Source organism: Chelativorans sp. AA-79, assembly GCF_029457495.1.
Classification (GTDB): Bacteria; Pseudomonadota; Alphaproteobacteria; order Rhizobiales; family Rhizobiaceae; genus Chelativorans.
The window spans coordinates 4,085,286-4,142,290 of sequence record NZ_CP120361.1 but is presented as its reverse complement, the minus strand read 5'-3'; the positions used below and the strand labels follow the sequence as shown (position 1 = coordinate 4,142,290).

Below are 57,005 nucleotides of genomic sequence, written 5' to 3'. Positions count from 1 at the left end.
CGTGGCGACGACTTTCGCCAATCGCGGGCGTATATTGGCGGTGGTGAGCAAGCGGCAGATGCAATCTCCCCCCTCAAGGGGGGAGATGGCCGGCAGGCCAGAGGGGGTATGAAAGGGCGGAGTCTTTCCCTTTGACGGCCGGTCGAAACCCCTACGCCCGCCCGTAGACGTCGTCGAAGCGCACGATGTCGTCCTCGCCGAGATAGTCGCCGCTCTGCACCTCGATGAGGACGAGCGGCAGGATTCCCGGATTTTCCAGCCGGTGCCTGAACCCGCAGGGGATATAGGTGGACTGGTTGGTCGCAAGCAGGATCTCCTGCTCGCCATTGACGATCTTGGCGGTTCCGCTCACCACCACCCAGTGCTCGGAGCGATGATGATGGGCTTGCAGGCTCAGCCGCGCGCCGGGCTTGACTTCGATCCGCTTGATCTTGAAGCGGTCGCCTTCCTCGAGCACCGTGTAGGTGCCCCAGGGGCGGTGCGCCGTGCGGTGCAGCTTCGCGGCCTCGTGCCCCTGTTCCTTGAGCCTGTTGAAGAGATGCTTCACCTCCTGCGCCTTCGCCTTGTGGGCGACGAGGAGGGCGTCGGGCGTGTCCACGACAAGGAGGTCGGTGACGCCGACCAGCCCCACCAGCCGGTCTTCCGAATGGACGAAGCAGTTTTGCGTACCCTCCAGTACGGTTTCGCCGCGCGAGCGGTTGCCGTTCTCGTCGGGCGCGGTGAGATCCGCCACGGCCGCCCAGGAGCCGATATCGGACCAGCCGCAATCGAGCGCGATGCAGCCGACATTCTGCGCCTTTTCCATCACCGCATAGTCGAACGAAATCGAGGGCGTGGCGGCAAAGCTCTCCCGGTCGATTTCGAAGACCGTGCGGTTGTCGGAGTGGAATGTGCGCGCGGCCTCGTAAGCAGCGCGAGCGCCGGCCAGCACCTCGGGGCAGTGCTCCTGCATGGCCTTGATCATGGTCCCGGCCGCGAAGCAGAACATGCCCGAGTTCCAGTAGAAGCGGCCGCTCGAAACGTAATCGGCCGCCTTCTTCGCGTCCGGCTTTTCCACGAAGCGCAGCACGTTTCCGTCCTTGGCTTCTATGTAGCCGTAGCCCGGTTCCGGCCTTTCCGGCACGATTCCGAACGTGGCGATACGGCCTTCTTCGGCCATTGCAGCGGCCTCTCCGGCCGCTTGCGCGAAGGCAGCCTCGTCGAGGATCAGATGATCCGAAGGCAGGACGAGGAGGATGCCCCCCGGCCCTTCAACGGCATGGACATGAAGCGTGGCGAGAGCGACGGCGGCTGCGGTGTCGCGCCCGAACGGCTCCAGAAGATAGGTGTTCCCGCGTTGCGGCGCCCTGGCATCCGCGTAGGCGTCGGCGGTGAGGAACAGGAGCTCGCGGTTGGTGACAGTGACGATGCGCTCGACCCGGTCGAGATTGGCCGCGCGGGCATAGGTCCGGCTGATCAGGGTGGTCCCGTCGGGCAGCTCGATGAAGGGCTTCGGACGGGCTTCCCGCGAAAGCGGCCACAACCGCGATCCGGCGCCTCCGCTCATGATGACAGGCGTAATGCTCATCTCCTCCCGCCTCCGAACTCGATCACGCAGATGACCGCCGATGGCACCCTGCATGCGCGCGGGCACCGACCCGTTGGCGTATAAAGATCGGCTTCAACCACATGCAAGTCAATCCGTCATTGCTGGCGGATCACCGGCCTCTCGGCCTACCGCTTTCGATCGGGCATGACGGGGAATCCTCGTCCTGCAGGGCGCTGCGCTCATTTTCAATCTCGCGCCCCGGTCGGCGATCTCATCCGTCGGGCGTAGGCGGCAAGGATCAGCTCATCAGCATCCGCACCGCCGTGACGAACAGGAAGAAGGCGAAAGCCATCTTCAGGTAACGTGCGTTCATGGCGTGGGCGAGCCTCGCACCGAGCGGTGCGCAGAGGAAGCTGACCGGGGCGATGAGTGCCACGGCCGCGAGATTGACATAGCCGAGGCTGAGCGGCGGGCGTTCCGGCATGTCCCAGCCGGCCCATATGAAGCCCGCCACCGCCGGCAGCGCGATCAGCAGGCCCAGGGCGGCGGCGGTCCCCACGGCCTTGTGGACGGGGTAGCCGAAAAGCGAGAGCGTGGGCACGGAGAGCGTGCCGCCGCCGATGCCCATCAACGACGAGATGAAGCCGATCACGCCGGCGATGCAGCCATTGACGATGCGGGAAGCGGGCAGGTGATCGGACAGGACCAGCGTTTTCGGGATGGCCATGTTGACGGCGACGATGATTCCCACCACGCCGAAGACGGCGCGCAGTCCTTCGCCGGGAATATAGCGCGAGAGGATGCCGCCGATCAGCGCACCGAGGAAGACGAGCGGCCCCCACAGCTTGAGGAGACCGGTATCCACCGTGCCGCGCTTGGCATGGGCGCGCATGGAGGAGATGGATGTCGGGATGATGGTGGCGAGCGACGTGGCGACCGCGAGATGGCTCGCCGTATCGCTGGGGAAATCGAGAAGCTCCATGAGCCAGAACAGCACGGGCACGACGACGATGCCGCCGCCAACGCCGAGCAGTCCGGCAAGGATGCCGCCGATCGAGCCGGTAAGGAGGACGCCCGCAACAAGCGCAACGACTTCGGGCCAATCCAGGTCGAGATACAAGATGCGTTCCTTTATGCGTCTGCGGCCATTCGGTTCCGGCGGTTACTTGGAGCGGGGATCGAGCGCATCCCGCAGCCCGTCGCCCAGAAGGTTGAAGGACAGCACGGTGAGGAAGATCGCCATGCCAGGCCACAGCGCCATCCACGGCGCGTTGCCGAGGAAGCGCTGGGCGGAGTTGAGCATGGAACCCCAAGAGGGCGCGGGCGGCTGCTGGCCGAGGCCGAGGAACGACATGCTCGCCTCCGCGATGATGGCGGCAGCGATCGTCAGCGTCGCCTGCACCATGAGCTGCGGCAGGACGTTGGGCAGGATGTGGCGGAAGGCGATGCGCCATTGCGGGTTGCCCACCGCGCGCGCCGCCTCGACATAGTCCTCCGCCTTGATGGAAAGGACCTGCCCGCGCGTGAGCCGCACGAAGAGCGGCATTGCGGTGATGCCGATGGCGAGCATCGCGTTCGTCAGGCTGGGGCCGAGGAAGGCGGCGAAGGCGATGGCGAGGATCAGGAAGGGGCATGCGAGCATCGCGTCGGTGAAGCGGCTGATGAGGCCGTCGATCAGGCCGCCGATGAAACCGGCCGCAAGCCCCAGCGGCACGCCGATCGCCATGGCGATGCCGACGGAAATGAGGCCCGCCATCAGCGAGGCGCGGGCGCCGTAGATGATGCGCGAGAGGATGTCGCGGCCCGTTTCGTCCGTGCCGAGCCAATAATCCGCCGATGGCGGCTGGCGCACCGCCGTCCAGCTTTGTGCGGTGGGATCATAGGGCGCCAGCACCGGCGCCAGGATGGCAACGGCAATGACGAACAGCACGACCGCAAGGCCGAAAACGGCGCTCTTGCGCCGCACCAGGCGCCGCCATGTGCGGCTGGCGAAGAAGGCCTGCAGGGGATTTTCTGCCGGTTTTGGGATGGCCGCTTCCAAGATCAGCTCCTCAGACGCGGGTTGACGAGCACATAGCCGATATCAGCCAGAAGATTGAGCACGATGTAGAAGACCGCGGTCACCAGAACGACTCCCTGGACGACCGCATAGTCGCGCGTGAAGACCGCGTCGACGATCAGCTTTCCGAAACCGGGAATGGTGAAGATCTGCTCGGTGAGCACGGCGCCGGAAAGCAGCGCGCCGAATTCAAGCGCGCCCAGCGTGATGATGGGCGTGAGCGCGTTGCGCATCGCGTGCTTGAGGACCACGGTTCGCTCGGAGAGGCCCTTGGCGCGTGCGGTGCGCACATAATCGCTTTCGAGCGCCTGGAGCATGGCGCTGCGCGTGTGACGCATGATGATGCCGGCGACCGCCGTGCCGAGCACGAAGGCCGGCATGACCGTTGTGGCGAGGTTCATGCGCCAGTCCTTCAACGGGCTCACATAGCCCGAAGCCGGCAGCCAGCCGAGATGCACCGAGAAGAAGAGGATCAGCATGATCCCGAGCCAGAAATTGGGGATGGAGATGCCGGCGAGCGAAGCCACGTTCGTGGCGTAGTCGACCGCCGAATCCCGCTTCACCGCCGAGATCAGCCCGCCTGCGATGCCCAGGATGAGCGCGATCAGGATGCCCATGACGGCGAGTTGGAGGGTGACGGGCAGCTTCTGCAGGATCAGGTCGAGGACCGGCTGGTTGTGCCGCAGCGACACCCCGAGATCGCCCATGAAGACGCCCTTTATCCAGTAGAGATACTGCACGAAGATCGGCTGATCGAGATGGTATGCGGCGCGGATACGCGCGATCGTCTCCGGGTCGGGGTTCTCGCCCGCGAGCACCAGGGCCGGGTCGCCGGGCAGGAGGTGCTGCAGGGAGAAGATGATGAGCGACAGGAGGAACAGCGTCGGCACGAGCTGGAGCAGGCGGCGGGCGAGCAGCGTGGTCATGCCGTGTCCTCCATCGCGCGCGGCGTGAAATCGTCGAAGGCGGCGAAGAGCCGGTCGAGCTTCGGATTGCGGATGCCGGCCGTCGGAAGCAGCGCTTCGGCAGGCGGAAGCTCCTGCCAGAAGGCGCAGGCATTGCCGTGGCCGCCGGGTTCGAAATCGAGCACCATGGGCACCGTCTTGCATGCCTCCCGCGCATAAGGGCAGCGCGTGTGGAGCCTGCATCCCGGCGGCGGCTCCAGAGGGCTCGGCAGGTCGCCCGTGAGCCCTTCCGTCCTTCTCTCGGCATGGGGCACGGCCGCAGGGATAGCGGAGAGCAGCGCGCGGGTATAGGGATGGCGCGGCGCGGAGAAGATCTCGCGCGTGGTGCCGAGTTCCACGAGCTTGCCCAGATACATCACCGCCACGCGGTCGGAGATGTGCTTCACGACGCTCAGATTGTGCGAGATGAAGATGAAGGAAAGGCCGAGCCGCGCCTGGATGTCCTTCAGCAGGTTGAGGATCTGCGCCTGGATCGAGACGTCGAGCGCGGAGACCGCCTCGTCGCAGACGATGACCTTGGGTTCGGGCGCCAGCGCGCGGGCTATGACAACGCGCTGGCGTTGCCCGCCGGAGAACTCGTGCGGGTAGCGGCCGGCATGCTCCGGCCTGAGCCCGACCATCTCCAGAAGCTCCGCCACGCGCTTCGCCCTTTGGGCCGCGGGCACGACGTCGTGCAGCATCAGGGGCTCGGCGATCGCCTGGCCTATGGTCATGCGCGGATTGAGCGAGGCATAGGGATCCTGGAAGACAAGCTGGATCTGCCGCCGCTGGCGCCGCATGGCTTGGTGACTGAGGCTCGTGATGTCCTGCCCGTCGAGCACCACCGTGCCGGCGGTGGGCTCGATGAGCCGTGCAAGGAGGCGGCCGATGGTCGACTTGCCGCAACCTGATTCGCCCACGATCGCCAGGGTCTCGCCGGGCATGAGAGAAAGGGAAACACCCTCCACCGCGCGCACCTCGAGGAGGGGACGGCCGAGCAGCGTCTTCTTCACGACGAAGCGCTTTTCGAGATTGCGCGCTTCGAGGATGGGCGCAATGGCGTTCATAGCGCCATCTCCGACAGCGGCGCCCGCCAGCAGCGGCTGAAATGACCGGCCGATACCTCGATCAAGGGCGGCATCTCGGCGCATTTCCCGATCCGGAAGGGGCAGCGGGACTGGAAGCGGCAGCCCTTCGGCGGGTTAGCGAGGTCCGGCACCGTTCCCTTGATGGAGACGAGTCGCTCCCGTTCCTCTTCGAGCCTTGGAAGCGAGCCAAGCAGCCCCACGGTGTAGGGATGCTGCGGGAAGGAGAAAAGCTCTTCCACCGGACAATGCTCGACGACCTGGCCGGCATACATGACGATCACGTCGTCGCAGACCTCGGCCACCACGCCGAGATCGTGCGTGATGAGGATGATCGCCGTGCCGGTCTCCTCCTGCAGATCCTTCATGAGATCGAGCACCTGCGCCTGAATGGTGACGTCCAGTGCCGTCGTGGGCTCGTCGGCGATCAGGAGGTCCGGGTCGCAGGAAAGCGCCATCGCGATCATCACGCGCTGGCGCATCCCGCCGGAGAGATTGTGCGGATACTGGTCGTAGCGGATTTCAGGCGAGGGGATCCGCACCAGCTTCAGCATGGCGATGGCGCGCTCCCTCGCGGCGGAGCGGCTGATCCTGCGGTGGCGGAGGATGACCTCGGTGATCTGCTCTCCGATCGTGTAGGAGGGGTTGAGCGAGGTCATCGGCTCCTGGAAGATCATCGCGAGCCGGTTGCCGCGCAGGTCTCGCATGGTGCTCTCGGGCGCGCCGAGAAGCTCGCGCCCCTCGAAGAAGACGCTGCCCGATACTTCCGCCCCATGACGCGGCAGAAGCCGCATCACGGAGAGCGAGGTGACGCTCTTGCCGCTGCCCGATTCGCCGACGATGCCGAGCGTCCGGCCTTTCTCGACCGTGAAGCTGACGCCGTCCACGGCATGGACCCTGCGCCCGTCATTGTGGAAGGTGACGCCGAGGTCGCGCACTTCCAGGAGCGGACGCGCGACGTCCCCGGCCCGAGGGGGGCGGGCCGGGGACGCGATTGCCGCCTTGTGCTCGCGAGTGTCGTTCACGCGATCGCCGGTTATTCCGCCATCGTCACGCCGACAAGCCGGATGATGCCGTCCGGATAGGGGTTGAACCCCTGCAGCTTGGCGTTGTGCGCGAAGATCCACTGCGAGTGGTAGAGATAGACGATCGGAAGATCATGAAGCAGGATTTCGACCGCCTCCTTGTACTTCGCCTTGCGCGTCTCGGGGTCCGCCACTGCGCGGGCCTCGGCCAGGACGGCGTCGAGCTCCTCGTTGCAGTAATGGGCGTCGTTGCCGGCCGCGCCGCAGGCAAGCATCGGCGTGATGTTGAGGTCTGGGTCGACACGGCCGCTCCAGCCCACCAGATGCGCCTGGAACTTGCCCTGACGGGCGATGTCGAGCAGCGTCATCAGCTCGGTCGGCTTGATCTCCATCTTAATGCCGATCTCGCCCACCATGGCCTGGATGATCTGCGCCACCTGCTGGCGTTCGGGATCGGTCGGCACGAGAAGCTCCAACTCGACCTCGTCCACGCCGGCTTCCTGCATCTTGGCGCGGGCGGCTTCCACATCCCGCTCGGGCACCGGATTGTCCTTGTCGTAGTAGAAGCTGGACGGCGGGAAGGGCTGGTTGCCGGTGGCGAACTGCCCCTCGAACACGACCTGGTTGATGGCGTTGCGGTCGATCGCAAGGCTGAAGGCCTCGCGAACGGCCTGTTTCTGCGCGATGTCGAGATTGGCCCCCTCACCGCCGATATCGAAGGTGATGCCGTAATAGCCGAGGCCCACCACCGGCGAGACTGCCAGGTTCGACTCCGACTTCACCGAGGCCACGTCGGTCGCCGCCAGGCGCTCGATCAGGTCCATCTGGCCCGAACGCAGGTTGAGCAGGCGCACATTGCTGTCGGGCATGCCGCGGAAGACCAGCTGGTCGAAGTGGTAGTCGCCGGCGTTGTAATAGTCAGCGAATTTCTCGAGCACGATGCGGTCCTGCGCGACATGCTCGACGAATTTGTAGGGGCCGGAGCAGACCGGGCTCGACGTGAAGTTCTCGCCGAGCTCCTCGCCGGCCTTGGGGCTGATCATCATGCCGGCACGGTCGCTGAGCGCGGCGAGCAGCGGGACGGACGGCTCCTTGAGCGTGATCTGGACGGTATGCTCGTCGACGGCCTCGACGCTGTCGATGGAGCTGATCTCCGCCTTGCGGCGCGAGATCTCCATGGTGAGCGCGCGCTCCAGGTTGTATTTCACCGCTTCTGCATTGAAGGGCTCACCGTCATGGAAGGTGACGCCCTCGCGCAGCTTGAACGTGAGCATCTTGCTGTCGTCGCTCCATTCCCAGCTCGTGGCGAGCATGGGCGCGATCTGCCCCTCCGCGTCGATGTCGACCAGCTTGTCGCAAAGCGACTGGAGGACATGCCGGCCGACGAAGCTCCAGTTGGTCGCCGGATCGAGCGTGTCCGGATCGTCCTGCAATGCGATGTTGAGCACGGACTGGGCGGAAGCCGGTGCGGCGCCGAGCACGCCCAGCGCGATTCCCGTCATCAGTGCGAGGTGGATCGGTTTCATCACTATTCCCTCTTTTGGCTGCGTTCCACTTGTTGTTCTTGCGCGATTCCGGACGGAAAGCGGTGGCCGCTTTTCCCGGAATTACTCTATCGGGCTACGGCGTAGCCCTGCATGCCGCGGGGATTCGCCCCCGCTTTTATGATCTGGCTTCCCCGGTCCATTTCCCGGGCGACGGCCGAGAGCCGGCCTTCGGACCACGGGTCACCGACCGTCACGACATGGCCGCGCCGCCGCAGCTCTTCGACTGTTTCACCGGGGAAACGCGCCTCCAGCGTGACGGAGCCGAAGCTGATCTCGCGCGGCCAGAAGGAACTCGGCAGGTGATCCGTATGGAAGGCGGGCGCATCGATGGCCTCCTGCAGGTTCATGCCGCCATGGATATGGCGCAGAAGCATCAGGAGTTGCCACTGGTCCTGCTGGTCGCCGCCCGGCGTGCCGAAGGCGAGATACGGGACGCCGCCGCGATGGACCGTCGACGGCGTGAGCGTGGTGCGCGGCCGCACGCGAGGCTTCAGCGACGAGTTCAGCCCTTCCTCCAACCAGAACATCTGCCCGCGCGTGGTGAGCGAGAAGCCGAGGCCGGGAATGACCGGGCTCGACTGCAGCCAGCCGCCGGAGGGCGTGGCCGACACCATGTTGCCCCAGCGGTCGACGGCGCTCACCTGGCAGGTGTCGCCCCGCTGCGCGCCTTCCTTGTTGAGCGAAGGCTCGCCCTGGCTGTCGTTCGGCAATTGCCGGTCGCGGGCGACGGTTGGTTCACCGCCGCCGAGACCGGGTTGCGGGATCGTGCCGACTTCCATGAGCGGAGGAAGGATCGGCCGGCGCCCGTCCGGGCTGCCGGGGCGCACTTCCATGGAAGCAGTCTCCCCGATGAGCGCGCGGCGCTCTGCGGCATAGGAAGAGGAAAGCAGCGTACCGAGCGGTACTTCGGGGCTGTCGCCGTACCAGGCCTCGCGGTCGGCCATTGCGAGTTTCGCGCTTTCCACGGCGAGATGCACGAAATCGGGGCTGAGCGGATCGAGTCTGGCGATCTCCGTGTCCGCGAGCAGTTGCAACATCTGCAGGAGCACGGGTCCCTGCGACCACGCTCCGCATTTGAAGACCTGGTATTCCCCATACGCGACGGAGACCGGCTTTTCGATCTCAGGCTTGAACGCAGCCATGTCGTCGGCGGTGAGCAGCCCCTTGTGATGGCGGCCGGAGACGTCCCACACCGATTCCGTCGCGCAGAATTCCTCGATGCGCTCGGCAACCGGCCCGCGATACCAGAAGTCGAGCGCCGCATTGATGCGCGCCTCGCGGCTTGGCGCCGTCTTCGCCTCCTCGAGGATGCGCCCATAGAGCGCGGCGATCTGAGGATTGCGGAAGAGCTTTCCGGCTTCGGGCGCTTCGCCGTTCGGCAGATAGACGTCGGCGGAAGAGGGCCAGTGCGTGGTGAAGAGCTCGCGCATGGTGGCGATGGTGTTGGCGATGCGCGGCACCAGCGGATGACCGTTCTCCGCGTAATGGATGGCAGGCGCGAGCACCTCTTCGAGCTCGGCGCTGCCGTGGTCGCGCAGGAGTGTCAGCCAGGCGCCGAACGCGCCGGGAACGCAGGCCGGCAGCAAACCGGTTCCGGGAATGATGTCGAGCCCGAGCTTGCGGAAATAGGCGATCGTGGCCTTGGCGGGGGAGGGCCCTTGGCCGCTGATGACGATCGGCTCGTCCGCTCCGGCAGGCGTTACGATGATCGGCACCTCGCCGCCCGGTCCGTTCAGATGCGGCTCCACCACCTGCAGCACGAAGCCCGCGGCCACGGCCGCGTCGAAGGCGGTATGCCCTTTCTCGAGAATGGACATGCCCACGGCCGAGGCGAGCCAATGGGTCGAGGACACGGCCCCGAAGGTTCCCCGCAATTCCGGACGCGTGGTGAAGCCCATCCGTTACCCCTTCTGCTACAACGGGCATCAGCGCCCGATTGCTTTTAGCCGAATTGTGGACGAAGTGAAGCAGGATCGCATTTTTTGTATACGATTCTCCCGCGACCTTCGCTTGAATCCCGAAAGAGATCGCCATTGCCTGACAGCCGGCGCATTATTGTATATTGTCTCTGTGGATTGCAAGCCTATTGCATACTTTTTGTCGGCAAGCATAAGGGGCACCTTTGAAGTCAGGAGAAGACATGCTCGACAGGCCGGCCGGGAAGCGCCAAGTCCAGAGCGACATCGTCGCGGAGCAGCTCGAGGAGGAGATCATCACCGGCCGGGTGTCCGGCGGCTCGCGTCTGGACGAGAGTTCGATTGCCGTGCGGTTCGGCGTGTCGCGCACTCCGGTGCGCGAGGCGCTGCATGCGCTCTGCGCCCGCTCGCTGGCCGAACGCATCCCTTACAAGGGTGTGGTCGTGGCGCAGATATCGACCGAACGGATCGGCCAGATGTTCGAGGCCATGGCCGAGATGGAGGCGGTGTGCGGCCGCATTGCTTCGCAACGCATGAGCATGATCGAGCGTGCCGAGCTCGAGAGCTTGCACCGGCTGATGAACGAGCTTGCTGAGAAGGGCGATCACGAAGCCTACGAGCGCGCCAACACCGAATTCCACGACCTGATCTTCCGCGGCAGCCATAACGAGGATCTCGTCGCGCTGGCCGCGGCGCTGCGCCTGAAGCTCGCGCCCTTCCGCAAATACCAGTTGCGCGACACGGGGCGGCTGAAACGCTCCTGCAGCGAGCACCAGCAGATCGTCGATGCGCTGCTCGACCAGGACCCGAAGGCGGCCGAGACGGCCCTGCGCCGGCATCTGATCTCGGCCGCGCAGGAGGTGCTGGTGCGGCGCGAGGCGGAGGCGAAGCATGACTGATCCTACGCTCGATCCCGACGGCAGCGAGCGGGCCGCCATCGAAGCCGTGATCCACGGCATGGAAGCGGCGTGGAACCGCGGCGACTTTGCGGGCTACATGGCAGGTTTCGCCAATCCCGACGTCGTCTTTGTCTCACGCGGCCGCATGCAGGAGGACTGGCAGGGCACGCTCGACCATTACATCCGCGACTACGGCGGCGACCCTGAAAGGCGCGGGCGCCTGCGCTTCAGCAATATCCGCGTCGAGATGCTGGCGCCCGATGCGGCGCAACTTGTCAGCGATTTCATGCTCGACCGCCCGGTCGATCCGCAGCAGGGGATCAACACACGTTTGATGCGCAAGCGTGCCGGACGATGGGTGATCGCGCTCAACCACGTGTCGAGCAGGACGTAGCAAGTTTGTAGTGACCAACGCTGGTGGTGGTTCACGGTTCAGGCATGGATCCCCGGGTCGAGCCCGAGGATCCATGCCTGAACGTCGGTATTCCACCGGCGCTGCAGCAGCCCGGCTACCGAGCCGGCCGCTGATCCTGCCTGACGAGCTCCGCCTTGCGGTGGGCCGTCTCCAGCCCCAGCGCGATGAATGTCCGGGCGTGGCGGGCGAGGTCCACATTGTCGGACCAGAGATTGCGCCAGATCGCGGTCTTCAGCGACAGGTCCTTGTCGACGATTTCAGACGAAAAGGATTCGAAGGTGACGTAGTCGTCGTAGCCGATGGCGACGAGCGCGTCGAAAACGGCGGCGAAATCGATGCTGCCGGTGCCGAGATAGCCGCGATGGCTCTCGCCGATGTGGACATAGCCCACCTTGTCCGCGGCGTTGCGCAGCGCCAGACCGAGATCGGCCTCCTCGATGTTCATGTGGAACGTGTCGAGGTGGAGGAAGACGTTCGAGGCACTGGTGTCCTCGATATAAGCGAGCCCCTGCGCGGCGGTGTTGAGCAGGTTGCTCTCGAAGCGGTTGACGATCTCCAGATTGAGCGTGACGCCTGCGGCCTTCGCGCGGTCCGCTACCTTGGCGAGATTGCCCGCGCTTCGATCCCACGCGGCTCTGGTCGGTGCTTCGGGAGAATAGCCATGCGCGGAGCTGAGGATGCCGCCGAGCTTGGTGCCGCCGAGGTCGCGCGTGAGCGCGACGGCCCGGTCGAGGATCTCCACCCCGTTCTGCGCGATATCGGTATCGGCGCTGGAAATGTCGCCGTCGGCCGGCAGGCCCATGCTGATGGCGACGCCGAGCCCCAAGTCTTCGAGGCGCCCGGCGAGCCAGGGGATATCCACCACCTTCGGGTCGAGATAGGAGAGCTCGATCAGATCGAATCCTGCCTCCTTGCTGCGCGTCAGCGCCGCCTCGAGCTCCTGCCGGGAAGACCCTGCGCTCCAGACGAAGGAGTGAATGCCGAACTTGGACATCGCAAATAACCTCTTGGGAAGAGCGTGCAGCCGGTGAGGGCCGGCTGCACGCGAGGGACGAGAGCTCGGATCAGCGGACCGCCGTCCAGCCCTGGTACTCGTCGACGTTCTCCGCCGTGATGAGCTTCGGGTCGAGGAGCACCGTATCCGGATCCGGCGTCTCGCCCTGGAGCGCCTTGTAGCCCATCTCCAGCGCCTGGCCGGCCATGACATAGGGGTCCTGCGAGGCGGACGCCTTGATCATGGAGTTGCCGGTCTTGAGCGCCTGCTCGATATCCGGCGCGCCGTCGACCGCGGTGATGATGAAGTCCGTGCGGTTGAGCTGCCGGGCGGCAAGCTCCGCGCCGATGCCCGTCGGGTCGTTGATGGCGAACACCGCGTCGATGTCGTCGAAGCGGGTGAGCAGGCCCTGCATCACGTCGAGGCCGCCTTCGCGCGAGCCCTGGCCGTTCTGGTCGTCGGACAGGATGTTGATGCCCGGGTTCTGCTCGAACACGCTCTTGCAGCCCTTCACGCGGTCGATGATGGAGGACGACTGCGGGCCGTTGATGATGATGACGTTGCCTTCCCCGCCGATCTGGTCGACGATGTACTGGCAGGCGATCTCGCCGGCCTTCACGTTGTTCGTCATCACCGTCACGTCGGCGCCGGGCGCCGACACGTCGAAGGCGGCGACCACGATGCCGGCATCCTTGGCCTTCTGCACGGCGGGCGCGATGGCGCTGGCATCGACGGCGTTGAGCATGATGATGTCGACGCCCGCCGCGATGAAGCTGTCGATCTGCGAGACCTGCTTGTTGAGGTCGTAGTCGGCCGAGACCGAGGTGATCTTCACATCCGGATTGATCTCCCTGGCCCGGTCCTCGATGCCCTTGATGGTGGCCACGAAGAACGGGTTGCCGAGCAGGCCGACCGAGATGCCGATGCTGTTGAGGTCCTTGGCCGCGGCCGACCCGGCCATGGCAGCCGCGAGCGCGGCGCCGCAAAGCAGGTTTCTGACGATACGCATGGAACGCATTCCTTTCTCCTCCATGGTGATTGCGCGCAAGGCGCGACTAGATCCGGTCGATAACCGGCACTCGATCATCGATCAGGTTCTGCTGGCGCCCTGGAGGCGATAGCGATCCAGCGCGACAGCGGCGATGATGACCAATCCCTTGATGATGTACTGCCAGATGTCCGAGATCCCCACGAGGATGAGCCCGTTCGACAGGACGGCGATGATGAGCGCGCCGATCAGCGTGCCCCAGATGGAGCCGACGCCGCCCACGAAGCTCGTGCCGCCCAGGATGACGGCGGCGATCGCGTCGAGCTCGTAGGCCTGGCCGAGCTGCAGGCCGTTGGCCGCATAAAGACGCGCGGCCGACATCACACCGCCCAATCCTGAAAGAAGCCCCGACATGGCGTAGACGAAGAGCAGGACGAGGGAGACCTTGATGCCGGTAAGCCGCGCCGCTTCCATATTGCCGCCGACAGCGTAGATCCACGTGCCGAGCACGGTGCGGCGCAGGATGAACCAGGAGACGAGCACGACCGCGACGGCGATGATCGCAAGCCACGGCACCCCGAAAAGGGTGCCGTTGCCGATGAAGCTGAAGGGCAGGGCCGGGTTGAACACCGTCGTGTCATTGCCGAGAAGCCGCGCCAGGCCGCGCACCGCGGTGAGCGATCCCAGCGTGACGATGAAAGGCGGCAGCCGCAGATAGGCGATGAGCATGCCGTTGGCGAGGCCGCAGGCGAGCCCCATGGCGAGCGCGGCCGGGATGCCGAGCATTCCCCATTCCGGGACGAGGGAGATGATGACGGCGACCATCGCCGAGGCTGCCAGGATGGAGCCCACCGAGAGATCGATGCCGCCCGTCAGGATGACGAAGGTCATGCCGGCGGCGAGCACGATGTTGATCGCCGCCTGCTGCATGACGATCGACAGGTTGTTGAAGGTCAGGAACCGCCCGGTGAGGAGCTCGAAGCCGATGGCAAGGAGCACCAGCACCGGCAGCATGCCCAGCGCCGTGATCATGAGGCGGAGCTTGATCTGGCGGTCTCTCTCGGTTTGTGCGACTGCGTCTGTCATCGGATTCTCGGTCCCTGGGCTTTTCCGTTCATGCGGCCTCGGCCGTGGCGGCGCCGGTGGATAGGGCCATGACGGCCTCCTGGTCGATCGGGGTTTTCGCGCTGGCCGCCACCTCGCCGGCGATGCGCCCCTCCCGCATGACCAGCGCGCGGTCGGCCACGCCGATGATTTCAGGCAGCTCGCTGGAGATGATGATGATGGCGATGCCCTGCCGGGCAAGCTCGTCGATCAGCCGATAGATCTCGGACTTCGCGCCCACATCCACGCCGCGCGTCGGCTCGTCCAGGATGATCACCTTGGGTGCGGTCTCGAGCAGCCGCGCCAGCAGCACCTTCTGCTGGTTGCCGCCCGAAAGCGAGCCGGCATTGACGGATGTGTTGTGGGCGCGGATCGACAGCGCCTCGACGGCTTTGGCGGCGCGCCGGGCGGCCGCCCTGAAGTCGAGCAGGCCGCCTGGCCTGGCATCCTCCTCGATCACGCTGATATTGACGTTCTCGGCGATGGACATGTCGAGGAACAGGCCGAGCGCCTTCCGGTCCTCGGTGAGATAGGCGATGCCCTGATCCAGCGCCTCGCGGGGTGAGTGGATCGAGAGCTCCTTGCCGTTGAGGGTGACGGTTCCCGAGGTGCGCTTGTCCGCCCCATAGATGAGGCGCGCCAGTTCGGTGCGGCCGGAGCCGACGAGGCCGGCGATGCCGAGCACCTCGCCGCGATGGAGCTCGAAGGAGCAGCCGTGCACGCGCACGCCGTCGGCGAGATCGCGCACGGAAAGGATCACCTCGCCGCCCTGCTTCGGCGTGTAGTGTTCTTTCTTGTAGAAGGAGGAGAGATCCCGCCCCACCATCATCGATACGAGCCGGGAGGCGGAAAGCTCCTCCCGTTCCAGGGTGCCGACATAGCCGCCGTCGCGCAGCACGCTGCAGCGGTCGGCAAGCCGGTAGATCTCTTCCATCCGGTGGCTGATATAGATGACGGCGATCCGTTCCTTCTTGAGATTCCGGATCACCTCGAAGAGCTGTTCGGTCTCGCGCGTGGTGAGCGAGGTGGTGGGCTCGTCCATGACGATGATGCGCGCATTCGTGCTCAGCGCCCGGGCGATCTCGACGAGCTGCCGCTCGCCCAGCGAGAGCGTTCCCACCTGGGTTTGCGGCGAGAAGCTCACGCCCAGCCTCTGGAGGATCGGCCCGGCCGCCCGAAGCATTGCCCGGCGGTCGACGAGGCCGAAGCGCGAAGGTTCGTTGCCCAGGAAGATGTTCTGCGCGACCGTGAGATTGGGCGAGAGCGACAGCTCCTGGTAGATGACGGCGATGCCGTTGGCACGGGCGATCTTGGGGTTGCCCGTCACCATCGGCTTGCCGTCCACCAGGACCTCGCCGCCGGGATCGGCGACATAGGCGCCGGAGAGCACCTTCATCAGCGTGGACTTGCCGGCCCCGTTTTCGCCCATGAGCGCGTGCAGCTCGCCGGCATTCACGGTCAGGGAGACGTTCTTCAGGGCATGGATCGCCCCGAAGGTCTTGCTGATGTTGCGCATCTCCAGAACGGGTGCGCTGTCGGTGACTGGCGTCATGGTGCAGCTCCCGCGGCTTTCTTCGCGGGCATCGCTTGCCCCGCCCGTCTCTGTTCCACCATCTCGCGCCAGCGCTTGCGATACTCTTCGAAGCCGCGAAGCGCAGTGGCGCTGGCTTCGGCGCAGTGCACCGGGTTCAGTCCGACGTTCTTCGCCTCGAAGGCGAGGATCGCGGCTCCCACTGCCGAGCCTTCGGGATTGTCGCTCGAAAGAAGCCGCTGGCCAGGGCGGAGCTGCGCGAGCATTTCGACGTAGAAACCGGTCTTCACCAGCCCGCCGTCGACGATGACGGTGTTTTCCGAGCCGATGAGGTCGAGGCAGAGATCCGTCATGAGCACGACGTAGAGAAGGGCTGCCGCCGCCCGTTCGGCGTCGGAGCCGGTCCGGCCGACGATCTCGCCCGTGGTTTCGGGTACCGGGCCGCCGGGGGCAAAGCTTGGGAGCGCGAAGACCCGGTTGTCGATGACGGCCTGGAGATCGCCGAGGCTCACCTTCGGGGCGGCGCCGGCGCGGATCGTGTCGAACTCGCGGCCGCCCATGAAACGGATCGTCGGCGTCGGCACGCCGTCGACGCTCACATTGGCCAGCATGTCCCGCCGCTCGTCGAGCGTCTCCAGGGGGCTGTCGGTATTGAAGATGATCACCCAGGTGCCGCTGGAGACGAGGGTGAAGGACCGGTGCCCCGCCGCGCGGTAGCAATGGAGCGCGGCGTTGGAGTCGTGCACGCCGTTGTGGATGTCGACCGTGTGCTTGTTCCCCGACGGGAGCGCGACCTCCGTGGTGCCGAGAACGGCCCCCGACCGCGCGAAGGGCGGCATCTTTTCCTGCCAGCCCCGTTGATCGACGAGCGAGGAAAATTTCTCCCGGAGCGGCGCCCACAGATGGGAGTGGCAGCCGAGGTAGGAAATCTCCGAGACGGGCACGCCGGAAAAGCGCCAGCTCCAGAATTGCGGGTAGCCGAGGATGTGCTCCGCATCGGAAACCGCCCTCGGCGCAGCCTTCTCCAGCCACAGGATGTGGCGCCCGAAATTGAAGCCGAGCGGCAGGCGCGGCGAATAGGTCTCGGAGAAGGGCGGGACGAGTGCGTCGATTTCCTGGGCGATGTGCTCCGGCGGCTCCTGCTCATAGTCCAGGATCGGATGCGTGAGCGCGCCGTCGGCCACGAGCGCGAAAGTGCAGCCGTGACCGGAAAACATCACGCCCTCAACGCCGTGCTCTTCCACGGCCTTTGCGAGCGCCGCCTGCATCCAGGCATGAAGCTGCGTGTCGTCCAGCACCCTGATCCCGCCATGGTCGCGCCATTGCGGGACCGTGCGCTCCTCCGCCAGGATTTCACCCTCGGGCGAGAAGACGAACAGCTTCGAGTTCGTCTTGCCGAGATCGAAGACGGCGAGCGGGCCAGTCATGCCGGCTCTCCCGCAACCTGCGCAATGAGAAGCTGGATGCCGGCGTCCTCGATCATCTTCGCGTTCTTGTCGGAAACACCATCGTCCGTCACGAGGGTGCTGATCCGCGAGAGTGGCAGGACGGCGTGGCGCGGGCGAAGCGAGAACTTACGGCTGTCGGCAAGGAGGACGATCTCGTCGGCACGCTCGCTCAGATGCGTGATGGCCCGCACCAGAAGTGGGTGCGACTCCAGGATTCCATCCTCGCTGATGCCTTGGGTTCCCAGGAAGAACTTCGAGGCGAAGAAGGAGGACACCGAAGAATCCATGCCATGGATGATACCGGGTTCCCGGTGCAGCTCGCCGCCCGAAATCACGAGTTGGCACGTGCCGCGCTCGCCCAGATGTGCGGCAAGGGGCATGGAATTGGTATAGATCTTCAGGTTCCGGCGGGCGAGCCGCACGCCGAGATGGTAGCAGGTGGAGCCCGCGTGGACCATGATGGAATCGCCGTCGCGCACCAGCGTCTCCGCCATGCGCGCGATCGCCTGCTTCGCCTCCACCGCGATGTCGCGGTTCTCGTCATAGGGGCGCGCCGAGGCACGGGCCGTCGAGCCGTAACCGTCGGTTGCGGAGATGCCGCCATAGACCTTGCGCGCGATGCCGGTTTCGTGGAGCTTGTCGATGTCGCGCCGTACCGTCGCCGCGGAGACACCGAGCACCTTCTGCAGGTCGCGCACCGATGCGAACGGGCGCTCCTTCAGCAGGTCCTTGATGGCTCTGTGGCGATCCAGATCACTCACAACCGAAATTCCTCCCCGGTGCATGGGCGCCTTTTGATCGGATATAATCAAATATGCGCCTCGTTCGCAAGCGACTTTGCTCACCATTGACGAAACTACATCATACTGTGTAGGAGTCACAAAGGGTCGGCGGTGCGCGCCGCCCCGAAGGCATCGTTTGACGGAGGGGGACGTGGTGGCCCAGGCTTCGGCGCTGCCGGCGCTCAAGGAACTCTCGGCACGACTGGGGAGAGACATCACGCGCACGCAGGGCGCGGGAGGCAACACCTCCGTCAAGGCCGATGGAACCATGTGGGTGAAGGCTTCCGGCACCTGGCTTGCGCAGGCGGAGGAGAAGGAAATCTTCGTTCCGGTCGCCGTCGCGCCCTTGGTGTCGGCTCTTGAAGCGGGCGACATCCGCGCCGACAAGGCCACCGATTTCGTGGTGGAGGAACTGAACGCGAGCAGGCTGCGGCCTTCCATCGAGACGAGCGTCCATGCCGTGATGCCGCAGCCGGTCGTCGCCCATTTCCACTGCGTGAACACGATCGCGCATGCCGTGCGCTCCGACGCCGAAGAGGTGGTGTCGCGGCGGATGAGTGCCCTTCCTCATCTGCGCTGGGGGATGATCCCCTATCGGCGGCCCGGCATGCCGCTTGCGCGCGAGATCGCGCTGGTGGCGAAGGACGGGCCGGACGTGCTCGTCCTGCGCAACCATGGCATCATCATCGCCGGGGAAAGCGTGGAGGAGGTGGACGAGAGGATCGAGGCGGTGACCTCGGCGCTCGCGGCGGAGCCGAGGAAGAGCGCCGCGCCGGATCCCGGCCATCTTTCCGGCCTCGCATCGGGTTCGCAATACCGCCTCCCGGACGATGAGGCGACGCATCGTGTGGCGCTCGACCCGGATGCTTGCAGGATCGCGCGGTCGGGTTCGCTCTATCCCGACCATGTGATCTTTCTGGGCACTGAACTCGGTCTTCTCGAGGGGCAATCGCTCGGTGATTTGTTGAAGGCGGCGGACGCGGCCGGCAAGCCGCATCCGAAAATGATCCTCGATCCAGGCCGAGGCGTGCTCGTCTCCAAGGAGCTTTCGCCCGGCGGCCTTGCCATGGCGCGGTGCCTGGCGGAGGTTGCGCTGCGCATCGATCCCCAGGCGCCGGTCGATTATCTGGATTCCGCGCAGGAATACGAACTGACGCATTGGGAAGCGGAGCAGTACCGGCAGAAGCTGGATCGGGCGGGGAACTGAAATGATTCCGAAGCCTCCGCGGGCCCTGGGCATCGATGTCGGGAGTTCCGGCGTCCGCATCGCGGCGCTCGATGAGGACGGCCGGACCTGCGCCCTCGCGGCCGAACGCTACCGCAACGCGGCCCAGCGGGACGACCCGGCCGCCTGGTGGCGGGGCGTGGAGGCCTGTCTCGAGGATCTCACGCGCAAGGTCTCTCTCCAGGACATCGCTGCCGTCGCCGTGGACGGCACGTCCGGAACCGTGCTCGCGCTGGACGGGGCGGGTGCGCCGCTCGGCCGGGCGCTGATGTATGACGTGGCCTGTCCGGACCCGCACGTCACCGCGCTGCTGGAGGCGATTGCACCGGCGGAAAGCCCCGCGCGCGGCAAGCATTCGGCTCTCGCCCGAGCGGCCTTCCTCGCCCGGCAGCCGGCGGTCGCCCGCGTCGTGCACCAGGCCGACTGGATCGCCATGCAATTGGGCGGCGGGCCGGTGAGCGACGAGAACAACGCGCTCAAGACCGGCTACGACCTGACGGCGAGGCGGTGGCCGGACTGGATCGCGAAGCTGGGGCTCGATCCCGCCATCCTTCCCGAAGTCGTACCGGCCGGTACGGTACTCTGCCCGGTGGGGGAGAAGGCGCGCACCTTCGGCCTGCCTGCCTCCGCGGTCATCGTCAGCGGCACCACGGATGGCTGCGCCTCCTTCCTCGCCACAGGCGCAGGCGATGTTGGCGACGGCGTGACAGCGCTCGGCTCGACGCTCGTCCTCAAGCTTCTGTCGGACCGCGAGATCAATGCGCCGGCCTATGGCATCTACAGCCACCGCATTGCCGGCATGTGGCTTGCGGGGGGAGCGTCCAACACGGGCGGGGCCGTCATCCGCGCGTACTTCCCGGATGACCGGCTTGCCGAACTCACCGAACGGCTCAACCCTGATCGCCCGACCGGTCTCGACTACTATCCGCTGCTGCGTCCCGGCGAGCGCTTTCCGGTGAACGACCCCGCTCTTGCGCCGCGGCTCGATCCCAGGCCTTCCGACGACGCGGTCTTCTTCCAGGGCCTGTTGGAGGGGATTGCTGCAGTCGAGGCGCAGGGATATGCGCGGCTGTCGGAGCTTGGAGCGCCGGCCCTGCGAGCGGTGAGAAGCGTCGGCGGCGGCGCGGCGAACGCGGCCTGGATGCGCATCCGCCAGCGCCGGCTCGGCGTGCCCTTCCTCCAGGCTGCTTCCACCGAAGCCGCCGCCGGCACGGCTCGGCTCGCATTGCGGGCACTTTCCTGATGGGCGTCTCAAGGGAACTGCAAGCGCTGATCGCGGCCCACGACGTGTTCTTCGTCGATCAGTTCGGCACGCTGCACGACGGCTCCAGCCCCTATCCGGGCGCGGTGGAGGCGCTGCTTGCGATGCGGCAGGCGGGCAAGACCGTGGTCATCCTGTCCAATTCGGGCAAATCCGGCACCGACAATGCGGCACGTTTCGTCGGGCTGGGATTCCCGGCCGGCTCCTTCGACCATTTCGTCACTTCGGGGGATGTTGCGGTCGATCTTCTGAGATCGGGTGCGGCGGGGCTGGCGGTTTCCCCGGCCACAAGATGTTTCACGATCTCGAGCGGGAACGACGCCAATCTCGCCGAGCGGCTGGGGCTCGCTGTGGTGGAGCGCGCCGGCGACGCGGATCTTGTCGTGATCTCCGGTAGCCAGGCGGACCGCATCGGGCTCGACGGTTACGCGGCGCTTCTGCGCCCGGCCGCGGAGGTGGGCGTGCAGGCCATCTGCACCAACCCCGACATCCGCATGCTCACGCCCAACGGCCTTGCCCCGGCGGCGGGCAGCATCGCGAAACTCTATGAGACCCTGGGCGGGCGCGTCCTCTGGGTCGGCAAGCCGCATGCGCCCATCTATGAATACGCCCATCGCCTTTGCGGGGCTCCGGCGAAGGAAAGGATCGTCGCCATCGGCGACAGCCTGGAGCACGACATTGCGGGTGCGGCCGCCTTCGGCATTCATGCCGTGCTCGTGCGGCTCGGCGTCAGCGCGGAGGCGACGGAAGAGGCGCTCCGCGCCGAAGCCGCCGAAGCGGGGGTGGCGCTTGCCGGGATTCTCGATCGCGTTGCGTAGGCCATCCTAGCCGACGAGCCGCTGCCACGCGGTGCGCAGACCGTCGGCATCCGCGATCATGAGGCCCAATGCGCTCAGCGCCTGCGCCGCCGTGGACACCAGGGCGGCATTGTCGGGCGCGGCGCTGCCGTCGGGGAGCAGGAGATTGTTCTCGAAACCGGTCCGCACATGGCCGCCGAGCAGCGCGCCCGCCGTCACGCAGGCCGCCTCGCGCGCGCCGAAGGCGCAGACCATGAAATGGCCGAAGCGCGGCATGTCCGGCGCCAGGAACGGCAGCAGGTCGGCGGGTGCGGAGCGCTGGCCCTCGGTGTAGCGGCCGAGCACGTGGAGCACCGGGAGGTCGTCGTAGGGAACCATCCCCCGCGCCATCATGTCCTTGAGCTGCCGCGCTTCGTCCGGATGATAGAGGATGATCTGGGGAACGATCTCCTCCGCCTTCGTGAAGGCGAGGAACTGCGCGAACCGGGTTTCATGGCTCGCGTCGGGCACGAGTTCCCGCAGCGCCATCGATGCCGCCTCGGGCCTGACCGCCCGCACCACGTCCATCTGCTCCTGCGGTTGATAGAGACCCACGGCCTCCGTGGTGATCTGGATCACGATCCGGTCGCCCACCGCCTGGCGCACGGCCCGGATGGCCTCGCGGTAGGCCTCCGCATCGAGAATGTGCCGGCCAACCTTGTCTCGCACATGCATGTGCAGCATGGCCGCGCCCGCATCGAGGCACGAAACGGCCGTCTCCGCCAGTTCCGGCGCGTCGAGCGGCAGGGCGGGATGGTCCGCCTTGGTGCGCCGTCCGCCATTGGGGGCCACAGCAATCGCGACGCCGTCCATCCGCATCACGCGCATCCTCCATTCGTTGCAGAAGATGCAACACTTGTTGCACATTCCTGAAAGCGGGTCTAGGATGCCTGCATGGATTGTGCCGCGCTTGCCGAAGAGATCACGCGTACGGTCGACACGCTCCCCGGCCAGATGGAGGTGGCGGCGCGTTATGTGTTGGAGCATCCGGGCGACGTGGCGCTTCTTTCCATGCGCGAGCAGGCGCGCCGGGCGGGCGTTCGGCCGTGGACGATGACGCGTCTCGCCAAGCGCTTCGGCCTCGATGGCTACGAGGAGCTGCGCCAGATCCATGGCGAGGCGCTCAAGGAGCAGGCGCTGGGCTTCTCGGGCAGGGCCGGCGCGCAGGTCGCCCGCCAGCGCGAGGCGGGCGGACTGGCGCTGGCGCGGGAGATCGCCGCCGCGACCGCGCGCCAGACCGCTGCGCTGGGCGAGGATACCGCTGCGGCGCTGGCGGAGGCAGCCGCCGCCATGGCCCGCGCGCGACGCATCTATTGCGTCGGCCTGCGCTCCTGCCGGCCGGTGGCCGGGCATCTCGCCTATCTGCTCAATTTCCTCGGCGAGAAGGCGGTCTATCTCGATTTCGATGGCGGCACCGGGCTCGACGCGTTCCGCTTCGCCACGAAGGAGGACGTGGTCTTCGTTGCCACGGTCGCTCCCTATACGCGGACGACCGTCGAGGCCGCGCGCCATGCTCACACCAAGGGACTCCTCGTGGTCGCGCTCACCGACGGTCAGGCTTCGCCCGTGGCAAGGCTCGCCCGCCATGCCGTCATCGTGGGCACCGACAGCCCTTCCTTCTTCCATGCCATGGCGCCGGCCTTCGCGGCGGTGGAGATCCTCGCGGCACTCGTGGCGGGCGAGGGCGGGGAGGAGGCGCTGGAGGCGATCGCGCGCACGGAGCGGCAGCTTTCCGAACTCAAGGTCCATCTTTTCGAATTCGCCGCGACGCAGCGGCAGGGAAACCGTTCATGACCTACATCCTGCATCGCCAGATCCATGGAGAATTGCCGGTCGCCGTGGGCGGCCGGGGCGTCGAGCTCTTCGACGACACGGGCAAAGCCTATATCGATGCCTCGGGCGGCGCGGCGGTCTCCTGCCTCGGGCACGACCATCCCGACATCGTTGCGGCGCTGAAGCGCCAGGCCGACCGGCTCGCCTATGCGCATACGAGCTTTTTCACCACCGAGCCGGCGGAAGCGCTGGCCGAGCGGCTGGTGAAGGCAGCACCCGAGGGCATCAGCCACGCCTATTTCGTCTCCGGCGGCTCGGAGGCGAACGAGGCGGCGCTGAAGATGGCGCGGCAGTATTTCGTGGAGAAGGGCGAGCCGCAAAGGCGCAACATCGTCGCCCGCCGGCAGAGCTATCACGGCAACACGCTGGGCACGCTGGCCGCCGGCGGCAACGAGTGGCGCCGCGCGCAGTTCCGCCCGCTCCTGATCGACACGCATCACATCGACCCCTGCTACGCCTACCGCTACAAGGAACCGGGCGAAAGCGAGGAGGAGTACGGCCGGCGCGCGGCGCAGCAGCTGGAAGACAAGATCCTGGAGCTGGGTCCCGACACGGTGATGGCCTTCATCGCGGAACCCGTGGTGGGCGCCACGGCGGGTGCGGTTCCGCCCGTTCCCGGCTACTTCAGGCATATCCGCGAGATCTGCGACCGCTATGGCGTTCTCCTCATCCTTGACGAGGTGATGTGCGGGATGGGCCGCACGGGCACGCTCTTCGCCTGCGAGCAGGACGGAGTCGCCCCGGACCTCGTGACGATCGCGAAGGGCCTTGGCGGCGGCTATCAGCCGATCGGCGCCGTGCTGCTTTCGCGGCGGATCTTCGATGCCTTTGCAGAGGGATCGGGGCTATTCCAGCACGGCCACACCTATATCGGCCACCCGATGGCCTGCGCGGCCGCCCTCGCGGTGCAAGAGGTGATCGAACGCGACGACCTGCTCGCCAATGTCCGCGAGATGGGAGCGTATCTGCGCGGCCGCCTCGAAGCGCGCTTCGGCAACCATGCCCATGTGGGCGATATCCGCGGCCGCGGGCTTTTCCTCGGCCTCGAACTGGTCGAGGACCGTGCCACGAGGGAGCCCTTCGATCCTGCCCGGAAAATGCATGCGCGGGTGAAGAAGGAGGCCATGGCGCGCGGCCTGATGGTCTATCCCGCCGGCGGCACGATCGACGGCGCACGCGGCGACCATGTGCTCCTCGCCCCGCCCTTCATCCTGGACAGGGCGACGGCGGATGTCGTCGTCGAGCGTCTCGGCGAAGCGATAGACGGTGCGTTGAGCTGAGGCGGATGGAGAAAGGAAGGAAAATGAGGGCCGTGGGCGGAGGCAACCAACCACCACTTTGCGTTGCATCTTCCGCCGAACTGCGCAGTCTATCCATTGACTTGAAGGGAATGGCCGTTCAGGTTCACTGCTTGGGCTGTGCGTAAGAACCGCCGGAAACATCTTCTGGCAGGTGCCTCCGTGTGGGAGGCAGGACGTAGACAGTAGTTGGTGCATTCAGGGAGACACAACATGAAACAAAATCGAATCCTCGGCTTTGGCGTTGCGGCCGCGATGATCGGCATTCTGTCGGCCGGTGCCGCGACGGCGCAGGAGCAGCGATTCGTCTCGATCGGCACCGGCGGTGTCACGGGTGTTTACTATCCCGTCGGCGGCGCCATCTGCCGCCTGATGAACCAGAACCGTCGCGAGACGGGCATCCGTTGCTCCGTGGAATCGACCGGCGGCTCGGTCTTCAACGTCAATGCCATCAAGGGCGGCGACCTCGAGTTCGGCGTCGTTCAGTCGGATGTGCAGTACAATGCCTATAACGGCGAAGCCAATTTCGCCGATGGCGGGGCGCATGAGAACCTCCGCTCGGTCTTCTCGCTGCATGCCGAGCCGCTGACGGTGGTTGCCCGCCAGGACGCCGACGTCTCGGATTTCGACGACCTCAAGGGCAAGCGGGTCAATATAGGCAATCCCGGCTCCGGCCAACGCGCGCTGATGGATATCCTGATTGCCGAGAAAGGCTGGTCAAATTCGGACTTCGCCCTTGCGGCGGAGCTTGCGCCAACCGAGCAGGCATCGGCGCTCTGCGACAACAACATCGATGCCTTCGCCTATACGGTCGGGCATCCGGCCGGCGCCATCGAAGAGGCCACCACCACCTGCGACAGCGTAATCGTGCCCGTCGAAGGTGAGGTGGTCGACAAGCTGGTCGAGGAAAACCCCTATTATTTCAAGGCGGTGATTCCGGGCGGCATGTATCGCGGCACTGACCAGGATGTGAACACTTTCGGCGTGGGCGCGACGCTCGTCAGCTCCGCCGACGTGCCTGAGGATGTGGTCTACGGGCTGGTGAAGGCGGTCTTCGACAATTTCGAGGACTTCAAGAGCCTGCATCCGGCCCTTGCCAATCTCACGCCGGAGCAGATGGTGAGCCAGGGCAACTCGGCGCCGCTTCATCCCGGCGCGGAGAAGTACTACAACGAACAGGGCTGGCTGAACTGAGCCGGTTGCCAAGGGGCGCCCGCCAGCGGGCGCCCTTTTCATATTGGCCGAAGGAATCGCACTTGCCCGCTGGAAGGGCGCGTGCGCAACAATCATAATCCGGATTCCTTTTGTTGGGGAACGAAGTGATGGCCGACAATCCGAAGGGTGCTCCGGGGCAGGCGCAGCTTTCCGGCGACGATCTGCAGGATCTCGTCGCCTCCACCGATACCGGCGCGCGCAATCCGGCGGGAACGGCGGGCTACATCATTGCCGGCGTGGCGCTCTGCTGGTCGCTGTTCCAGCTCTACATCGCCTCGCCGCTCCCTTATATCCTGTCGAGCTTCACCGGCCTCGGCCTCGTGCTCAACGACGCGCAGAGCCGCGCCATCCACCTGGCCTTCGGCCTCTTCCTCGCCTATGTGGCGTTCCCCGCCTTGACCCGCAGCCCGCGCGACCGGGTGCCGATCCAGGATTGGATCCTGGCCCTGGCTGCCGCCGCCTGTGCGCTCTACATCTTCGTCTTCTACCATGAGCTGGCGCAGCGCCCGGGCCTGCCGATCACGCGGGATCTCGTGGTGGCCGGGCTCGGCATGCTGCTTCTTCTGGAGGCCACGCGCCGCGCGCTCGGCCCGCCGCTTGTGATCGTGGCACTGGTTTTCCTGGCCTATGTCTTCTTCGGTTCGTCCCCGGTCGTGCCCGATATCATCCGCTGGGGAGGCGCCTCCTTCAGCCGCGCGATGGACCAGATGTGGCTGTCGCCCAACGGCGTCTTCGGCGTCGCGCTCGGCGTCTCCTCGGCCTTCGTGTTCCTGTTCGTGCTGTTCGGCTCCATGCTCGACCGGGCGGGCGCCGGCAACTTCTTCATCAAGCTCGCTTTCGCGCTGCTTGGCCATCTGCGCGGCGGCCCGGCCAAGGCGGCGGTGCTTTCCTCGATGATGACCGGCTTCATCTCCGGCTCTTCGATCGCCAATGTGGTCACCACCGGCACCTTCACGATCCCGCTGATGAAGCGGGTGGGCTTCACGCCCGAAAAAGCGGGCTCGGTGGAGGTGGCGAGTTCGGTGAACGGCCAGATCATGCCGCCGGTGATGGGGGCTGCCGCCTTTCTCATGGTGGAATATGTCGGCATCCCCTATCTGCAGGTCATCAAGCATGCCTTCCTGCCGGCCGTGATCACCTATATCGCTCTCCTTTATGTCGTGCATCTGGAGGCGGTGAAGAACGACATGCCGGTGCTGGAGAAGCGCATCGCGCACCCGCTGCCGGTGACCCTCATGCGGACGGGCATCACCATCGCCTCGATGGTCATCCTGGCGGGTATCGTATACTACGGCGTCGCCTTCATCCGTTATCTGGTCCCCGGCATTTCCGGCCCTGTTCTCATTCTCGCTCTGCTCGGCGTCTATGTCCTGCTCGTCTGGTATGCGGCGCAGGGGCAGGATCTCGAACTGGATGATCCGGACGCGCCGGTCGTGCAACTGCCGATCGCGACCGAGGTGCTGAAGACCGGGCTCTACTATCTCCTGCCCCTGGTGGTCCTCATCTGGTTCCTGATGATCGAGCGTACCTCGCCCGGGCTGTCGGCCTTCTACGCGGTCCTGCTGCTGATCTTCATCGTTCTCACGCAAAAGCCCTTGAAGGCTCTGTTCCGCGGCTTGCAGTCGGATACGGGACGGGCCTTCGCGGAAGGTTTCGCCGATCTCGTGGCCGGCCTCATCGCCGGCGCCCGCAACATGATCGGCATCGCCTGCGCAACGGCGGCGGCGGGCATTGTGGTGGGCACAGTCACGCTCACGGGCATCGGCCAGGTCATGGCGGAATTCGTCGAATTCCTGTCGGGCGGAAACATCTTCCTGATCCTCGTCTACACGGCCGTGATCAGCCTCGTGCTCGGCATGGGCCTGCCGACGACGGCGAACTATATCGTCGTCTCCTCGCTGATGGCGCCGGTCATCGTGACGCTCGGTGCGGCGAACGGCGTGCTGATCCCGCTGATCGCCGCGCATATGTTCGTCTTCTATTTCGGCATCATGGCCGATGTGACGCCACCGGTGGGGCTTGCCTCCTTTGCCGCGGCCGCGGTCTCGGGAGGCGACCCGCTGAAGACGGGCTTCACCGCCTTCTTCTATTCGCTCCGCACGGTGATCCTGCCCTTCATCTTCGTCTTCAACACGGACCTTCTGCTTATCAATGTCGGGTTGGTGCAGGCGATATGGATCTTCTGCCTCTCGCTGCTGGCGATGCTGATCTTCGCCGCCGCCACGCAGGGCTTCTTCATGACGAAGTCGCGCCTGTGGGAATCGGTGGCGCTGCTGCTGGTCACCTTCATGCTTCTGCGGCCCGGTTTCTTCCTCGATCTCGTCCAGCCGCCCTACGAGCAGATCGAGCCTCAGCGGGTGTTCGAAGCGGTCGAGAACGAGCCGTCCGGCGCGGAGGCGCGCCTCGTCATCCGGGGGCCGAGCTTCGAGAATCCCGACGAGATGCTGGAGCGCACCATGGCCTTCAATCTCGGCGAAGCGGGGGAAACCGGCGAGGCTCGCTTCGAGGAGGCCACCGGCCTGCCCGTGCGCATCGAGAACGGGACGGTGATCGTCGACGAGCCGCTCGATTTCAACAGCTTCGCCGGCCGCACGCTTTCCAACATGGACTTCTACGCCGACCAGCCGGTGCAACTCACTGCAGTGGAGGTGACGGCTGCTGATCGCATGCCGCGCCAGGTCTTCTACATCCCGGCCGTCCTCATCCTTGCGCTCGTGGTGTTCCTGCAGCGCCGGCGCGGGGGCACGATCGCCGGCAAACCGGTCCCGCGGCCGGCGGTCTGACGGAGGAGCAAGACCATGTACAAGGACATTCTCCTTTCCATCGATCTCGGCAACGAGGAAAGCGAGATGCGCGCGGTCGAGACCGCGGTCGAATATGCCCGCGCCTTCCGCAGCCGGCTGCACGTCATGACGGTGGTGCCCGACTACGGCATGTCGATCGTCGGCGGCTTCTTCCCCAAGGGGCATGAGCAGAAGGCGCTCGATCACGCCAACCAGGCGCTGCACGACTTCACCACGAAGCACGTGCCGACGGATATCAAGCACCGCCACATCGTGGGCCACGGCTCGATCTACCGCGAGATCCTGCGCTATGCGGGGCTGGTCAAGGCCGACCTGATCGTGCTGTCCGCCAAGCGGCCGGGGCCGGAGGATTATCTCATCGGTCCGAATGCGGCGCGCGTCGTCCGGCATGCGATGATTTCGGTTCTCGTCGTGCGGTAGCGGCCATGCCGGCGGCGGCAAGGCAGTCTACGCGCCGGCGCCGCGTGATTTGCTGACGAAGATCAGTCCTCGGCAAGCGGCAGGCGTAGCCCTTCGCTGTCGAAGAGGTGCCAATGCCCGTCCTGGGGCTTGGCGAAGAGCAGGTCGCCGCGCCGGACACGGCTCTGGCCGGCTTCATGGATCAGGATCGGCGTACCGTCCGGCGTCGTGCAGTGAAGATAGCTGTTGGCGCCGTGCTGCTCGGCCACGCCCAATGCCAGCGGCCAACCCTCTCCGTCGACCGAGAGGGCGAAATGCTCCGGACGGACACCAAGCGTCACCGGCATTCCCGCGCGCACGGCGCCCGGCCGGGCAGGAAGCGTGAAAGGCGGCAGATGCGGGCTCTGGAAGGCGATGCCCGTCTCGGTGACCTCGCTGACCACGCCGTCGATGAAGTTCATGCGCGGCGAGCCGATGAAACCTGCGACGAAGAGATTGCGCGGGCGGTTGTAGAGGTCGAGGGGCGCCCCGACCTGCTCGATCACGCCTTTGCGCAGCACCACGATCTTGTCGGCCATGGTCATGGCTTCGATCTGGTCGTGGGTGACGTAGATCATGGTGTTGCCCAGCCGTTCGTGCAGGCTGGTGATCTCCACCCGCATCAGCACGCGCAGCTCGGCGTCCAGATTGGACAGCGGCTCGTCGAACAGGAAGATCTTGGGATCGCGCGTGATCGCCCGGCCGATGGCGACACGTTGCCGCTGGCCTCCCGACAGTTCCTTGGGGCGGCGTTCGAGATAGTCCTCGATCTGCAGCATCCTCGCCGCCGCCTCGACCCGCCGCACGATCTCTTCCCTCGGCATGCGGATGTTCTCGAGCCCGAAGGAGAGGTTCTGGCGCACGGTCATGTGCGGATAGAGCGCGTAGGACTGGAACACCATGGCCACGCCCCGGTCCGCGGCAGGCACCGTGACCATGCTTTTCCCGGCGATGCGGATGTCCCCGGAGGTCGCCTCCTCCAGCCCCGCGATGAGCCGGAGCAAGGTGGATTTGCCGCAACCTGACGGGCCGACGAAGACGACGAACTCGCCGTCGCTGATCTGAAGATCGAGGCTTGGGATCACCTCGACGGCGCCGAAGGATTTGCTCAGTTGTTCCAGTGCGAGTTCGGCCATTCTTTCTCACTTGATTCCGGTCGAGGCGATGCCGCTTGCGATGTAGCGCTGCAGGAAGATGAAGGCGAAGGCGAGGGGCAGGGCGGTCAGCGTGGTCATGGCGAGCAGCTGATCGTACTGAATCCGGTTCTCGTCCTGGAAGGAGGCGAGTGCGAGCTGCAGCGTGTAGACCTCGCGCCGGTTGAGCACCACGAGCGGCAGCAGGAAGTCGTTCCAGCGCGACAGGATCGAAAAGATCGCCACCACCGCGAGCGCAGGTGCCGAAAGCGGCAGCATGATGCGCCAGTAGATGCGCCACTCGCTGGCATGATCCATGCGCGCCGCCTCGATGAGCTCGTCGGGGATCGTGAGCATGTACTGTCTTAGCAGGAAGACGCCTGTCGGCGTTGCCACCGTGGGCAGGATCACACCCCACAGATTGCCGACGAGGCCCAGTTCCGCAACGATCAGATAAGTGGGCACGAGCACGACGGTCGGCGGTATCATCAGCGTCATCAGGATGGCGACGAGCGCCACGGTATTGCCCTTGAATCTATATTTCGAGAGCGCGAAGGCCGCCATGGAGTTCATGATCACGGTGATGATCGTGGCCACCACGGTGATGAAGAGCGAGTTGTAGACGAACAGCCACAGGTCGGAGCCCGATGTGGAGAGCAGCCGCGCGTAATTGGCGAAGGTGAAGGAGATGCGCCGTACCGGCTCGGCGTCGGCGATCGGCACAACGATCCGGCCGGCCTCCGGATTGGCCGGATCCACCATCTGCGCCCTCAGGCCCACCCGGCGCACCTGCGCCAGGAGGCGCGTCTCCCCGCCTTCGGTCTTCACCTCATAGAGGGGCAGCGGCTCGTCATAGTCTTCCACTGCCACGGTCTCGGTGGCGTATGGAAGGAAGGTGGGCGGAAATTCGGCAAGATTGGCCGGCGTCTTGAACGATGAGGTCACCACCCAGAGCACCGGCGCGAACATGATCGCCACGCCGAGGAACAGGTAGAGATAGGTCGCCCAGTCGGTCCAGTCGGCGCGGATCTTGCCGCGGCGGCGGGTCAGGAACCGCAGGATGGATCCTTGCTCGTCGCGCACCATCAGCTCAGTCATAGCTCCGCCCCCGGGCAAGCCTGAGCTGGATGACGGTGAAGACGAGCAGCACGGCGCCGAGAAGCAGCGAGGCGGCCGCCGCCAGCCCGAAATTGCGCGGCTGGATGGCGAAGCCCGTCTCGTAGATGAACTGCACGATCAGGATCGTCGCCGAGCCCGGCCCGCCGCCCGTCAGCACATAGAGTTCGTCGAAGGTCTGCACCGAACGGATCACGCAGAGAATGAAGACCACGAGCAGCGTGGGCTTCAGCATGGGCAATGTGATGCGCGTGAAGACGCGCCAGGGGCTCGCCGAATCCATTTTCGCCGCCTCGTAGACGTCGCGCGGGATGGACTGGAGCCCGGCGAGCAGGATGATGGTGAAGAAACCCATATGCGCCCAGACGGTCACGAAGACGGACCAGAAGAAGGCCATGTCCGGCAGCACGAGCCAGTTCACGGGCGGAAGCCCGACGGCCGTGAGCAGGCCGTTGAGCGCGCCGTTGCGCTGCAGGATCCATTGCCAGGTGAGCGCCACCACCACCGGCGACAGCATCACGGGAAAGAAGAAGATGCCGCGGAAGAAGCCGCGCCCCCTGATGTCGCGATTGATGCAGATGGCGGTGAAGAGCGCGATGCCGATCATGGCCGCCACCTGGACCGGCACGAAGAGGAGCGTGTTGCCGAGCGCCCGCCAGAAGAGATCGCGCGAGCAGGTGGACGGGTCCAGATAATTCCCGCAATCCAGCAGCGTTTCGTAGTTCGCGGCGCCCACATAGGGCCGCTCCTGCGGGAAGAGGCGGTCGCTGCCCGTCACCGAATAGAAGATGTTGATGAAGACGGGCAGGAGCGAGAAGAGGAGCACGGCCGTGAGATTGGGGATCAGGAACACCCACGGCATGCGCCGGGCGCCCAGAAGCTTCTGCAGGCCGAGCATGACGGGCTCGACCAGCTTTGCGGGGAGCGCCGCAAGGGCGGCGGCTGCTCCCGATAGCGTGGCTCCGACGGCCATGCGCCCTTCCTCTCGCGGTGGTTATTGGTTGCCGGCCTTGGCCGCGTCCATGGCGAGCTCTACGTCCTGCTTGATGCGCTCCAGCGCCGCATCCACCGTAAGCTCGTCATTGATGACCTGGCTGATGCGCGTGGTGAGTGCGTTCATCATCGCCCGCTGGAACCGCCAGCCCTGGAAGCGGTAGGCCGCCGGCGCCATTTTCGGGATCTGGTTCGTGAAGGTGGCGAGCGCTTCCCGCGTGCGCTCCGATGCGCTGGGATAGTCCACACCGCCCTCGATCAGCGAAGCTGCGGCCGGAATCTCCACCGACGCGGCGATGATTTCCTTATAGTTCTCCGGCTGGGCGATATAGTTGATGAACTCGCCCACGAGCTCGGGATTGTCGGTGTGCCTGAAGCCGACCAGCGCGCCGCCGCCCGGCATCACGGTGCAGGAGGAAGGGCCGCATGGAGCGGAAACGACCGCCCATTCGAAGAGGTCGCCCACTTCGGTGTCCATCTGGTTCAGCGTCCACGAGCCGCCGAAATAGAAGACCACATTGGCGTTCAGGAAATCGGTGAAGAGCTCGCGATGGGTGGAGCCGCCGACCGCGCCCCACAGATCGAGCGGCATGGTGCCGTTCTTGTGCCACTCGACGAACTTCTCGATCGCGGTGCGCAGGCCGTCATCGACGACGGGATTGCCTTCGTCGTCCACCAGCTCCGCGCCGTGGCTGATCGCGAAACTCGCGAAGCGGTGGCCCGAGCGGTCCATCTCCATCGGGAAGTCCGTCTGTGTCGCGTCGGCCACCTGGCGTGCCGCTTCCGCCCACTCGTCCCAGGTGGCGCCCTCCTGCGGCACGGGGACGCCGGCCTGCTCGAACAACGTGAGGTTCACATAGGCGCCGTTCACCGTCAGCGAGGTCGGCATGCCGTTGATGGCCTCGCCATCCGGGTTGCTGCCGCGCAGCCACTGCAGCGTGCGCCCGAACTCCTGCTCGAAATGAGCGGCGTCCACATAGGGCGTGAGGTCGAGATAGTAGCGGCTCAATCCTCCCAGGTCGGTGACGATGGCGGCATCCGGCCCTTCGCCTGATTCGAGCTGCACCGGCAGCGCCTCGACGATCGTCTGGTAGGAGACCTTCTCGAGCTTCACGGTCTTGCCGGCATGCTCCTGGTTGAATCGTTCGACCACCGGCGCCATGGTGTCGCAGCCGAAGCCGAGATCGTCGCACTGGACTGTAATCTGCTGGGCATGGGCGGCCGCGGTGATCAGCAGCCCGAGCGCCGTGCCCGGCACGATAGCGGCGAGTTTCATGGACATTTTCTTCCTCCCTGGCTCCTTCAAGCCCGATTTCGACCGTTCTCCTCCTGTCCCGATCGGCCCCTCGATTCCTGGCCGATCGGCTTTGGTCTAACCAGAAAGATTCTGTGGACCGTGAGAAAAGTCAATAGCCTCTGTAAAAATGCTGCACAGAACGGGGTAAGGTACAGAATTTTCACCGAAACACCGGCGCCCTCGCCAGGCTTGACATCTTTCAGGAATTCGGTTCTGGTCTAACCACGAAGGCCTGCCTGCGGAAAAGGAGCACCGGGCGGCAGGTCACGTTCGCTTTTGAACGAGGTCGCGTTGGGAGGAAGCCGGCAATGCTGAGATTTGCCGCCGTAGGCATCGATCACGGCCATATATTCGATCACGTGAATGGGCTCCTGGGAGAGGGTGCGGAATTCGCGGGCTACTGCCCCGAGACCTCGGTGCCCGCCCTGATGGAGCAGTTCCGCAAGACCTATCCGGATGCGAAGCCCCTCGACCGCGACGCGATCTTCGCGGATCAGTCGATCGATGTCATCTGCACCGCCGCCATTCCGCGCGATCGTGCGGGCATCGCCATCCGGGCGATGCAAGCCGGCAAGGATGTGATGGTCGACAAGCCGGGCGTCACCACCTCCGAGCAGCTCGAGGAGGTGAAAGGGACCGTCGAGCGCACGGGCCGCATCTTCTCCGTCTGCTTTTCGGAGCGCCTCTGTGTTCCCTCGGCGGTGATGGCCGGCAAGCTGGTGGCCGAGGGCGCCATCGGCCGGGTGGTGCAGACCCTGGGCATGGGACCGCACCGGAAGTCGCTCTTCAGCCGCCCCGACTGGTTCTTCACGCCGGAAGCCTATGGCGGCATCATCAACGACATCGCCTCGCACCAGGTCGATCAGTTCCTGTTCTATACCGGCTCGGAGAAAGGTGAGGTCGTGGCAAGCTCGGTCGGCAATTTCGGCACGCCGCAATCGCCCGCGTTCCAGGATTTCGGCGAGGTTCTTTTGAGGAGCAGCAAGGCCTCGGGCTATATCCGTGTCGACTGGTTCACGCCGGACGGTCTGCCCACCTGGGGCGACGGCCGGCTCACCATCCTCGGCACCGAGGGCTATATCGAGCTCAGGAAATACATCGACATCGCCGGGCGGGAAGGCAAGGACCATCTTTTCCTCGCCGACAAGTCGGGCGTGCGCTACACGGACTGCTCGGAAGAGCCGCTCGAATACTTCGCCGCCTTCGTGAAGGACGTGCGCGACCGCACCGAGACGGCCATGCCGCAGCGCCACGTCTTCGAGGTCTGCCGTCTCGCGCTCGATGCGCAGGCCAAAGCGGCCGTCATCGCATCCAACCCACAGGATTGACCATCATGACGAAGAAACTGCGTGTGGCGGTGATCGGCGCAGGCATCGCCCAGCGCCATCTCGCCGGCTTCGGCTGGAACAAGGATCTGTTCGAAGTGCCCGTGCTCTGCTCGCTCGACGAGGAGCGCGGCAAGCTCCTGTGCGAGCAGCACAGCGTTCCCGAATATACGCAGGCGACCGACTCGCTCTTCGACCGGGACGATATCGACGTCGTCGACATCTGCACCCCGCCGCACAGTCATTTCGAGCTCTCGAGGCGTGCGATCGAGGCGGGCAAGCACGTGATCTGCGAAAAGCCGCTCTTCGGCTCGCTCGCCGAGGTCGACGAGATGAGCGAAATCGTCGCGAAGACCGACCGCAAGTTCATGCCGATTTTCCAGTACCGCTACGGCGCGGGCCTGCAGAAGCTGAAGCTTCTGATCGAGCGCGGGCTGGCGGGAAAGCCCTTCCTCACCACGATCGAGACGCATTGGTGGCGCGGCCCCGCCTATTACGAGGTGCCATGGCGCGGCAAATGGGCGACGGAACTGGGCGGCGGCCTTCTTGGCCATGCCATCCACGCCCACGACATGCTGAACTATGTCCACGGTTCCTGTGCCGAGGTCTTCGCCTATGGCGCCACGCTGGTGAACAGGATCGAGGTCGAGGACACGATGGCGTTGTCCGTACGCATGCAGAACGGCTCGCTGGCCTCGCTTTCGATGACGCTGGGCTCGCGCAAGGAGATCTCGCGCCTGCGCTTCTGCTTCGAGAAGCTGACGGCCGAAAGCATAACCGAGCCTTACACCATGGCGCGCGACCCCTGGACGTTCATCGCCGGCGACCCGGAGCATCAGGAGCGCATCGACAAGGCGCTTGCCGAATACGTGCCCACGGAAGACGGCTACACGCGCCAGTTCGAGCTTTTCCACGCGGCCGTGGTGAACGACGAGGAGCCGCCGGTGACGCTGCAGGACGCGCGCAACTCGCTCGAGCTCGTGACGGCCGCCTATCATTCGGACCGGACCGGCAGGCCCACGCCGTTGCCGATCACCTCCGATCACCCCCTTTACCGCTCCTGGCTTCCGGAACCGTCCGTAGCGGCAGCAAGGAGCGCGTAGTATTCTTGCTCGCCTCTCCCGCGGGCGCGAAGACGGGAGAGGCGGTCGGGAACGGAGAGCAGGTTGGAGAAGGCGCGAGGCAGGACCCGTATTTTGGAGTCCAAGAGACTATATCAGATCGTCGCGCGCCGGATCGCGCGGATCATCGAGGAGAACGCCGGCAATCCGGATTGGCACCTGCCGTCCGAGCGGGAGCTTGCCGAAGAGCTGCAGGTGAGCCGTACCGTCATCCGCGAGGCTGTCATCGCGTTGGAGATGCGTGGCGTCGTGGAGGTAAGGGGACGCGCCGGCATCGTCGTTCTGCCGGCGCGCTTCAGCCAGATCGGCTTCGACGCCATCAACACGGATATCGGTCCTGGTCCCTTCGAGTTGCTCGAGGCGCGGCTGGCGGTGGAATCCGGCGCGGCCTATCTCGCCGCGCAGCGCGCCACGAATTACGACATCATGGAACTCGAGGAATGCATCGCCCGCATGCAGCGAGAGGCCGATGTGCCTCTCCTGGCCGAAAGGGGCGATCGCGAGTTCCATATGTCGATCGCCGGCATCACCGGCAACGCCATCATCTATTCCATGGTGGAAGCGCTCTGGGCGCAGCGAGATGCCTCGCGCATGTGGAAGAAGCTGCACGAACATATCCACGCCGAAAGCGTGCGCCCGCTCTGGATCGGCGATCATCATGCCATCGTGGCGGCGCTGAAGATGCGCAATCCCGAAGCCGCACATAAGGCGATGACGCACCACATCAGCAACGTTATAAGTGAACTGCTGCAGGCGGATGAACGCGGCCGCTTCGCTTCCCCCGCGGAGTAGCCGGTGCAAGGTGAGGGAGGCGCTCCTTGTTGAGAGGCTTCGAGCATGTGGGGCTTACGGTCCGCAATATCGACCGCAGCCTTAAATTTTATGTCGATCTCCTGGGCATGAGTCTGGTCGTGCGCCGCCCGGGGCTTCATGGCAACGAAATCGCTTTCGTGAGCACCGGAAACGGCATGCTGGAATTGGTGTGCCCTGCGACGGGCGCGCTGCTTGCGGAAGATGTCGCGGAGGGCCGCGCCGGCGTCAGGCACCTGACCTTCAGCTTCGACAGCGTGGACGAGACCTATAGACAGCTCGAGGAGGCAGGAGTCGAAATGGTGGAGGCGCCGCGGCTCGCCTACAATTCCGACATCGTCCACAAGGTGGCCTTTTGCCGCGATCCCGACGGCGTCCTGATCGAACTGACGGAGCGCAGCCGGAACGAACCGGCCTAGAGGGTCGTCCGCCTATCCTTCGTCCGGAATGCGTTCCACGTCGCGGATGGTCGCGCCGCGTTCCAGCGTATTGCCGACGGTGCAGAGCCGGTGGGCCTCGGCCACCAGTTTCTCACGTTCTTCGGGGGAGAAATCGCCTTCGATCTGGAAGGCGCAGTCGAACGCCGCCACGCGCGAGGGGGCGTCGGGCGCCTTCTCGTGCCGCACATCGGCCTTCACCGAAACGAGCCGCTCGTGCCAGCCGAGATTGCGCGCTGCGATCCGGGCGCTCAGGACGAGGCAGCCCGCGAGTGCTGCATCCATCATTTCGACCGGGGTCATGCCGCTTTCGGTCGCCAGGCCGGCGAGATCGAGGCGGGCGCCGGAACGGGCCTCGACATTGCCCTGGCCCTTACCGGGCAGGAAGGCGCCGACGACGGTGGAACGCTTGACGATGTTGACCATGGCTGGGGTGCTCGCGCGGTGGACAGGTGGAGCGCCAGACATAGGGGACGAACCGGGCGACGGCAACGGCAAAGGCTTCAGCCGGAGCGGCGCGATCGAGCCGGCCTTCCCCCGCCCGTTGAAAAAGTATGCTGTGAAACGTCACATAGCGCGGGCACCATTGCGCCAAATCCACTATTCTCGGAACCCTGTTGCCTCGCGGGGCGGCTTGGAGCGGATTAGATTGCGCCCGAAGCTCCCGCCTCCCGCAGGGGATGGCGATCCGCGCGCGAACCAAGGAGATGATGAGATGACAGACACGAGGAAATGGAAGGACAACGGCCTTCGCCTTCTGGCCGCGGCCGGGTTCCTGGTTCTCGGGGGATTTCCCGGCGCCGGGGCGCAGGCGCAGAACGCGGACGCTTCGGCCGTCATCCGCATCGGCTCGCTCTACGAGCCCCAGAACCTGGACAACACTGCGGGCGCCGGGCAGGGCATCAACGAGGCCTTCAACGGCAATGTCTATGAGGGCCTGTTCCAGCTTGCCGACAGCGGCGAGGTGGTGCCGAAGCTCGCGCTCGATTACACGATGAGCGAGGACGGCCTGACCTACACCTTCACGCTGCAGCCGGACGTGACCTTCCATTCCGGCGATCCGCTCACGGCGGCCGACGTGAAGTACAGCATCGAGCGGGTGACGAGCGAAAATTCCAAGAGCTCGCGCAAGAAGAGCCTCTCGACCATCTCGAGCATCGAGACGCCCGACGGCCGGACCGTGGTCGTCCATCTTTCGGAGCGTTCCATCTCACTGCCTTACAATCTGACCTATGTCTGGATCGTCAACGACGCGGCGGGCGATCTGACCTCGAGCGAGGACGGGACGGGCCCCTACAAGCTCGACGCCTGGCGGCGCGGCTCCTCGATCAGCCTTTCGCCCTTCGATGATTATTGGGGCGAGGAGCCGTCGAATGGCGGCGTCACCTTCAACTACTTCACCGAGGCGACTGCCCTGAACAACGCGCTGCTCACCGGCGCCGTGGACATCATCACCAGCGTCCAGAGTCCGGATTCGCTCGCCCAGTTCCGGGACAATCCGGCATTCGTGGTGACGGAGGGCCAGTCGACCACCAAGGAGGTGCTGGCCTACAACGACCGGGTCGAGCCCTTCGACAACGTGAAGGTTCGCAAGGCGATCGCGCGCGCGATCGACAAGGAAAAGCTCCTCTCTTCGATCTGGGGCGAGTACGGCACTCTGATCGGCTCCTTCGTGCCGCCGACGGACCCCTGGTATATCGACCTCACCGATGTCGACCCGTATGACCCAGAGAGCGCCAAGCAGCTTCTGGCGGAAGCGGGCTATGCCGACGGCTTCACCTTCACGCTCGACACCCCCAATTACGATCCGCATCCACTCGTGGCGCAGTTCGTGCAGAACGAACTCGCCAAGGTGGGCATCACGGTGAACATCAACATCATCACCGCCAACGAGTGGTACACCAAGATCTACCAGGCGCATGACTTCCAGGCGACGCTGCAGGAGCACGTGAACCACCGCGACATCGTCTTCTACGGCAATCCGGATTTCTACTGGGGCTACAACAATCCCGAGGTGGTGGAACTGATCGCATCGGCGGAGACCAGCACCAGCGAAGCCGAGCAGGTGGAGAAGCTCAAGGAGGCGAACCGCATCATCGCGGAGGACGCCGCGAGCGGCTGGCTTTATCTCTATCCGCAGATCGTGGTATCGAGCGCGTCGGTCAGCGGGTATCCGATCAACGGGCTGAATTCGCAGTTCTTCGCATACGACATTACCAAGCGCGCGGAGTAGCCGGTCAGGCGAGCCGCGGAAGGAGGTCGATATCCTCGCTTACATCCTGCGGCGGCTCGCCATCCTCCTCTTCTCGCTCCTGGCGGCCTGCATCGTCCTTTTCATCCTGCTGCGCCTGCTTCCGGGCGACCCCGCCAACGCGCTGGTCTCGGTCGGTGCCGATCCGGCGCAGATCGAGGCGGCGCGTCGGCAGGTCGGCTCCGATCTGCCTCTGGCACAGCAGTTCCTGCAGTTCATCCTGAGCCTGGCGCGCTTCGACCTGGGCACGTCCTTCGTCAGCCGCACGTCCGTGTTGCAGGAGATATTGGCGCGGCTGGCGGTCACCGTGCCGCTCACGCTGCTTTCCTTCACGCTCGCCTTCCTGATCGCGGTACCGCTCGGCATTCTTGCGGCGGTGAAGGCGGATCGCTGGTACGGAGCGGCGATCTCCGTCGTCTCGCAGCTCGGCATCGCCATCCCCGTCTTCTGGGTGGGCATTCTTCTCGTCACCTTTTTTGCCGTCAATCTCAGGCTCTTTCCCTCCGGCGGCTTCCCCCCGCAGGGTTGGGGCGCCCCCTTCGAGGCGTTGCGTGCGCTGTTCCTGCCGATCGTCACCATCGCCGCCGTCATGTCTGCCTCTTTGTTGCGTTACGTCCGCTCGGCCACGCAGGACGTGCTGGGCAGCGACTATCTGCGCACCGCACGGGCCCTGGGCTCCGGCTTTTCCGAAGCGCTGGTCCGCCACGGCATACGCAACGGCGCGGTGCCGGTGGTCTCGATCCTCGGCATCGAGCTTGCGACGACGCTGCTCGGCGCCGTCGTGGTCGAACGCGTCTTCGCGCTGCCGGGGCTCGGCTCCATGCTGCTTCTGGCGATCGAGCAGCGCGATTATCCGAACATCCAGGGCGTGCTCTTCATCTCGACGCTGCTCGTGCTTCTGATCGGCTTTTTCGCCGATCTCGCCCAACGCCTGATCGATCCGCGCCTGCGTGAGGCGAGGGGGAGGGAGCGATGACCGACCTTGCCGAGCCGCAGGCAATGCCGGCGCGCCGCACGCCGCGCTCGCTCACCCTTGGCGTCGGCCTGCTCCTGGTCGGCCTGCATGTGGCCGTGGCGCTCCTCACGCTTTTCTGGACGCCCTACGATCCCTCCGGCATGGCCGGCGGCCGGCTCGAAGCACCGTCCTGGGCGCACTGGGCGGGCACGGACCGGCTGGGACGCGACCTCTTCACCCAGATCATGATCGGTTCACGCATCGCGCTCACGGTGGGTGCCGGCGCCGTGGCGATTGCGGCGGCGATCGGCGTGACATTCGGCGTGCTCGCCGCCTTCGCCACGCGCTATCTCGACGATGCGCTGGCAGCGACCTTCGATATCCTCATTGCCTTCCCGACTCTGCTGCTCGCCATGCTCGTCGTGGCGGCCACCGGAAACGCGAGCCTTCTCTCCGCCATCCTGGCGCTCGGCATCGCGATCTCCGCGATCGTGGCACGGTTGACGCGAATCCTGGCAAAGCGCGTGCTCGCGATGGACTACATCACCGCCGCGCGCACGGCGGGCTCGTCCTGGCCGAGCATCGTCTTCCGTCATCTCCTGCCGAACATCTGGCCGACGCTCTCGGTCAACTTCGCGCTCCAGTTCGGGCTGGCGGTGATCGCGGAAGCCTCGCTCTCCTATCTCGGTCTCGGCGCACCACCGCCCAATGCGTCCTGGGGAAGGCTGCTGCAGGAGGCGCAGGGCACGGTCTACACCGCTCCCTTCGGCGCGATCGCGCCGGGCATCGCGCTGGTTTCGCTCGTCATCGGCATGAACCTTCTCGCCGACGGCCTGCGCGATGTCGGGGATCCGACGCGGAGGCGCTCGCGATGAGCCTTCTCGAGATCAAGGGCCTTACCTTGCGCACCGGCGGCCAGGCGCTCGTCTCGGACCTCTCGCTCTCCGTAGCGTCCGGCGCACGGATGGGGCTGATCGGGGAATCGGGCTCCGGCAAGTCGCTGACGGCCCTTGCAGCCATCGGCCTTCTTCCGCCGGACATCCGGGCGGAAGGTTCCGTCCTGCTGGACGGCAAGGAGGTCGTCGGCGCCCGCGAGGAGGATCTGGTGGCGCTGCGCGGTGCCGTTGCCGGAACGGTGTTCCAGGAGCCGCTGACCGCACTCGACCCGCTGATGAAGGTCGGGCGGCAGGTGGCCGAGCCGCTCGTACGCCGCTACCGCCGTGAGGGCGGGGCGCTCGACCGGAGGGCGGTGGATCGCGAGATGCGCGAGCTTCTGGAGCGGGTTTCCCTGCCCGATATCGCCCGCATCGCGAACGCCTATCCTTTCGAGATATCCGGCGGTCAGCGCCAGCGCGTGGCCATTGCGATGGCGCTTGCCTGCCGGCCCAAGCTGCTGATCGCAGACGAGCCGACGACGGCGCTCGACGTGACGACACAGGCCGAAATCCTCGAGCTCCTCTCGGATCTCGTGAACGAGAGCGGCATGGCGCTCCTGTTCATCAGCCATGACCTGCCCATCGTGGCGCAAATCGTCGAGGAGGTGACGGTGCTGCGCCGTGGCGAGGTGGTGGAGCGGGGGGCGGTCAGGTCCGTCTTCAGTTCGCCCGCGCACGAATATACGAGGACACTGGTGGCTGCTGCTGCCGCGTTTGACGAGGCGCTGGGAGGCGCGCGATGAGCCTGATTTCCGCGGATGCGGTCTCCTTCGGCTATTCGCGCCGGCAGCCGGTGCTGCACGATGTCTCGTTCGAGGTGCAGGCCGGTACGAATGTCGGGCTCGTCGGCGAGTCGGGCTCCGGGAAATCGACCATCCTGAAGCTCCTGCTCGGACTGGAGCGGCCGGGCTCCGGCGCGATCCGCTTCGGGGACGAGGTGCTGGACCTCGGCGACCGGGGGTTCATGCGCCGCTACCGCCGGGCCGTGCAGGCGGTGTTCCAGGACCCCTATTCCTCGCTCGATCCGCGCCAGAAGGTCGAGGCGATCATCGCAGAGCCGCTGCGCGCGCTCGGCATTCCGGGCCCACACCGTCGGGCGATCGAGACCGCGCTTTCCGATGTCGGTCTGCCGGCGGAAGCGATCTCACGCTATCCGCACGAGTTCTCCGGCGGCCAGCGCCAGCGCATCGCCATCGCGCGGGCGATCGTGGCGCGCCCTCAACTCATTCTGGCCGACGAAGCGGTGAGCGCGCTCGACCTTTCCACCCGCATCCGCATCGTCGACCTGCTCAAGACCCTCTCGAAATCCATGACGGTCCTGCTCGTCTCGCACGATCTGGCCGTGGTCGCGGCACTCTGCGAGGAGATCATCATCCTCGAACGGGGACGGATCGTGGAGAGCGGGAGGACGGCGGACATCCTCGCTCGCCCGCAGCACCCCTATACGCGGAAACTGCTCGCCAGCGTGCCGCGCATGCCGGCGTGAGGTGTTGCCTCCCCCTCCACCATCCCCCGTTGACTTGCATTCGATCTTGCGCCACTTTCCGATTGGCCAGACCAATTTACCGCTTTGGTTCGGCATCATCAGGGAGGAGAATGCGGCGACCATGCCGATCGAAGCGATCGTTCCGCGCAGGCTGTACCAGCAGGTTGCCGACCAGCTCCGTGAGCTGATCGAGAGCGGCGAATATGCCGTCGGCGATCGCCTGCCCACGGAACGCGAGCTTGCGGAGCGGATGGGCATTTCGCGCCCGACGATCCGTGAGGCGCTGATCGCTCTCGAGGTGCAGGGGCATGTGCGCATCCGTGTGGGCTCCGGAATCTATGTCACTGCATCGCGCGCCGACGAGAATTCGACCGAGAACGGCGAAGGGCCATTCGAGTTGCTGCGGGCGCGCGGGTTCATCGAGGCGGCGATCGCGGCGGAAGCCGCCCGGCGCGTGGATGCGGGCCATCTTGAACGGCTCGACGACGTGCTCAGGCGCATGGAGACGAGCAGACACCCGTCGGACGAGGTCGTCGACCTCGACCGCGAATTCCATATGGCCGTGGCGGAGATCCTCGGCAATGCGGTGCTCGTGCGGGTGGTGCGGGAACTCTTCGACGAGCGTATGAACCCCTATTTCCGCCGCCTCTCCAGCTATTTCGAGAACCGCGATTCCTGGGACGCCGCCTGGAAGGAGCATGGCGAGGTGCGCGACGCCATTGCCGCGCACGATCCCGAGCGCGCCAAGGCGGCCATGGAACGGCATTTGAGCCGCTCGCAATCCAGATTCTCACGCAATTTTGGTGAGAAAACCGCGGTCAAGGAGGTCGCGGAGGAGTGAAGCAGGGCCGGGAGGAGACCGGCCCACAATCAACGATTCCATCAGAAAGGGAGGAAAACCATGCTTTCGAAATGCACTGTCCTGCTCGGCGCCGCCGCCGCGCTCGCCATCTCGGTGGGCTCCGCCGCGGCCCAGACCGCACTCAAATGGGCGCATGTCTACGAAACCACGGAGCCGTTCCACACCGAATCGGTGTGGGCCGCGGAGGAGATCGAGAAACGCACCGACGGGCGCTATCACATAGACGTCTATCCGGCCTCGCAGCTTGGCAAGGAGTCCGACATCAACCAGGGCCTCACACTGGGCACGGTGGATATCATCATTTCCGGCTCGAGCTTCGCCGCGCGCGAATATCCGCCGATCGGCGTCACCTATTTCCCCTTCATCTTCCGTGACGCCGACCATCTGCTGGCCTACACGAAGTCCGACAAATACAAGGAGCTGACGGGCGGTTACGAAGAGGCCTCCGGCCACCACATCACCGCCACCACCTATTACGGCACCCGGCATACGACGTCGAACCGGCCGATCGAGAAATGCGCGGACATGCAGGGCCTGAAGATGCGCGTGCCTGATGTGCCCGCCTATCTCGCCATGCCGCGGGCCTGCGGCGCCAACACAGCGCCGATCGCCTTCGCCGAGGTCTATCTCGCCCTGCAGCAGGGGACGGTGGAAGCGCAGGAGAACCCGCTGACGACGATCGAGGCCAAGAAGTTCTACGAGGTGCAAAAGCATATCGTGCTCACCGGCCATATCGTCGACCACCTGAACACGATCGTCTCGCAGACGCGCTGGTCGCAGCTCTCCGACGAGGACAAGGCGATCTTCACGGAGGTGATGCAGGAGGCGGCGAAGCGGGCGACGGACAAGATCGTTGCGCGCGAGAAAGAACTGGTCGACGTGTTCAAGGAGCGCGGCCTCACCGTCACGGAAGTCGACAGGGCCGACTTCGAGAAGAACGTGATGGAAAAGGTGAGCTTCGAGGAATTCGGCTACCGCAAGGAGGACTGGGAGGCGATCCGCGCCGTCCAGTAAGTCGTCAAAGCTCGACAGGCCCGGCGCGCGGATGCGCCGGGCCTTCTCCTCCTTCGCGTCCGGAGCCAGCCAATGGATAAGGAAGTGCACACGCAAATCACCGCGGAAGAGCTCGCGCATGCCTTCGATGAGGAGGCGGCAGCAGCCGATCTCTCCCGCTTCGCCGTCGAGGACTGGGTGACGCTCGTGGTCTTCTGGGGCATGGCGGCCTGCGTGTTCCTGCAGTTCTTCACCCGCTACGTGCTGAACAACAGCTTCGCCTGGACGGAGGAGATCGCCATCAACTGCCTCGTCGTCGTGGTCTTCCTCGGCTCGGTGATGTGCACGCGCATGATGCGCCATATCCATGTGGACATCATCTACCGCTACCTGCCGCCGCGGGCCGGCCGCGCGATGGCGCTTCTGGTGAGCCTCATCACGATCGGCTTCTTCGCCTATATGTCGTGGCTTCTGTGGCGCTACACCGCCGTCGTCTATCGCGAGCGGATGGTGACAATCAACCTGCCGCGCAACATCGTCTTCTATTCGGTCTTCGCCGGTTTCGTGCTGATGACGCTGCGGCAGATCCAGGTCTTCGTGGCCGATCTGAGGCGCGGCTATTCCGTGCTCGAGCGCCCCGCCGAATTCGACGGCTACGGAGCCTGAGCATGCTGCTTCTGATCGGCTCCTTTCTCCTCCTCATGATCGTCGGTGTGCCCGTGGCCGTGTCCATGGCCGCTGCTTCGCTGCTTTATCTCGTCATTTACGGCGTGGCGCCCGACATCATCGCCGCGCAGCGCATGATCGCGGGTGTGGAAAGCTTTCCGTTGCTCGCCGTGCCCTTCTTCATCCTGGCGGGCAACCTGATGAACACCGCCGGCGTGACCGGCCGCATCTATACATTCGCGCTCGCCGTGGTGGGTTGGATGAAAGGCGGCCTGGCGCAGGTGAACATACTGGGCTCGGTGGTCTTCGCCGGCATGTCGGGTGCCGCCCTCGCGGACGCCGCCGGCATCGGCACGATCGAGATCAAGGCGATGAAGGACCACGGCTATCCCACGGAGGCGGCGGTCGGCGTGACCGCGGCATCCTCCACGCTCGGGCCGATCATGCCGCCCTCGCTGCCCTTCGTCATCTACGGGATGATGGCGAATGTCTCGATCGGCGCGCTCTTCATGGCGGGCATCCTGCCCGGGCTCGTGATGATGGCGCTGATGATGGGAACGGTCGCCTTCTTCGCCTACCGTCGCGGCTGGGGCTCCGACACGCCCTTCAGCCTGCGCCGGCTGGCGGCGGCTTCCGCCGAGGTTCTGGTCGTCGCCGCCTTCCCCGTGGCCGTCTACCTGCTCATCATGGCGGGGCTTTCGCCCAATGTCGCGGTGGGCATCGCGCTGGTCGCGCTGGTGCTGCTCGACTGGTATTTCGACTTCTCCGCCGTGATGGCGCTGATGACGCCCATCATCCTGATCGGCGGCATGACCATGGGCTGGTTCACGCCGACGGAGGCGGCCGTGGCCGCCGTGATCTGGTCGCTCTTCCTGGGGCTCGTGCGCTACCGCTCCATGACGCTTCGCTCGCTCGCCAAGGCGAGCTTCGAGACGATCGAGACGACTGCTTCCGTGCTCTTCATCGTCACGGCGGCCTCGATCTTCGCCTGGCTTCTGACGGTGAGCCAGGCGGCGCAGTATTTCTCCGATCTCGTCTTCTCGGTTACCGACAACAAGTGGGTGTTCCTGATCCTGGTGAATGTCCTGCTGCTCGGGATCGGCTGCTTCCTCGACACGATCGCCGCCATCACCATCATGGTGCCGATCCTGATGCCGATCATCGCCAAGTTCGACATCGACCCGGTGCATTTCGGCCTGGTGCTGACGCTGAACCTGATGATCGGACTGCTCACGCCGCCCGTGGGTGTGGTGATGTTCGTTCTCTCGCGCATCTCGAAACTGTCGGTCGAACGGACGGCCATGGCCATCCTGCCCTGGCTGGTGCCGCTGATCGCCGCGCTGCTGATCATCACCTTCGTTCCGGCCATATCGCTGTGGCTGCCGACACAACTGGGACTGATCCGATGATCACTGCCCTGGCGGCCACCCTTTACGGGCCCGAAGACCTGCGCATGAGCGAGCACCCGCTGGGGGCGCTGGCGCGCGGCATGGTGCGCGTGCGCTTCGGCGCGGGCGGAATCTGCGGCTCGGACATGCACTATTTCCGCCATGCCCGGACGGGGGATTTCGTGGTCACCGCGCCGCTGATCCTGGGCCACGAGATCGCCGGAGAGATCGCGGAGATCAGCGGCGAGACGCCGGGCCTGAAGGTCGGTGACCGCGTGGCGGTGAATCCCTCGCGCTGGTGCGGGCATTGCGCGCGCTGCCGCGAGGGGCGGCCCAATCTGTGCGAGAACATCTATTTCATGGGTTCGGCCTCCAAGACACCGCATATGCAGGGCGGTTTCGCCACGCTCTTCGACGCCATGCCGGCGCAATGCGTGAAGGTGCCGGAGCACGTGCCCTTCGCGGCGGCGGCGCTCGCCGAGCCGTTGGCGGTGAGCCTTCATGCGGTGGCACGGGCGGGCGATGTCGGCCGAGCGCATGTGGCGATCATCGGCGCGGGGCCGATCGGACTTCTCACCATGCTCGCGGCGAAGCTCGCTGGCGCCGGGGAAATCACGGTGATCGACATCGCCGCGGCCCCGCTCGAATTCGCCAGGACGCTCGGGGCGGACCGCACCATCGACGTCTCGGCGGGCGAGGATCTGCTCGCCGAGACTGCGCGCGAGCAGCCTTTCGACGTGGTCTTTGAAATCTCGGGAACGGGAGCCGGGCTCGACTCGGCCATCCGCACTGTCCGCCGGGGCGGCACGGTGGTGCAGGTCGGCAATCTGCCGGGCGGAAAGATCCCGGTGCCCGCAAATGCGGTGATGGCGAAGGAGATCGACCTGAAGGGCACCTTCCGTTTCGGCGAGGAATTCGGCCGGGCAGTCGACCTGATCTCAAGCGGCGAGGTGGATGTCGCGCGCCTCGTCACGGCCGAATGCCCGCTCGTCTCGGCGCCGGAGTCCTTCCGGCTTGCCCTCGACCGGAGCCGGAGCGTGAAGGTGGTGCTGACGGCGGAGTAAGCTTGCCCGTGCGGGCACTCCCGAATAGGACGGGCATTGCACGCGGAATTCCGCCGTCCGACAGGATCAGCCAGTGAAAGTTCTCCACGTCTTCAAGACCTATCTCCCTGACAGCTTCACCGGCATCGAGCGCGTCATCTGGGAGATCGCCGAGGGGCTGGCGCCTGAAGGGGTCGAGAGCTGCGTCCTTTCCCTGGGCGAACGGGTCGGCGCGGGGCGCTACCCGGTCGGCAGCCATTTCGGCTACCAGGCCAAGCGCGACCTCTATATGGCCTCGACCGGGCTTTCGCTCTCCGTCTTCAAGGCCTTTCGCGAGCTTTCGCGCACTGCCGACATCGTGCACTACCACTTTCCCTGGCCGATGGCGGATCTTCTTCATCTTCTGGAGAGGCCGGATCGCCCCACGGTGGTGACCTACCACTCGGACATCGTGCGCCAGCGGGTGCTGCGCCGTCTCTATGAGCCGATGATGCGGCGGTTCCTCGACGGCGTCGACCGCATCGTCGCGACCTCGCCCAACTACGCCGAGAGCAGCGCGGTGCTCCGGCGCTATCGGGACAAGACCTCCGTCATTCCCATCGGCTTGGCCGACGAGGAGGCTCCTTCTGTCGCATTGGTGGAGGAGTGGCGGCAGCGGATGGGTGAAGGCTTTTTCCTCTTCGTGGGCGCGCTGCGATACTATAAGGGCCTGCCCTTCCTCCTGGATGCGGCCGAGCGGACCGGCCTGCCCCTGGTGATCGCGGGAAAGGGCGCGATGGAGGCCGAAATCCGCGCGCGCAAGCTGCCGAACCTGCAACTCGTGGAGACGTTCTCCGATCGCGACAAGGCCGCTCTCCTCCATCTGTGCAGGGCATTCGTGTTCCCGTCCCATCTCCGCTCGGAAGCCTTCGGCGTGGCGCTGCTGGAGGCTGCGCGGGCGGGAAAGCCCATGATCTCCTGCGAGATCGGTACGGGCACCACCTATGTCAATCTGGACGGCGAGACTGGCCTGGCGGTCCCGCCGGCGGATGCCCAGGCGCTCGGTGAAGCCATGAGGAAGCTTGCCGGGGATCCGCAAGCCGTCGCGCGGATGGGGCAGGCCGCCCGCGCGCGCTATGAGCGCCTGTTCAAGGCGGAGGAGATGTGCCGGCAGTATCTCGGTCTTTACCGGACGCTTTCCTGAGCGCGTCCTCGATGACCTCGCGCATGGCCGAAACGAATGTCTCACGCGTGAAGCGGCGCGCGCGCGCCTCGCAGGCGGGGCGCATGGCGAGCGCGCGCTCCGGCGTCATCCTCCGCACCGCAGCGACGAGATCCTGGTCGCTGAAATCCGGCGGAAGCAGGATGCCCGTCTCCTCCGGCACGATGGTTTCCAGGAGCCCGCCCTCGGCCACGCCGATGACCGGCTTGCCGGCGGCCATGGATTCCACCGGCGACATGCCGAAATCCTCCTCGCGCGGCAGATAGATGGTGGCGGTCGCGTTGCCCACGAGATCGAGCAGCTCGTCGTCGTCCACCCAGCCGCGGAAGGTGATGTTGGGTGCGCCGGCCGCCCTCTGCTTCAGCGCTTCCAGGTCTTCGCCGCCGGAGGCCACCACCAGCTTCTTCTCCGGCATCCGCAGGAAGGCCTCCACGATCTTGTCCACCCGCTTGAGCGAGGAGAGGCGCGCGGTGGAAAGATAGTAGTCTCCCTGCCCGCGCCAGAGGAAACGGTCTGTATCGACGGGCGGGTAGACGATCACGCTGTCCCGCCCGAGATAGCGTTGGATGCGCGCGCGCGTGTTCTGCGAATTGGCGACGACCACGTCCATGCGCGCGACGGACCGGGTGTAGCCCCGCTCGAAGAGCCGGAGCAGCGCCGGCGCGAGGAGGCGGAGCGGCCCCGGCAGGCGGTTGCGGAAATGCTCGCGCTGGTCGTAGAGGAAGCGCGGTGGCGTATGGCAATAGAAGATATTGACGCCCCCGGCCTGGCGGTCAGGGGCGGCGAAGGGCGCGAAGGAGCCGCTGAAAATTCGGATGGAATAGTCGCGTACGACATTTTGGGCGCGAAAGAAGTGCCAGGCCAATGCCACTGTTCGAATGCTGGTTTGCCGCAGCATTGGCGGCAAGTTGAAGTCGATGGACGGACGGAACATGCTCTCGGGATAGCTCTCTTTCTCCCGAAAGCTGTAGACGATATCCGCTTCCAACGCCTCCGCAAGCGTCAGCGCCAGACGTTCGCCTCCGCCTCTAATGGCGAAATAATCGTGCACGACCACGGTTCGATGCTGGGCCAAGTCAACCTATCCCGGATGGGGAAATGAAACGCGTTGTTTGTCGAATAGCTATCAAGTTGCCGGTACGATGACGGTAGAAGCGGTTTCAAGACAGCTTCGCTGGTATGCCGACATATGTGCCGGCCCGCCCGATGTCACGGACAACGGTCGCACCTGCACCGACAATGACATCGTCGCAAATGGCAATCTTATCGATGACGGTAGCACCCGCACCAACTATCACATTGTTGCCTATGCGGCTGTTTCCCGCCACGGTAGCGTTTACGGAAACATGTGAAAAATCACCCACAACGCAGTCGTGCTCGATCACGGCTCCCGTGTTGACGATCACGCCCATTCCAATCCGGGCGAAGGGACCGACATGCGCATGCCGTCCCACGAAGGTTCCCGGGCCGATCTCCGCTTGCAGCCCAATCGAGGCGTCCGGCGAGACGATGGTGATCAATTTGCTCATGAGGTCGTCACTGACGGCTTTACGGATTCCGTTGTCTCCAATTGCAGGGAACATCGCCCAACCATCCTCGATCTGGCCGGGCAGGCCACGCAAAACGGGGAATTTCCCGAAAGCTTCCGCCTCCGCGGCGTTTGGATCGACAAAAATGAGGTTTTCGATGCCGATCTGCAGGGCGACGTCGGCGACGCTGCGGGCATGGCCCCCATAACCCAGAATGTAGAGGCCGCGCGGAATGTCCCCTGGCATTACGCAGACACCACCTTCTGGTGCGCAACGATGCGATCAAGGATCGCTATGTGCTCCGCCACGACGTCCTCCCACGTCCGCTTGGATAGCACATTGTCGTAGAATTTGCGCTGCATGGCATAGAGCGAATTTTTGTTTTCCAGCGCCCATTCGATCTTGTCGGCAACGGATCGCCAGTCATAGGGGTCGAACAGCGTCGCCGCCCGCAGGTCGGGATCCTTGATGACTTCCCTCGTAACCTCTATGTCGCTCATGACGACGGGCGTCCCCACGGAAACCGCCTCAGTGAAAGTAAAGGGCATGCCCCCCTCCGAGAGGGTGGGGTTCACGGCCAGATCGGCGAGTTTGTAAAGTGCGGCGAGCTGCGCTTCGCTCAGGCCATGAAGGAACAGAACATCACGCTCGAGCTTGTGATCCCGAATGAACCGCTTGATGTCAGGACTGTCGCCATGGCCCGTGAGTATCAGTTTGTGACCGATATACCGCCTGCGCAACAGAAATTCGTAAGCACGCAAAAGTGTGGTGACGTTTTTCGACGGCCTGAACTGGCTTGCATAGAACAGGAAATCGAATCGCACCTCGTCGAAGCGCTGTCCGCGGGATGGCCCGGTGGCATTGGAGAGTGCCTGTCTCGCTAGTTCCAGACATAGGCTGCGGGCAGCCGCATCATTATCCCCGAGACCCTGGACATCGACCCGGGAATTCAGGGAACTCGGCCCGTGTAGCACCACTTCAACCTGGTGGGACGGCACGCCGAGGGCTCTCATCATCACAGAGCGCTTGACGTGTTCGCTGTAGGTGACGAAAAGCTGACCGCCCTCCACCGTTTCTCGAATTCCATCCATCCGGCTCGTAGCGGCCAATCCTTCCGCGCCGAAGGCCACTGGAAATTGCAAAAAAACGAGATCGGGAAAACAGGCAAGCTTGGGAGCCCGCAACCGGTTGAAGCCAGGCCACAGAGAGGTCGGCGAATACCAGGCGGCAACAGCGCCAGCCTTGTTCGCCTTTTCCACCATTACCTCCACTTCGCGCTCTAGCATGCGGGTAAAGGCAAAGCGTTGAACGCCACCCTTTGGCAGCAAACGGCGTACCGGTTGAGCCAACCGCTGTCGAATCTGCAAGCGGCCAATACCCCGGTTAACAAGTTTCTGCATTGCGTTGGGGAAGCGGCGTGCAAGATGGATCAGGAAGGCGACCAGAATAACAGGCGAGGCAAGCAACAGAAGAAATGCCGAATAAAGAATGACTACTGCGAAAGAAATGGGATCGCGCGAGCCAACGATACGGTAGCTCAGCCAGCGCGCGTGCGCCCGCATCGCGTGAAGCAATCTGCTGGCCCAATGCAACCGGGGTCTTTTCACCACTCGCCGGGTAGCACGGCCAACCCATTGGTGCAGAGTGAGCAGCAAGGGTTGAGTTTCCGGCCCGACGAACTTTATGGCCGCCAGTGGAATGCCATGCTCGTCAAACAACTCCTGCAGCGGTTGGCGAAACCAGCTCGGAGTTGCAATTACCAAGTTGATGTCGCCCCGATGCGTAGCCCCCTTGACGAAGGCTGCCAGATAACGACCCAGCCCCTCCGCACGGAGGCTTACGGTGGGTGGATATGCAAGGAAAATGCCGTAGGTCTTCACAGCCATTCCCTCACTTCCGCCCAATATGCTCCGGCCAGCTTGGAAACATCTTGGCTGTCCAGGATTTCCTGCTCGGGCAATATCTCTCGCGCCCGGCTGAAATTCTCTTCCATCCATTTCAGCTTTTCGGCCATTTGCCCGATATCGGTCGGTTTGAACATCGTCAGGTTGAGCGCGAATTGCCGATCGATCTCCCGCATGGCCGGATAATCGCTCGAAAGGGAAGGGACACCGAGATAGGCGGCTTCGATCACACTGAAAGTCCCGTTGTCGATAAGTCCGGGATGCCAGAGAAAGGCACTTTGGGCCAAAAGCGATTGATAGCGCTTGTCCGGGAGTTCACCCAGGAACTTCACCTTCGCCGAGAGGTTGGGATCCCCTCTGTAAACCTTTCTGGCCTCTTTCAGATGTTTGACGTCTTTTTGAAGTAGGCGCTCACTGTCGACGCCGGTGACGTAGCAGTGCAACCCCCCATTCAACTCCCCATAATAGATCGATAGCGCCTGTAAGGCGCGCTCGTGATTCTTGTGAGGGGCGACATTGGTAGTCCATAAGAAATAGTCGGGGGCGCTTTTCTTTCCGAGTTGCGAGGATTTCTTGAAGCGGGGAGCCAACATTGGCATCTTGGTTACACGATCCGGATTCACGCCAGCATATTGGATGGTATCCTTGCGTGAGAACTCCGTCGTTACAAGAATATGATCCGCATCCAGTGCGGCGTTAAGAAAGGGCCAATCCCGATAGCTTTCCATTATGTCGATGTAGCGTTGTATGTAGTCGTATATGATGTGGACACGCGGGCGCATAGGCAATATTGGGCAATCAACGCGATCCGATACTATGACCCAGACATCGCAATCGAGCAGGTGATTGATTCCGTCATCCGGAACCTGATATTTGTTCCACTTCGGCTTCCACCCGTCGTGCTGTGCCAGTTTCATTGCGTCTCGGGCATGGCTGGCATCAACTTCCTGCCACTGGAAAGGGCGCAGTTGAATGCTCGGTGCCAGATCATCGAACTCTCTTTCGGAATAAATTCCCGGCTCCTCCAGATGAGCAAGGACGATCTGTGCCTCCTCTCCATACTGTCGGCTGCCGAGGAGCAGCGCCTCGGCCACGAGCTTGGCGGCGCGCATGCTGCCGCCTCGATACCCGAGGGGTACGATGACGGCGACCTTCTTCCTTCGCCTGGCATGTTCCGCCGCCAGCAAGCGCTGTTCGTCCAGATTGGCGAGAATGCGGTGCAATCCTTCATGCCAGTACGGTTCCAGATGCGCCGGCGCCATCGCATCCAGAAGCACAGTCTGGCTCTCGCGTATTGAATCGATCAGCCGCCTGTCGCCCCGAAGTATGCGTTCAATCTTCGTTCGGGCTTCGGCAGTGGTCTTTGCCTGGCCGGGAAGCGGCCGGCCGGCAAGCTTCTCGAGCACACCGCCGGCCATGAAGACGAGCGGCATTCCCGTCCGCACTGCCTCGAAAGGATGGTAGTGAACGTGCCGAGGCTCCGAAGAGTGATAAAACATCACCTTCAGCTCGCGCATATACCTTTTGAATTCTTCAGCGGGAAGAAAGCCGGTTACATCAGAATCTTTTACAGGTATAAGCTGTGCGCCTCCGATAATATATGGGATTTTTTTAAAGTCCCGCAAAAATCTCTTGTATATGTTGTGATAATATGGATTGAATTCTATATCTGGACAAATGAACATTAAGCGGTTGTCCGTGCCGACCCATTTGTCCGTTGGGGCAGGGGCGGCAAGCCCCAGAGGTAAATATACGGAGCGGCGCCCGAGCCACGTGCCTTCGTTTGCACCTATGCCTCTATAGGCTTCCGCCAGCCAAAGTCTATGGCGTGCCTGGCTGAGCGCTCCATGTGCACCGGCGTGCAGCTCAAGGAGCTTGTTGTACGAGGACAAGGTCGTACTCACCAAACCAAATGCACGCAGGAGCATTGCGCCATGGAAGCTGGCGGCCATGCGCTCCACGGCGTCCAGATTGTGAAGCGTGAAAAAAGCCAGATCGAAGTGGCGGTTGGCGATCTCCCAGATATCGCGCGGCACCGGCGCGTACCAATTGGTCGCGTTGAGCTTCTCCAGGTCGGACGAAGGGATTGTGAGGTTCCGGTCTTCGGAACGGTCGACGTCGGCGGAGCGGAAATTGTGGTCCTGAGGAAAACTCTTGGGCAGGAATATCTCCTGGAAACCCACGCGTTTCAGCATCGGGATTTCGAACTCGCGAGCTGCCTTGTGGTTGAGCAGCCACATAACACGGCGGGGCCGGCCTCCGCTCATGCGGCAACTCCATTGATGCGGCGATAGGTGGTGACGGCTTCATCGATCGGGCCGTCGAAGGCGAGGCCGCCGTGATGAAGCACGACACCGCGTTTGCAGAGCGATTTCAGCGTGCCGAGATCGTGCGAGGCGAGAACAAGGATTTCCGCGTTGTCGACAAGCTCCATGATGCGCTTCTTGGCTTTCACCATGAAGTTCGCGTCGCCCGCGCCGACGACCTCATCGAGCAGAAGTATGTCGCCTCCGATCGCGGTCGATATGGCGAAGGCCAGCCTGATCTGCATTCCGGCTGAATAGGTCTTGATGGGATAGTCGATGAATTCACCGATCTCTGCGAACGCCACGATCTGCTCCTCGATGGAACGCATGAATTTCGGCGTGAGGCCAAGCAGAAGTCCGCGATAGAGAATGTTCTCCCGGCCCGTTGCGTCCGGCTCGAAACCTAGGCTGAGATCGAAGAGAGACCGCACGACGCCCCTCACGTCTCGGGATCCAGACGAGATGGGATATAGCCCGGCAACCATCTTGAGGAACGTGCTCTTGCCCGCTCCGTTGTGGCCGAGCAGGCCGACCCTCTCCCCTTCCATTATCTCAAGGCTGATGTCCTTCAACGCATGGATGTCCACAATCTCCTTTTTCTGGCGCCGGAAATGCAGCGCGGAGGCAAGAATAGTCTTCAGGGACGATTCGTGAAACGCCGTGGAGGCGTAATGCAAATTGACCCTGTGAAGCCGAATTGCGTTCTTCATAGATAGAAGATCACCTTCTTTTCCGCGCGCCGTCCAATGATTATGGCAAGCGCTGCGATTACCAGCGCCGTGGCGATGCACCACCCATAGTTGAGGAGCGTCGGCCATTCTCCCCGCAACAGGGGCGCCCTGACGATCTCGAGCAGATGGTAGATGGGATTGTAATCGAGTAGGATATGCAGATCGCCACGCCGGAAGACGCTTTCCTCGAAATAGATCGGCGACACGAACCACATTGCCTGCATAGCCAGGCCAAGCGCGTGCGGCAAATCTCGGAAACGCGTTCCAATATAAGCCATTAGGGTAGCCCACGGCCAGGCGATCATCGCCAATATCGGGAAGATCGTCAGCGCGGCCAGCCAACTCCACGAGAGATTTTGCGGAAACGCGGCAAGCACCCAGACAATAAGCGCCGTGCCGGCCAGCGCAAAAATGAAAAGTCCCGCCACGACGTTACGCAATGTGTATATGGCCAGTGGGTGCCTGGTTTGCTTGATGTAGGCGTCCGCCTGGACGAAAGCCAAGGCACCGCCGACGACGGTCGAAATGACATAGTCCCAGACAAGCATTCCCGAAAGTATATATGGGGCATAAGCGCCAAGCGAACTACCGAATATATTGCTAAAGACCAGTGATATGAGAAGTGTCAGGCCTAGCGGCTGCAGGATCGACCAGAAGACACCGAAAAAGGAACGTCTCCAGCGCGCACGAAGATCGGACATCGCCAGATGCCACCAAAAGTAGCGCGCTGCCCACACGCCGTTTATGTAGTCGAGCGGATTCATACCGGGTTTCTATCGGTAGAAGGATGCGATGGCTTCGCTGATGCGCTCGATCTCTTCAGAGGTCAAGTCAGGATAGCTAGGTAAGTTGATCCCACGATCACTTATGCTTTCCGCCACTGGCAGGCTGATGTTTGCTCGACAATGCGGCATGAGGTGAGCAGGAGGGAAGAATGGCCTAGTCTCGATCCCATGTCCTGCAAGGTGCTCGCGGAGCGGATCGCGACGGGACGGATCATCGACAAGGATGGAGCACATCCAGAAGGAATGTTCTACAGGCCCGACCGGATCATGCATCCTCAAAGGCAGGCCGACAAGTGCCCCCCGGTAGCTTTCGGCAATCGCTTTCTTGCGCTCAAGAATGCTTTCGGCGATCTCAAGTTGCGCGAGCCCAATCGCCGCTTGGATATTCGTCATTCGATAATTATAAGCTAGCGTGTCATGCCAATATTCGCGCGTTTTGGAGACCCCTTGGCTTTTTAGATGTCGGCAACGTTCCATCACGATCGGATCCTTGGCCAGAACCATGCCCCCCTCACCTGTGGTGACGGTTTTGTTGCCAAAGAAGCTGAATGTCGCCGCATCAC

General features: G+C 64.4%; 52 protein-coding genes (1 of these 52 only partly in view). 25 read left to right on the top strand and 27 right to left on the bottom strand.

Features of this window, described 5'->3' with window-relative positions:
- Nucleotides 1–151: 151 nt before the first annotated feature.
- The 8 genes from PVE73_RS20250 to PVE73_RS20215 form a co-directional block, all read right to left on the bottom strand.
- Entirely contained in the window at nt 152–1,567 is a 1,416-nt protein-coding gene (locus PVE73_RS20250; protein WP_277363968.1) for a mannose-1-phosphate guanylyltransferase/mannose-6-phosphate isomerase, read from the bottom strand.
- 259 nt (nt 1,568–1,826) lie between these two features.
- Nucleotides 1,827–2,648: a sulfite exporter TauE/SafE family protein gene (locus PVE73_RS20245; RefSeq protein WP_277363967.1), complete on the bottom strand. Its 822-nt coding sequence runs from the start codon at nt 2,646–2,648 to the stop codon at nt 1,827–1,829.
- A gap of 42 nt (nt 2,649–2,690) precedes the next feature.
- Nucleotides 2,691–3,557, bottom strand: coding sequence for an ABC transporter permease (locus tag PVE73_RS20240; RefSeq protein WP_277367529.1), 867 nt, complete (start codon nt 3,555–3,557; stop codon nt 2,691–2,693).
- 14 nt (nt 3,558–3,571) lie between these two features.
- Complete coding sequence (locus PVE73_RS20235) at nt 3,572–4,513, bottom strand: ABC transporter permease (RefSeq protein WP_277363966.1); 942 nt, start codon at nt 4,511–4,513, stop codon at nt 3,572–3,574.
- Nucleotides 4,510–5,598, bottom strand: coding sequence for a dipeptide ABC transporter ATP-binding protein (locus PVE73_RS20230; protein WP_277363965.1), 1,089 nt, complete (start codon nt 5,596–5,598; stop codon nt 4,510–4,512). The genes PVE73_RS20235 and PVE73_RS20230 overlap by 4 nt, the downstream gene beginning before the upstream one ends.
- Entirely contained in the window at nt 5,595–6,611 is a 1,017-nt protein-coding gene (locus PVE73_RS20225; RefSeq protein WP_277367528.1) for an ABC transporter ATP-binding protein, read from the bottom strand. Before PVE73_RS20225 ends, PVE73_RS20230 begins: the two co-directional genes overlap by 4 nt.
- A 41-nt stretch (nt 6,612–6,652) precedes the next feature.
- Entirely contained in the window at nt 6,653–8,167 is a 1,515-nt protein-coding gene (locus PVE73_RS20220) for an ABC transporter substrate-binding protein (RefSeq protein WP_277363964.1), read from the bottom strand.
- An 86-nt stretch (nt 8,168–8,253) separates the two neighbouring features.
- The gene (locus PVE73_RS20215) at nt 8,254–10,086 is read right to left on the bottom strand and encodes a gamma-glutamyltransferase family protein (RefSeq protein ID WP_277363963.1); all 1,833 of its coding nucleotides are present in this window, start codon (nt 10,084–10,086) and stop codon (nt 8,254–8,256) included.
- A 242-nt stretch (nt 10,087–10,328) separates the two neighbouring features.
- On the opposite strand from PVE73_RS20215, the gene PVE73_RS20210 reads away from it, so the two are divergent.
- The gene (locus PVE73_RS20210) at nt 10,329–11,003 is read left to right on the top strand and encodes a GntR family transcriptional regulator (RefSeq protein ID WP_277363962.1); all 675 of its coding nucleotides are present in this window, start codon (nt 10,329–10,331) and stop codon (nt 11,001–11,003) included.
- A complete protein-coding gene (locus tag PVE73_RS20205; RefSeq protein WP_277363961.1) occupies nt 10,996–11,397 on the top strand; it encodes a nuclear transport factor 2 family protein in 402 nt (133 codons plus the stop codon). The genes PVE73_RS20210 and PVE73_RS20205 overlap by 8 nt, the downstream gene beginning before the upstream one ends.
- A 115-nt stretch (nt 11,398–11,512) precedes the next feature.
- Here PVE73_RS20205 and PVE73_RS20200 read toward each other — a convergent pair whose 3' ends face one another.
- The 6 genes from PVE73_RS20200 to PVE73_RS20175 form a co-directional block, all read right to left on the bottom strand.
- Nucleotides 11,513–12,412, bottom strand: a complete 900-nt coding sequence (locus PVE73_RS20200) for a sugar phosphate isomerase/epimerase (protein ID WP_277363960.1) — start codon at nt 12,410–12,412, stop codon at nt 11,513–11,515.
- Nucleotides 12,413–12,482: 70 nt separating this feature from the next.
- Nucleotides 12,483–13,421: an ABC transporter substrate-binding protein gene (locus PVE73_RS20195; protein WP_277367527.1), complete on the bottom strand. Its 939-nt coding sequence runs from the start codon at nt 13,419–13,421 to the stop codon at nt 12,483–12,485.
- Nucleotides 13,422–13,502: 81 nt separating this feature from the next.
- Nucleotides 13,503–14,432 carry a ribose ABC transporter permease gene (locus PVE73_RS20190; protein WP_277367526.1) on the bottom strand — a complete coding sequence of 310 codons (930 nt, stop codon included), beginning with the start codon at nt 14,430–14,432 and terminating at the stop codon, nt 13,503–13,505.
- A gap of 82 nt (nt 14,433–14,514) precedes the next feature.
- The gene (locus PVE73_RS20185) at nt 14,515–16,056 is read right to left on the bottom strand and encodes a sugar ABC transporter ATP-binding protein (RefSeq protein WP_277363959.1); all 1,542 of its coding nucleotides are present in this window, start codon (nt 16,054–16,056) and stop codon (nt 14,515–14,517) included.
- A complete protein-coding gene (locus PVE73_RS20180; RefSeq protein WP_277363958.1) occupies nt 16,053–17,462 on the bottom strand; it encodes a carbohydrate kinase in 1,410 nt (469 codons plus the stop codon). The genes PVE73_RS20185 and PVE73_RS20180 overlap by 4 nt, the downstream gene beginning before the upstream one ends.
- Nucleotides 17,459–18,244 carry a DeoR/GlpR family DNA-binding transcription regulator gene (locus PVE73_RS20175; RefSeq protein ID WP_277363957.1) on the bottom strand — a complete coding sequence of 262 codons (786 nt, stop codon included), beginning with the start codon at nt 18,242–18,244 and terminating at the stop codon, nt 17,459–17,461. The genes PVE73_RS20180 and PVE73_RS20175 overlap by 4 nt, the downstream gene beginning before the upstream one ends.
- A gap of 175 nt (nt 18,245–18,419) precedes the next feature.
- Between PVE73_RS20175 and PVE73_RS20170 the strand changes: the two genes are divergently transcribed.
- Genes PVE73_RS20170 through PVE73_RS20160 form a run of 3 tightly spaced genes read left to right on the top strand, consistent with a single transcriptional unit; the run spans nt 18,420 to nt 21,569 of the window.
- Entirely contained in the window at nt 18,420–19,472 is a 1,053-nt protein-coding gene (locus tag PVE73_RS20170; protein ID WP_277363956.1) for a class II aldolase/adducin family protein, read from the top strand.
- Between the two features lies 1 nt (nt 19,473).
- Nucleotides 19,474–20,733: an FGGY-family carbohydrate kinase gene (locus tag PVE73_RS20165; RefSeq protein ID WP_277363955.1), complete on the top strand. Its 1,260-nt coding sequence runs from the start codon at nt 19,474–19,476 to the stop codon at nt 20,731–20,733.
- On the top strand, nt 20,733–21,569 hold the full coding sequence (locus PVE73_RS20160) for a TIGR01459 family HAD-type hydrolase (RefSeq protein ID WP_277363954.1): 837 nt from the start codon (nt 20,733–20,735) through the stop codon (nt 21,567–21,569). Before PVE73_RS20165 ends, PVE73_RS20160 begins: the two co-directional genes overlap by 1 nt.
- A 6-nt stretch (nt 21,570–21,575) precedes the next feature.
- Here the strand turns inward: PVE73_RS20160 and PVE73_RS20155 are convergent, their stop codons facing one another.
- Entirely contained in the window at nt 21,576–22,415 is an 840-nt protein-coding gene (locus PVE73_RS20155) for a 3-keto-5-aminohexanoate cleavage protein (protein ID WP_277363953.1), read from the bottom strand.
- A 66-nt stretch (nt 22,416–22,481) separates the two neighbouring features.
- On the opposite strand from PVE73_RS20155, the gene PVE73_RS20150 reads away from it, so the two are divergent.
- The 5 genes from PVE73_RS20150 to PVE73_RS20130 all read left to right on the top strand — a co-directional run bounded on the left by PVE73_RS20150 (nt 22,482) and on the right by PVE73_RS20130 (nt 29,157).
- Nucleotides 22,482–23,381: a MurR/RpiR family transcriptional regulator gene (locus PVE73_RS20150; protein WP_277363952.1), complete on the top strand. Its 900-nt coding sequence runs from the start codon at nt 22,482–22,484 to the stop codon at nt 23,379–23,381.
- Complete coding sequence (locus PVE73_RS20145) at nt 23,378–24,700, top strand: aspartate aminotransferase family protein (RefSeq protein WP_277363951.1); 1,323 nt, start codon at nt 23,378–23,380, stop codon at nt 24,698–24,700. The genes PVE73_RS20150 and PVE73_RS20145 overlap by 4 nt, the downstream gene beginning before the upstream one ends.
- Nucleotides 24,701–24,931: 231 nt before the next feature.
- Nucleotides 24,932–25,912 carry a TAXI family TRAP transporter solute-binding subunit gene (locus PVE73_RS20140; protein WP_277363950.1) on the top strand — a complete coding sequence of 327 codons (981 nt, stop codon included), beginning with the start codon at nt 24,932–24,934 and terminating at the stop codon, nt 25,910–25,912.
- Between the two features lie 128 nt (nt 25,913–26,040).
- The gene (locus PVE73_RS20135; protein ID WP_277363949.1) at nt 26,041–28,716 is read left to right on the top strand and encodes a TRAP transporter permease; all 2,676 of its coding nucleotides are present in this window, start codon (nt 26,041–26,043) and stop codon (nt 28,714–28,716) included.
- 15 nt (nt 28,717–28,731) lie between these two features.
- A complete protein-coding gene (locus PVE73_RS20130) occupies nt 28,732–29,157 on the top strand; it encodes a universal stress protein (RefSeq protein WP_277363948.1) in 426 nt (141 codons plus the stop codon).
- 62 nt (nt 29,158–29,219) lie between these two features.
- Here the strand turns inward: PVE73_RS20130 and ugpC are convergent, their stop codons facing one another.
- From ugpC to PVE73_RS20110, 4 genes are all read right to left on the bottom strand, one after another.
- Entirely contained in the window at nt 29,220–30,311 is a 1,092-nt protein-coding gene (gene ugpC, locus PVE73_RS20125) for a sn-glycerol-3-phosphate ABC transporter ATP-binding protein UgpC (protein ID WP_277363947.1), read from the bottom strand.
- 6 nt (nt 30,312–30,317) lie between these two features.
- A complete protein-coding gene (locus tag PVE73_RS20120; RefSeq protein WP_277363946.1) occupies nt 30,318–31,406 on the bottom strand; it encodes a carbohydrate ABC transporter permease in 1,089 nt (362 codons plus the stop codon).
- A complete protein-coding gene (locus PVE73_RS20115; protein ID WP_277367525.1) occupies nt 31,399–32,322 on the bottom strand; it encodes a sugar ABC transporter permease in 924 nt (307 codons plus the stop codon). Before PVE73_RS20115 ends, PVE73_RS20120 begins: the two co-directional genes overlap by 8 nt.
- A gap of 96 nt (nt 32,323–32,418) precedes the next feature.
- A complete protein-coding gene (locus PVE73_RS20110; protein ID WP_277363945.1) occupies nt 32,419–33,699 on the bottom strand; it encodes an ABC transporter substrate-binding protein in 1,281 nt (426 codons plus the stop codon).
- Between the two features lie 323 nt (nt 33,700–34,022).
- Here PVE73_RS20110 and PVE73_RS20105 point away from each other — a divergent pair, with 323 nt between their 5' ends.
- From PVE73_RS20105 to PVE73_RS20090, 4 genes are all read left to right on the top strand, one after another.
- Nucleotides 34,023–35,042, top strand: a complete 1,020-nt coding sequence (locus PVE73_RS20105; RefSeq protein WP_277363944.1) for a Gfo/Idh/MocA family oxidoreductase — start codon at nt 34,023–34,025, stop codon at nt 35,040–35,042.
- Between the two features lie 5 nt (nt 35,043–35,047).
- Nucleotides 35,048–36,142, top strand: coding sequence for a Gfo/Idh/MocA family oxidoreductase (locus PVE73_RS20100; RefSeq protein WP_277363943.1), 1,095 nt, complete (start codon nt 35,048–35,050; stop codon nt 36,140–36,142).
- A gap of 93 nt (nt 36,143–36,235) precedes the next feature.
- Nucleotides 36,236–36,952, top strand: coding sequence for a FadR/GntR family transcriptional regulator (locus tag PVE73_RS20095; protein WP_277363942.1), 717 nt, complete (start codon nt 36,236–36,238; stop codon nt 36,950–36,952).
- A gap of 26 nt (nt 36,953–36,978) precedes the next feature.
- Nucleotides 36,979–37,389, top strand: a complete 411-nt coding sequence (locus tag PVE73_RS20090) for a VOC family protein (RefSeq protein WP_277363941.1) — start codon at nt 36,979–36,981, stop codon at nt 37,387–37,389.
- A 12-nt stretch (nt 37,390–37,401) separates the two neighbouring features.
- Here the strand turns inward: PVE73_RS20090 and PVE73_RS20085 are convergent, their stop codons facing one another.
- Nucleotides 37,402–37,833, bottom strand: a complete 432-nt coding sequence (locus PVE73_RS20085; RefSeq protein ID WP_277363940.1) for an OsmC family protein — start codon at nt 37,831–37,833, stop codon at nt 37,402–37,404.
- A 289-nt stretch (nt 37,834–38,122) separates the two neighbouring features.
- Between PVE73_RS20085 and PVE73_RS20080 the strand changes: the two genes are divergently transcribed.
- The 11 genes from PVE73_RS20080 (at nt 38,123) to PVE73_RS20030 (ending at nt 49,169) form a co-directional block, all read left to right on the top strand.
- Nucleotides 38,123–39,640, top strand: a complete 1,518-nt coding sequence (locus PVE73_RS20080; protein ID WP_277363939.1) for an ABC transporter substrate-binding protein — start codon at nt 38,123–38,125, stop codon at nt 39,638–39,640.
- A gap of 43 nt (nt 39,641–39,683) precedes the next feature.
- Complete coding sequence (locus tag PVE73_RS20075; RefSeq protein WP_277367524.1) at nt 39,684–40,634, top strand: ABC transporter permease; 951 nt, start codon at nt 39,684–39,686, stop codon at nt 40,632–40,634.
- A complete protein-coding gene (locus PVE73_RS20070) occupies nt 40,631–41,488 on the top strand; it encodes an ABC transporter permease (RefSeq protein WP_277363938.1) in 858 nt (285 codons plus the stop codon). Before PVE73_RS20075 ends, PVE73_RS20070 begins: the two co-directional genes overlap by 4 nt.
- Nucleotides 41,485–42,291: an ABC transporter ATP-binding protein gene (locus tag PVE73_RS20065; protein ID WP_277363937.1), complete on the top strand. Its 807-nt coding sequence runs from the start codon at nt 41,485–41,487 to the stop codon at nt 42,289–42,291. The genes PVE73_RS20070 and PVE73_RS20065 overlap by 4 nt, the downstream gene beginning before the upstream one ends.
- Complete coding sequence (locus tag PVE73_RS20060) at nt 42,288–43,034, top strand: ABC transporter ATP-binding protein (protein WP_277363936.1); 747 nt, start codon at nt 42,288–42,290, stop codon at nt 43,032–43,034. Before PVE73_RS20065 ends, PVE73_RS20060 begins: the two co-directional genes overlap by 4 nt.
- Before the next feature lie 121 nt (nt 43,035–43,155).
- Nucleotides 43,156–43,875 (top strand): FadR/GntR family transcriptional regulator, encoded by a 720-nt coding sequence (locus PVE73_RS20055; protein ID WP_277363935.1) that lies wholly within the window; start codon nt 43,156–43,158, stop codon nt 43,873–43,875.
- 60 nt (nt 43,876–43,935) lie between these two features.
- Complete coding sequence (locus PVE73_RS20050) at nt 43,936–44,910, top strand: sialic acid TRAP transporter substrate-binding protein SiaP (RefSeq protein WP_277363934.1); 975 nt, start codon at nt 43,936–43,938, stop codon at nt 44,908–44,910.
- Between the two features lie 72 nt (nt 44,911–44,982).
- Nucleotides 44,983–45,555 (top strand): TRAP transporter small permease, encoded by a 573-nt coding sequence (locus PVE73_RS20045; RefSeq protein ID WP_277363933.1) that lies wholly within the window; start codon nt 44,983–44,985, stop codon nt 45,553–45,555.
- Nucleotides 45,556–45,557: 2 nt separating this feature from the next.
- Complete coding sequence (locus tag PVE73_RS20040; RefSeq protein ID WP_277363932.1) at nt 45,558–46,964, top strand: TRAP transporter large permease; 1,407 nt, start codon at nt 45,558–45,560, stop codon at nt 46,962–46,964.
- Nucleotides 46,961–48,007, top strand: a complete 1,047-nt coding sequence (locus tag PVE73_RS20035; RefSeq protein WP_277363931.1) for an L-idonate 5-dehydrogenase — start codon at nt 46,961–46,963, stop codon at nt 48,005–48,007. The genes PVE73_RS20040 and PVE73_RS20035 overlap by 4 nt, the downstream gene beginning before the upstream one ends.
- A 73-nt stretch (nt 48,008–48,080) precedes the next feature.
- Entirely contained in the window at nt 48,081–49,169 is a 1,089-nt protein-coding gene (locus tag PVE73_RS20030; protein WP_277363930.1) for a glycosyltransferase, read from the top strand.
- Here the strand turns inward: PVE73_RS20030 and PVE73_RS20025 are convergent.
- The 7 genes from PVE73_RS20025 to PVE73_RS19995 form a co-directional block, all read right to left on the bottom strand.
- Nucleotides 49,114–50,262 (bottom strand): glycosyltransferase, encoded by a 1,149-nt coding sequence (locus PVE73_RS20025; RefSeq protein WP_277363929.1) that lies wholly within the window; start codon nt 50,260–50,262, stop codon nt 49,114–49,116. The genes PVE73_RS20030 and PVE73_RS20025 overlap by 56 nt on opposite strands.
- Nucleotides 50,263–50,347: 85 nt before the next feature.
- Nucleotides 50,348–50,962 (bottom strand): acetyltransferase, encoded by a 615-nt coding sequence (locus PVE73_RS20020; protein WP_277363928.1) that lies wholly within the window; start codon nt 50,960–50,962, stop codon nt 50,348–50,350.
- Nucleotides 50,962–52,602, bottom strand: a complete 1,641-nt coding sequence (locus tag PVE73_RS20015) for a glycosyltransferase (protein WP_277363927.1) — start codon at nt 52,600–52,602, stop codon at nt 50,962–50,964. Before PVE73_RS20015 ends, PVE73_RS20020 begins: the two co-directional genes overlap by 1 nt.
- On the bottom strand, nt 52,593–54,887 hold the full coding sequence (locus PVE73_RS20010) for a glycosyltransferase (protein ID WP_277363926.1): 2,295 nt from the start codon (nt 54,885–54,887) through the stop codon (nt 52,593–52,595). Before PVE73_RS20010 ends, PVE73_RS20015 begins: the two co-directional genes overlap by 10 nt.
- A complete protein-coding gene (locus tag PVE73_RS20005) occupies nt 54,884–55,636 on the bottom strand; it encodes an ABC transporter ATP-binding protein (RefSeq protein ID WP_277363925.1) in 753 nt (250 codons plus the stop codon). The genes PVE73_RS20010 and PVE73_RS20005 overlap by 4 nt, the downstream gene beginning before the upstream one ends.
- Entirely contained in the window at nt 55,633–56,421 is a 789-nt protein-coding gene (locus PVE73_RS20000) for an ABC transporter permease (protein WP_277363924.1), read from the bottom strand. Before PVE73_RS20000 ends, PVE73_RS20005 begins: the two co-directional genes overlap by 4 nt.
- 9 nt (nt 56,422–56,430) lie before the next feature.
- A protein-coding gene (locus tag PVE73_RS19995; protein ID WP_277363923.1) for a DegT/DnrJ/EryC1/StrS family aminotransferase crosses the window boundary here: on the bottom strand, nt 56,431–57,005 show its 3' portion. The gene runs 514 nt beyond the window's last position; the window shows 575 of its 1,089 coding nt (coding positions 515–1,089); the start codon falls outside the window, past its right edge — the gene reads right to left on this strand; it ends in the stop codon at nt 56,431–56,433.

Excerpts from the sequence above, each read along its gene's own strand:
- PVE73_RS20080 (WP_277363939.1), top strand. The coding sequence starts at position 38,123 with ATGACAGACACGAGGAAATGGAAGGACAACGGCCTTCGCCTTCTGGCC.
- PVE73_RS20190 (WP_277367526.1), bottom strand. The coding sequence starts at position 14,432 with ATGATCACGGCGCTGGGCATGCTGCCGGTGCTGGTGCTCCTTGCCATC.
- PVE73_RS20100 (WP_277363943.1), top strand. The coding sequence starts at position 35,048 with ATGACGAAGAAACTGCGTGTGGCGGTGATCGGCGCAGGCATCGCCCAG.
- PVE73_RS20035 (WP_277363931.1), top strand. The coding sequence starts at position 46,961 with ATGATCACTGCCCTGGCGGCCACCCTTTACGGGCCCGAAGACCTGCGC.
- ugpC (WP_277363947.1), bottom strand. The coding sequence starts at position 30,311 with ATGGCCGAACTCGCACTGGAACAACTGAGCAAATCCTTCGGCGCCGTC.
- PVE73_RS20185 (WP_277363959.1), bottom strand. The coding sequence starts at position 16,056 with ATGACGCCAGTCACCGACAGCGCACCCGTTCTGGAGATGCGCAACATC.
- PVE73_RS20010 (WP_277363926.1), bottom strand. The coding sequence starts at position 54,887 with ATGAGCGGAGGCCGGCCCCGCCGTGTTATGTGGCTGCTCAACCACAAG.
- PVE73_RS20145 (WP_277363951.1), top strand. The coding sequence starts at position 23,378 with ATGACCTACATCCTGCATCGCCAGATCCATGGAGAATTGCCGGTCGCC.
- PVE73_RS20165 (WP_277363955.1), top strand. The coding sequence starts at position 19,474 with ATGATTCCGAAGCCTCCGCGGGCCCTGGGCATCGATGTCGGGAGTTCC.
- PVE73_RS20110 (WP_277363945.1), bottom strand. The coding sequence starts at position 33,699 with ATGTCCATGAAACTCGCCGCTATCGTGCCGGGCACGGCGCTCGGGCTG.
- PVE73_RS20065 (WP_277363937.1), top strand. The coding sequence starts at position 41,485 with ATGAGCCTTCTCGAGATCAAGGGCCTTACCTTGCGCACCGGCGGCCAG.
- PVE73_RS20160 (WP_277363954.1), top strand. The coding sequence starts at position 20,733 with ATGGGCGTCTCAAGGGAACTGCAAGCGCTGATCGCGGCCCACGACGTG.
- PVE73_RS20130 (WP_277363948.1), top strand. The coding sequence starts at position 28,732 with ATGTACAAGGACATTCTCCTTTCCATCGATCTCGGCAACGAGGAAAGC.
- PVE73_RS20250 (WP_277363968.1), bottom strand. The coding sequence starts at position 1,567 with ATGAGCATTACGCCTGTCATCATGAGCGGAGGCGCCGGATCGCGGTTG.
- PVE73_RS20105 (WP_277363944.1), top strand. The coding sequence starts at position 34,023 with ATGCTGAGATTTGCCGCCGTAGGCATCGATCACGGCCATATATTCGAT.
- PVE73_RS20115 (WP_277367525.1), bottom strand. The coding sequence starts at position 32,322 with ATGCTCGGCCTGCAGAAGCTTCTGGGCGCCCGGCGCATGCCGTGGGTG.
- PVE73_RS20150 (WP_277363952.1), top strand. The coding sequence starts at position 22,482 with ATGGATTGTGCCGCGCTTGCCGAAGAGATCACGCGTACGGTCGACACG.
- PVE73_RS20200 (WP_277363960.1), bottom strand. The coding sequence starts at position 12,412 with ATGTCCAAGTTCGGCATTCACTCCTTCGTCTGGAGCGCAGGGTCTTCC.
- PVE73_RS20040 (WP_277363932.1), top strand. The coding sequence starts at position 45,558 with ATGCTGCTTCTGATCGGCTCCTTTCTCCTCCTCATGATCGTCGGTGTG.
- PVE73_RS20005 (WP_277363925.1), bottom strand. The coding sequence starts at position 55,636 with ATGAAGAACGCAATTCGGCTTCACAGGGTCAATTTGCATTACGCCTCC.
- PVE73_RS20230 (WP_277363965.1), bottom strand. The coding sequence starts at position 5,598 with ATGAACGCCATTGCGCCCATCCTCGAAGCGCGCAATCTCGAAAAGCGC.
- PVE73_RS20215 (WP_277363963.1), bottom strand. The coding sequence starts at position 10,086 with ATGGGCTTCACCACGCGTCCGGAATTGCGGGGAACCTTCGGGGCCGTG.
- PVE73_RS20120 (WP_277363946.1), bottom strand. The coding sequence starts at position 31,406 with ATGACTGAGCTGATGGTGCGCGACGAGCAAGGATCCATCCTGCGGTTC.
- PVE73_RS20045 (WP_277363933.1), top strand. The coding sequence starts at position 44,983 with ATGGATAAGGAAGTGCACACGCAAATCACCGCGGAAGAGCTCGCGCAT.
- PVE73_RS20195 (WP_277367527.1), bottom strand. The coding sequence starts at position 13,421 with ATGCGTATCGTCAGAAACCTGCTTTGCGGCGCCGCGCTCGCGGCTGCC.
- PVE73_RS20000 (WP_277363924.1), bottom strand. The coding sequence starts at position 56,421 with ATGAATCCGCTCGACTACATAAACGGCGTGTGGGCAGCGCGCTACTTT.
- PVE73_RS20085 (WP_277363940.1), bottom strand. The coding sequence starts at position 37,833 with ATGGTCAACATCGTCAAGCGTTCCACCGTCGTCGGCGCCTTCCTGCCC.
- PVE73_RS20055 (WP_277363935.1), top strand. The coding sequence starts at position 43,156 with ATGCCGATCGAAGCGATCGTTCCGCGCAGGCTGTACCAGCAGGTTGCC.
- PVE73_RS20220 (WP_277363964.1), bottom strand. The coding sequence starts at position 8,167 with ATGAAACCGATCCACCTCGCACTGATGACGGGAATCGCGCTGGGCGTG.
- PVE73_RS20205 (WP_277363961.1), top strand. The coding sequence starts at position 10,996 with ATGACTGATCCTACGCTCGATCCCGACGGCAGCGAGCGGGCCGCCATC.
- PVE73_RS20060 (WP_277363936.1), top strand. The coding sequence starts at position 42,288 with ATGAGCCTGATTTCCGCGGATGCGGTCTCCTTCGGCTATTCGCGCCGG.
- PVE73_RS20140 (WP_277363950.1), top strand. The coding sequence starts at position 24,932 with ATGAAACAAAATCGAATCCTCGGCTTTGGCGTTGCGGCCGCGATGATC.
- PVE73_RS20015 (WP_277363927.1), bottom strand. The coding sequence starts at position 52,602 with ATGGCTGTGAAGACCTACGGCATTTTCCTTGCATATCCACCCACCGTA.
- PVE73_RS20020 (WP_277363928.1), bottom strand. The coding sequence starts at position 50,962 with ATGCCAGGGGACATTCCGCGCGGCCTCTACATTCTGGGTTATGGGGGC.
- PVE73_RS20235 (WP_277363966.1), bottom strand. The coding sequence starts at position 4,513 with ATGACCACGCTGCTCGCCCGCCGCCTGCTCCAGCTCGTGCCGACGCTG.
- PVE73_RS20180 (WP_277363958.1), bottom strand. The coding sequence starts at position 17,462 with ATGACTGGCCCGCTCGCCGTCTTCGATCTCGGCAAGACGAACTCGAAG.
- PVE73_RS20135 (WP_277363949.1), top strand. The coding sequence starts at position 26,041 with ATGGCCGACAATCCGAAGGGTGCTCCGGGGCAGGCGCAGCTTTCCGGC.
- PVE73_RS20070 (WP_277363938.1), top strand. The coding sequence starts at position 40,631 with ATGACCGACCTTGCCGAGCCGCAGGCAATGCCGGCGCGCCGCACGCCG.
- PVE73_RS20210 (WP_277363962.1), top strand. The coding sequence starts at position 10,329 with ATGCTCGACAGGCCGGCCGGGAAGCGCCAAGTCCAGAGCGACATCGTC.
- PVE73_RS20155 (WP_277363953.1), bottom strand. The coding sequence starts at position 22,415 with ATGCGCGTGATGCGGATGGACGGCGTCGCGATTGCTGTGGCCCCCAAT.
- PVE73_RS20050 (WP_277363934.1), top strand. The coding sequence starts at position 43,936 with ATGCTTTCGAAATGCACTGTCCTGCTCGGCGCCGCCGCCGCGCTCGCC.